Consider the following 45,223-nt stretch of genomic DNA (forward strand, 5'->3'; position numbering starts at 1 on the left):
CTTGCCTTAAAAAGTTTGCCTGTCCCTTTTATCGGCTAAACTTGAGCTGAACTAAAAATTTGTCCATACATTTCTGTCCTTTTTACAGAACTGTTGGTAAAATTGCTTAGTCACTAATTAAAATCTATTTTAAAACTTATGCAGCGCAATTTTATAGCACCCATAATAGGCTTTCTGTTAGCAGCCACTGTCATTTTTTTGACTTTGCGCCTTTATCTTCCATTTTTTCAACCTATTGCCTGGGCAGCGGTGATTGCCCTTTTTTTGCATCCTATTAATCGTTTTTTGCGGCGCAAACTAGGAGGCCGAAGAGGACTTGCCTCTTTGCTTCTTTGTATTTTGTTTATAGTTTTTATTTGTGTACCTATTATTTTTGCCTTTGCCAGCCTTACTTCCCAGGCCATTGACATTGTCACCACCATTAAAACCCATATAGAAGAAGGCAGGTTTACCCTGACTTTTATGCCAGACCCAGAAAAGTATCCCAGGCTATATGCACTCACCAAAACTCTCTTTGAAAGAATAGCTATATATGAACAAGAAATTCAACAGACTTTACTAACGGTAGCTTCTTCGGTGGGCCAATTTTTACTTTCCAGAGGAACTGATATTTTTCGCAATACCATCAACATTATTTTGCAAATAGTTTTCATGATTTTCACTCTTTTTTATCTATTCCGGGATGGAGACTATTTTGTAGATAGCATAAAAAAACTTTTGCCTGTTCCTCCAGAAGAAGCCAACCGTATAATACAAAAAGTTCAACAGGTTATAGAGGCCACACTTTATGGTTCTATTTTGACGGCAGCAGCCCAGGGTTGCCTGGCCCTTTTGATTTATCTTATCCTGAGGATTGATTCCGCCTTCTTGCTTGGATTATTAACGGCTTTTGCCTCTTTTATTCCTCTTTTAGGCACAGCTATGGTCTGGGCCTCGGTGGCCATTTATCTCGCTATATCAGGAGCCTTTGTTAAGGCCATAATTCTTGCTATTTACGGCTCCGTTATAATAAGCCAGATAGACAACCTTATAAGGCCTTACTTCATCGGAGGGCGCACAGAAATACATAATCTCTTTATATTTTTTAGCATTCTTGGCGGGCTTAAATTTTTTGGTTTTCTGGGGGTCTTTTTAGGCCCTATTCTCGTAGCTCTCTCTATCTCTGTGCTTGAAATTTACCGACAAAAGATTACAGAAGAACTCTATGCCAGAACTCCCCGAAGTGGAGACTATTAAAAATAGCCTTGAACCCCTTATTACGGGTAAAACTATAATAGATTGCCAGGTAAACCTGCCTAAACTGATATCACCGGCAGATTTTGCGAAAAAAATAAAAAATCAAACCATTAAAAGATTAAAACGACGGGGAAAATTTCTCCTAATTTTCTTAGAGAAATGGGTTATTATGGTCCATTTTAAGCTTACTGGTCAGCTTATTTTTATAAAAAATGATTTATCTCCTCCACCCTATACTCATGTTGAATTCTTGCTTTCAAAAGGTCGCCTATTTTATGCTGATTTAAGACAATTTGGGCGTCTTATGCTCTGGCCAAAAAAAAATATAAACGAACACCCTTCTTTAAAAAAACTAGGACCTGAACCTTTTGAATTAGATGCAGATTCCTTTTTTAAAATTTTGAACAAAAGTCCTCAGAAAATAAAAGCCTTTCTTCTTGACCAGAAAAAATTGGCTGGCTTGGGAAACATTTACGTTGATGAGTGTCTTTTTAGAGCTGGCATTCACCCGGCAAGGCCAGCTAATTCTCTCTCTCTAACTGAAGCTCAAAGGCTTTTGCTCACCATAAAAGAAACCCTACAGGACGCCATAAAACTAGGCGGTTCTTCAGTTAGAAATTACGTTGATGGCCACGGCAAAGCGGGACAGTTTCAAAAAAAACATCTGGTTTACGGCAAGCGTGGTCAACCCTGCCCTCAATGTCAAAAGCCTTTACTTTATGCCCACATAGCCAGCCGCGGCACCACCTTTTGCCCTTTTTGCCAAAAATAAGGCAGCCAAACTTGAACAAGAAAAGTAAAAATAGTACAAAAAAAATATGACAGAACGTTTTCTTATGGGAGAAAAAGAAATAGACCGCGCTCTTACCAGAATTGCCCATCAAATCCTTGAGCGCAATCATGGTTGCAAAGACTTAGTCCTGGTGGGTATCCGCACTGGAGGAGTACCTTTAGCGGAACGCCTGAAGCAAAAAATCAAGCAAATTGAAGGGATTGAGCCCCCAGTGGGAGTGCTTGATATTACCCTTTATCGCGATGACTGGAGCCGTGCCTCATCTCAACCCCTTGTGCGCCAAACTCAGATACCTTTCCCTATAGACGACAAAGTCGTAGTCTTGGTTGATGACGTTATTTACACCGGACGCACTATTCGCGCTGCCCTTGATGCCCTGGTTGATTTTGGCCGTCCACGTAAAGTAGAACTAGCTGTTTTGGTTGACCGGGGGCACCGGGAACTTCCCATTGAACCCACTTATACTGGTTTTACTATTTCTACCTTGCCTGACGAGCATGTTACCGTCCGCCTTAAAGAGATATCAGGAAAGGACGAGGTAGTCCTTGAGCGGCATTAATAGGCATAAGATACCATCTTTTTCGCAAAACTTGCCTACAAAATGGTTAGGGAAAAAACTCCTTTTTTTTAAAGAACTTTCTTCTACTCAGGATGAAATTAAAAAAAGAGCACTGTCAGAGCCTTCTGGCCTGGTGGTCTGGGCGGATAGGCAAACAAAGGGCAGAGGGAGGCTTTCCCGATCCTGGTATTCTCCTAGGGGAGCTGGGCTTTATTTTTCAATCTTGCTCAAAGAACCTCTGGCACAACCAGTTACCCTTTATAGCCTGGCTACGGCTATAGGAGTGGCCCAGGGCCTTGACCAGTTGCTCAACATACCTGTGCAGCTAAAATGGCCAAATGATATTTTACTCAGGCAAAAAAAGATTGGCGGTATTTTACTGGAAAAAATACCATCAGGGTTAATCATAGGGATAGGCCTAAACGTAAGCTTTAAAAAAGAAGACTTACCGCCGGAAATAAGAGAAAAGGCCACTTCTATTTTTTTAGAGACAGGCCTTGTTTTAAGCCGCCCTCGCCTTTTAAAGGCTATTCTCGTAGAACTGGAAAAAATATACGAAAAACTTAAAGAAAAGGGCTTTTCAGCCATTGAAAAAGCCTGGTTAAAAAGAGATGTGGTGTTGGGAAGTCGCGTGGTCTTAAAACGAGGGGAAGAAGTCATCACCGGCCAGGCCGTAGGTCTTACCCCTGAGGGAAATCTCCTAATAGAAGCCAACCAGGATTTAATCACCATTTCTTCTGGTGAAATAGTAATGTGGGAAATTTCAGGATGGCACCAACCTAAAGCCGCCTAACGTATTGTTCAACTATCACCTTCAGAGTAAATTTTATTTAATTTCTTTTTCGCGAGGTTTGATATGACCATAAAAGAACAGGCACAAAAAGGAATCATCACTAAAGAGATAGAGCTTTGCGCGCTGGCTGAAGGAATTGAGCCAGAAAGGCTTTGCAAACTAGTAGCTGAAGGCAAAGTGGTCATTCCTGCCAATAAAAACTTTAAGCTCTCCCGCCCCTGTGCTATTGGAGCTGGGCTACGAACCAAGGTAAATGCCAATATTGGGACTTCTAAAGATTTTCCTGAGGTAGAACCAGAGCTTGAAAAACTAAACGCGGCTCTTTCTGCTGGAGCTGACGCCATTATGGACCTTTCTACCGGTGGTCCCCTTGACGAAATTCGTAAAAAAATCAGGGAAAACTGCCCTGTTCCCCTGGGCACGGTGCCCATCTATCAAGTGGCGGTTGAAACCGTTGAAAAGAAAAAGCCCATTGTGGAAATGTCTGTTGACCACATGTTCAAAGTAATTGAAAAACAAGCCCAGGACGGCGTTGACTTTATGACCATACACTGCGGTGTTACTCAAACTGTGCTTGAACGATTCAATTATTCTCAGCGGATTTTGGGTGTTGTTTCACGAGGAGGTTCTTTTCTGGTGGAGTGGATGGTTTATAACGACAAAGAAAACCCTTTTTACGAAAACTTTGACGACCTTCTCGCCATTGCCAAAGAATACGATATAACCCTTTCTCTGGGAGACGGAATTAGGCCAGGGTGCCTGGCAGATGCCACTGATGGCCCTCAAATTCAGGAGCTCATAATTCTTGGAGAACTTACCCTGCGAGCCTGGGATGCCGGAGTGCAGGTAATGATTGAAGGCCCGGGGCACGTGCCCCTTGATCAGGTAGAAGCAAACGTAAAGCTGGAAAAATGCCTCTGCCACGGGGCACCGTTTTATGTGTTAGGCCCTCTTGTTACGGATATAGCCCCTGGTTATGACCACATTGGCTGTGCCATCGGGGGAGCCATAGCTGCGGCAGCGGGAGCAGATTTTCTCTGCTATGTTACCCCAGCCGAGCACTTAAGGCTCCCTACCATTGAAGACGTCCGGGAAGGAGTAATTGCTGCCCGTATTGCCGGACATGCTGCGGACATAGTGAAAAGAGTTCCTGGAGCTTTTGAAAAAGACGTGGCCATGGCCAAAGCCAGAGCACGGCTTGATTGGGAAGAACAAATCAAGCTTTCTATAGACCCAGAAAAAGCCAGGCGCTATCGCCAGGAAGGTGGAGTCTCAAAAGGAAAAGCCTGCACTATGTGCGGGGAATACTGCGCTATAAAAGTTTTTGAAAGGGCCAGGAAAAAGAAATTCTTTGTAAGAGGAACGGAATAAGAGAAGGCGCTTGGGCGCCTTCTCTTTTAGGCAAATTTATTAAGAATCCAGGTAACAATCTCGCTCTTTAGCTTCATGTTGTCTTCTTCAGTCAAATTGGTAAGCCAGCGCCTTATCCATTTTTGTACTCGATTAAAATGAGCCTGATTTCCTTTTTCCCCATAAACCATCTCTAAGGCCTGGAGATACCAAATAAAAATAGCGTGTAGAGGGATACACTGGTACTCAAGGGTGATAGGGTATAGTGCCTCGTAAAAGGCGCGGTTTATAAACTTTTTGTCAGGTTCGCTAGCAAACTTGCGAATTACCAGCCGCGAGACATTTTCCCCCTCTTCACCTTCTTTAGGAATATTTTGCTGACGCTCTTGCAGGAGAACCATGTTTTCATTTAGCATTTCCATGCGTTCACGGTTAAGCTTGATAATCTCTTCCTGAAGAAAACCGAGCGCCAGCGGGTTTTCCCTTTCGCGATAATATTTAGCTAACTTCTGGCGTAGCGCCGATTTCCTTGAACGACCACCCATAAAAAATCACCTCTCTAGCTTTTTTAAAAGATTAAACTCAAGCGGCCTTTTTGGCAAATTTTCTTTAAGGGATTAGATAACAAAAATTCGCCTTACATAACTGTTTTCATCGCCTCCAGCTCTCGCAGTGACAAAGGACAAGTCATTGCGAACCACGAAGCGGCGAAGCAACCCACCCTCTCCATAACCCAGCTATTAGTTCGCTTAAGCTAAGGCCATTAAAAATAAAAACGGCGGTGCTGGTCAACCCTTTTGGCCGGCCCAATAATTGGCTCAAGCACTTCTCTTGTGCGACGTACTACTTGCCTGCTTAAAATTAAGGCCTCTTTGGCAGCCTCAACAGAAGGGTTCTGAGCCAGCTCTTTTATGCGCCTTACGTGATTCTTGATTTCTTCTGCCAGATCAGGTTCACAGGCCTTATCTATTTCAGCAAGTATTTTCTCAAGGGGCGGCTTCTCTTTAGGGGCTTCTACCTGGACTATAGCCCAGAGAGCACGGACGGCTCTTTCAGCTGCCTCTAAGGTAAATTTTAATATTTTTTCAGGGTCTTTTTCTTTTTCAGCTAAAGACATCTGCTCTTCTGCATATTTAAAATAAGTGCGCGCCCGAATATAAAAGGGCATTACACTTCCCCTCGTAAACGACGATAAAAATGTTCAGTAAGTTTTTCGTCTGCCAGCTCACAAATTTCAAAGAGAAGTTCAATCATATCCAGCATCTCAGCCTGGCCATCTGGTGGCCTGGCTTCAAGGTCTTCTATAAAGGCTCCGCTTTCCAAATATTCTTTAAATTCCTTGAGCTTTTTAAGTGTAAGCATTATTCTGCCCTCTCCACATAGGCTCCAGTGCGAGTGTCCACTTTTATAAGGTCACCTTCGTTAATAAACAGAGGAACTTTTATCACGGCTCCTGTTTCAAGCTTGGCAGGCTTTGAACCTCCAGAAACAGTATCCCCTCTAACTCCTGGTTCCGTCTCCACTACTTTCAAAACCACGGTGATAGGCAGGTCTATACCAATTGGTTTGCCCTTATAATAAAGAACTTTGACGTTGATATTCTCTTGTAGATACTTCCAGGCATCTCCTAGCTGTTCTTTATCAAGATAGACCTGGTCATAATCTTCCAGGTCCATAAAGACGTACCGGTCTCCCTCAGCGTAAAGATACTGCATCTCTTTTTCTTCCAGGTCTGGCCGTTCAAACTTCTCGCCTGAGCGAAAATTAGCTTCTAAAACGCGCCCAGTAATTAAATCACGCAGTTTAGTGCGCACCGTGGCCTGGCCTTTGGCCACCTTTGAATGCTGAAACTCTAAAATTTCAAAAGGCTTACCATCCCATTCAATTTTTAAACCACGACGAAAATCCGAGGTAGAAATAGACATAATCTCCTCCTACTTAAAAATAATTAAACGCTCACCATCTTTTACCAGGCCATAGTGTCTTCGTGCAATTTCTTCGTAGACCTGAGGGTCACTCTTTAGGCGAGAAATCTTGGCGGAAAGGCGAGCTTTCGTCAAGAGGAGATTTTCTTTTTTGGCAGATAGACTAGAAGTTTGGCGGTCTAAATAAAAATAAAAAGAACTTCCTATTAGAACTAACAACAAAAAAATAAACGCTAGAACCTTTAAAGAAAAGAAGTTTCCGAAAAAGGCCTTCTGCGGAGGCCTTTTTCTCTTTTGCGCGTTAGACAAAACCTTGCGACGACGTTTAGTTTTTCTCTCTGGCCGGTAAACAGAAATCATTTTCCTCAAAAAAGAAAGGGGCGTTCCGCCCCTTTCAAGCCTTAGTCTGAATAATATTTAAAGTGATCTTTTTTTGTCATCTGACGGAGCCTTGATAAGGCTTTCTTTTCAATCTGCCTTATTCGTTCACGAGAAACCCCGAACCGCTTCCCAATTTCTTCAAGGGTGTACTCACTTTCTTCACCGATTCCAAAACGTAAACGGATAATCTTTTCCTCTCGCGGAGAAAGAGTAGATAGCAGGTTACGAACCTTTTCGGAAAGATCCCTATCTTTCACCTGTTCAAAAGGCGATGGGCTTTCTTTGTTTTCAATAAAATCTCCAAGCGTGCTATCTTCGTCACCAATAGGCAGCTCCAGAGAAACAGGTTCTTTAGAAGCTTCAAAAATAGCCAGAATCTTTTCCTGAGGGATACCTGTGCGTTCAGAAATTTCTGCTGGAGTAGGTTCACGCCCGAGCTCTTTTACCAATTCATAAAAGGCTTTGAAGAACTGGCTACGCAACTCAAGGAAATGTACAGGGAGACGAATGGTACGAGTTTTATCAAGTATAGCCCTGGTAATAGCCTGCCTAATCCACCAGGAGGCATAAGTGCTAAACTTGTTACCCTTGCTGTAGTCAAAACGGAAGACTGCGCGCATTAAGCCCAAATTACCTTCCTGAATAAGGTCTGCCAGCGAAAGCCCCTGGCCCATATAACGCTTGGCTATAGAAACTACCAAGCGCAGGTTGGCCTTGACCATCTCGTCTTTGGCCTTTTCAACCTCTTTTGCCCTTTCTTCAATAGCTCTATAAAGCTCTGCAATAGATGCATCTTCAGGATATTTCTTGTGAATTTCTTCAACGGTGCGAACCATTATGTTTAAGTGACTCTTTTTGGGCTTAAGACCAGGATCCCGCTTTTTCCAGAGTCTTATTTGTTCACGCAATTCTTCCATTTCACGAAGCTCGGAAGGATGCTCCATTATAGAATTCACTATGAACTGGAAGCCCCCACGGATTATCTTAGAAAGCTCTTCTTCCCTTTCAGGAGTGAGGAGTTCGTATTTACCCATTTCGCGCAGATAGGCAGAAGTTACCTCTTCGGACTCAGAAGCCGCTACGGGTTCTTCTTCCTCTTGAGTAACTACTTCTTCAATCTTTTTCTCAGGAGAACGCTCTGGCCATTCAGGGTGGTCTTTTTCAAAAAGTTCCTTTTCATCCAGAACTTCTATGTTATTCTTGTAGAGGAAATCGAAAATTTCTTCAATTTTTTTGGGATCACCAAATTCTTCAGGAAGGAGGTCATTCAGAGCTTCGTAAGTAATAGCTCCGTCTTTACCAGCCTCCAAAAGTTTTTCTTCAAGGTTTTGAACTTTTGTTTTCTTTTTCATAAAATTCTCACCTGCCCCTTAGGCATAGTTTTAAGATTAAGCCTTTAATATTTAACACCTTTTTTAAATATCGGCAAGTTTAAAATTTAAGTATAAAAACTAATTAATATTTTAACGATTTAGAATTAATTTGTAAATATTCTAAGGTAAGATCTTTTCAAATTCTTATCTTAATTGCAAAATGGTAAATATAAGTTAAATGTCAAGGCCAAAATGACAGATAAAGAGAGAAAAAAACTTGAAAAAATGCTTTTTTACATTTTGGGGCGCCGCCCTGATGAGTTTGGCCTTGTTCCAGAAGAAGGTTTTGTGCGTTTAAAAGATTTGCACCGGGCTCTAATTGAAGTGGAAGGCTTTAAAAATGTCCGCCTGAAAAAGCTTAAAGACTTTTTTCTAGTCTTCAAACCCGAACGTTTTGAATACAAAGAAGAATCCCAAGTAGTTAGGGTTAAGCCAGAACTGGCAGCCGAAGAAATTTACTTGAAAGAGTTCAGTGAAGACCTTCCAGGAATTTTATACGTACCGGTAAAACCCAGGGCCTGGATAAAAGTTTCTGAAGAAGGCCTTGCCTCAGAAGCCATCGTTTTAACCCCTGATGAAGAGCTAGCAAGAAAAATGGCCAAGAGAAAAGGGGCCCTGGTTATCAAAGTGGATACCAGAAGGGCTGCGGCCCTTGGTGCTATTTTTGAGCGCTTTATTGAAAAATTATTCTTGACCAGCTGGATTCCTGCCGAAGCCTTAAGTGGCCCAAAAGTAGATGAGTCTTTTAAGAAACGCTATTTACCTCCTCCCAAAAAAGAGAAAACACCTGAAATCTCTTTTGAAGTAGAGCTTTTCTCAGAAGAACGGAAACCCCCAGAAGAAGTCCTTCCGTATCGCAAAATAACTAAAGGCCGCAAAAAAGATCCTGCCTGGAAGAAGGCCCAGCGTCTAAAACGCCGAGAGAGAAGATAAGAAAAATAATTGTAGAGACCTTTGCAAAACTTTCTTCGCCACTTCTGGCCCGCAAGGACAAATCAAAATTGTCATCTGTTTTGTGGCGCCTATTAATAGTTATGAGTTTTCCAGAGATCAGTATATTAGTATTAATTCAAAGAAAGACTATATCCTTATATGCCACTCCTTTTATGTTTTTGCCTTTTCTCTCTCTTTTTATTCCTAAAAATTTTCTTAATTTGGCGGCTGTTTTGTCCACAAAACCTCGGCTTCCTATAGCCAGGCTCTCGGTAAAATATTTAACTCTATGCCTGAAAAATTTGCCTGTCCCTTTCTCAGGCTCTCCAAGCCCACCCTTCCCGTATACAAACTCCCGCAACAACTCAAACCTCTCTTTTTCTGTCTTGTTCTCCCAGCTGGTAAGTTCTAGATTGAGCGAAAGGAAATCTTTGCCTGTCCCTCTTCTTGACCGATATCCCAGCGAGCACCAGCGATAGTCCTCTGGCTTACCCACTATCCCTGCCCGCACTGGGTTTAGTTCTATGTAGGCCAGGCAATTAAGGAGCGCCTCGCCTGTCTCCACGATTACGGACTTGAACCTATCAGCCCAGAAATAGCCTCTGCGGTCAACCCGCCTGTTATACCAACGGGAAAACCGCTGTTTTATATCTTGCACATAGCGAGAAAGATTCCCGAGCCTTGCCCGCCACTTTTTGATTAGCTCTTCGTAGAAGTAAATCTTGCGTTTCCTTCCGTAATAGAGCCTGATGCGGCGTTTCACTTCTTCGTCAGAGAACTGGTCTTCAGGTAGTATGCGACAGAGTAGGTGGAAGTGATTGCCCATGATGCAGAAGCCGTAAACTTCCACGAAATAGACCTGAGAGAGCCATTGGATAAGGTGTAACAAGTAGTCCTTTTCTTCCGGACCTAGGACGTCGTGGCCAGGTAAGGCAGTACGAGAAATAATGTGATACGCGGCTCTCGGGTCATCCATAAAGAAACGAGGGATACGTGGCATGCCAAAAACTCCTTTAAAAATTTTGCCTGTCCCTATTATCGGCAGGATTTTGGCAGGACTTAAAAGTTTGCCTGTCCCCTTTTGAGTTTTCATTTGACTAATGTCTAGCCAAAAAGTATTTTTGAGGCAAAAAAGGAGGCCGAGGTGCCACTTCCAGACAAGTTTGGACATTTTGGGCCCTTTGGTGGGCGATACGTTCCTGAGACTCTAATGCCAGCCCTATTTGAGCTGGAAGAGGCCTACCGCCATTACAAGCGAGATAAGGTCTTTAAAAAGGAACTTGATTTTTACTTTAAAACCTATGTAGGAAGGCCTACTCCCCTTTATCCAGCCCGTCAGTTATCAAAAAAACTTGGCGGCCATTTGAAAATTTATCTCAAGCGCGAAGACTTAACCCACACTGGTGCGCATAAAATAAACAATACCATTGGCCAAGTCCTTCTTGCCCAAAAAATGGGGAAAAAGCGCATTATTGCTGAAACTGGAGCTGGCCAGCACGGTGTGGCCACCGCCACAGCTGCCGCTCTCCTTGGCCTTGAATGCATCGTTTATATGGGTGCTAAAGACACTGTTCGTCAGGAAATGAATGTTTTCCGCATGGAACTCCTTGGAGCAAAGGTTGTTCCCGTTTATTCTGGCACCCAAACCTTAAAAGACGCCATAAACGAAGCTATAAGAGACTGGGTAACCAACGTGGAAACTACCTATTACGTAATAGGCTCAGTGGTAGGGCCACACCCTTATCCAATGATGGTGAGAGACTTCCAGAGCGTAATCGGTAAAGAAACCAGAAAGCAAATTCTTACCGCTGAAGGACGTCTTCCCGATGTGCTCATCGCCTGTGTTGGTGGTGGTTCAAACGCCATGGGTTTCTTTTACCCCTTTGTGGAAGATCAAATGGTAAAAATGATAGGGGTTGAGGCCGCAGGGGCTGGCCTTGATACTGACGAACATTCTGCCACCCTCACAGTAGGCGAGCCAGGAGTACTCCACGGCATGATGACCTATCTCCTGCAAGATAAAGTTGGTCAGATAAAAGGAGCCCATTCCGTAGCTCCAGGGCTTGATTATCCTGGGGTTGGGCCTGAGCATGCCTTTTTTAAAGAAACAGGCCGGGCTGAATATGTAGCTGTTGATGACAAGGAAGCCCTTTCTGGATTCAAACTGCTTTCTGAAACCGAAGGCATTATCCCTGCCCTTGAAAGTGCCCATGCTGTAGCTTATCTGGCAAATATTGCCGAAAAACTCCCCAAAGGGACTATCGTTGTGGTCAATCTTTCTGGCCGGGGAGATAAAGACGTGGCAGCAGTGCGTGAATACCTGCGGAGGAAAAGTGATGACTAGAGGCGCACAGGCAGTAGAAAAAGCTATTCGTGAAGCCAATAAACGTGGTGAGGCCGCTCTTATCCCCTTCATTGAAGGGGGGGACCCGGATTTTGCCGCCACCGAGGATCTTCTCTGGGCTCTGGCTGAAGCCGGTGCCGATGTTATAGAATTAGGCTTTCCCTTCTCTGACCCTCTGGCTGATGGTCCCATTATTCAGGAAGCAGCCCAAAGGGCCTTGCGCCACCAGCCAACCATTGACCAGTTCTTGGATTTAATAGCCCGGCTACGCCAGGAAGGCTTTAAAGTTCCAGTAGTAATTATGGGTTACTTGAATCCCTTTTTCCGCTACGGCCTTGAAGCCTTTGCCCAGAATAGCCATCAGAGCGGCCTTGACGGAGCAATTATCCCTGACCTTCCTTTAGAAGAGGCTAAACCCTGGCTAAAAATAGCCCGCAAACACAGGCTTGCCAGTATCCTTTTAGCTGCCCCCACCACCCCTTCAGAAAGGCTTGAAAGGATTGCTAGGTCTTCAACAGGATTTCTCTACTATGTTTCTATAACAGGCATTACCGGCACTAAAGAGGCCCTTCCAGAAGAACTCGCCTTAAAGCTTGATCTGGCAAGAGAAGTAAGCCCCGTGCCTGTAGCCGTGGGGTTTGGTATCTCCAAACCCGAACAGGTAAAGGCCCTTTCTCCTCACGCTGACGCCATAGTGGTAGGAAGTGCTATCGTCAAACTTATAGCTGAACATGAAGGAGAAAAAAGCAAACTTCCAGAAATAGTTGGCCGCTTTGTAAAAGAACTCAAAGAGGCCACCAGACGTTGAAATGAAGGTAAGTGTTTCCCGTGATTTTGCTGAGATTTTAGCTGAAGAATCCCCCATGACTTTTGCCCATTACATGGAACTGGCCCTTTATCACCCGGATTACGGTTATTACGCGCGCGCCCCTAAGATTGGTAAAAAAGGAGACTACATTACCGCCCCTTCTATTCACCCGGTTTTTGGCGCCACCGTAGCCAGGCAAATCCTTGAAGTATGGGAGCTAATGGGAAGGCCTGAAGAGTTTGTTATCTGTGAAGCTGGAGCAGGGGAAGGCTATCTGGCGCTTGATATACTGGATTACCTTGAAAAGAAAGGGGTTTCTTTCCCTTACTACATCCTTGAACCCTTTTCCGCTAATCGTCTGCGCCAGGAAGAAATACTTGAAAAATATTTTGACCAGGTGAGCTGGTTCCCTTCCTGGAAGGAGGTCCCTTCTTTCAAAGGGGTCTTTATTTCCAATGAACTTTTTGATTCTTTTCCAGTACACCTGGTGCAAAAAGTAGAAGGCGAGCTACGAGAGGTCTATGTTAGCTTTAAAGACGGAGTAAAAGAACTACTGGCAGAGTTATCCAGGCCGGAAATCCTTGAAAGGGTGCATCTTTTTGTATCTTCCTGGAAAGAAGGCTATCGTACCGAAGTTTGTCTAGCCTATGAGGCCTTTTTAAAAGGGCTATCGCAAAAGCTGATTCAAGGAGCCGTCATCACTTTTGATTACGGTTACGGCCGAAAAGATTATTATCATGAAGAACGAACCAGCGGCACCCTTCTATGTTTTCAGGAACATCGCATCTTTGAAAATCCCTATCTTTTCCCGGGCAAATGCGATCTTACTGCCCATGTTGACTTTACTGCCCTTAAAGAAATAGGCGAAAAATTGGGCTTTTATACTTACGGCTTTACCTCACAGGCCTCTTTTCTGGTGGCTTTGGGAGTGGAAAAGCTTCTGGCTGAAATTGGCCGCACTGATACCAGGGATATTGAAGCCCTCAAAATGCTCTTATTGCCACAAGGGCTTGGTATGAGCCACTGGGTACTCATTCAAGGCCGAGGTCTTCCTCTGGAAACAAAGTTTTCGGGTTTTAAACTAAGTAATCGTTTGAAAGTGCTCTAATGGCAAGTATTTTCCAGATAGAAAAAAAATGCCCGCAAACCGGGGCTCGCACAGGCTTTCTCTTTACCAGACGAGGGGTTATTGAAACCCCGGTTTTTATGCCGGTAGGCACACAGGCAAGTGTCAAGACCCTTACGCCTGAAGAAGTAAGTGGCCTTGGCGCACGCATTATTCTCGCCAATACCTATCATCTCTTTTTGCGCCCCGGGCACGAATTAATAGCCCGCCACGGAGGCCTTCATCGCTTTATGAACTGGCCCCGCAGTATCCTTACTGATAGTGGGGGCTACCAGGTCTTCAGCCTGGCCAAACTTTGCAAGATTGAAGAAGAAGGTGCAAGATTTCAATCTCATCTTGATGGCCAGGAGTACCTACTTACCCCAGAGCTTTCCATGGAAATACAGGCCGGCCTTGACTCTGACATTCGTATGGTTCTTGATACCTGTATCCCTTATCCCTGCTCTTACGATGAGGCCAAAAGGCTTACTGAACTTACCCATCGCTGGGAAAAGAGGTCTCTTCTGGCCTGGCAAAAAAATCATCGGGAATCTCTAGTTTTTGGTATAACCCAGGGTGGTATGTTTGAGGACTTACGCCGGTATTCAGCCAGAGTTATTGCAAACTTTGACTTCCACGGCCACGCCATTGGTGGGCTAAGCGTGGGAGAGCCCCATGACCTTATGATTGAAATGTTAGAAGCCTCCCTTTCAGAACTTCCTGAAGAAAAACCCCGTTATCTTATGGGTGTAGGGACTCCACAAGACATCCTTGAGGCGGTATCTCGCGGTGTAGATATGTTTGATTGCGTTTTACCTACCCGAAATGCCAGACGCGGCACTCTCTTTACCTCTTTCGGAAAAATCAGCCTTAAACAGTCTCGCTACAAAGACGATGAACGACCCATAGACCCTGAATGTCAGTGCTATACCTGCCGTAATTATTCGCGCGCTTATTTAAGACATTTGTTTATGGCTGGGGAGCTATTGGTTTATCGGTTAAACACCATCCACAATCTCCACTTTTATTTATGCTTTATGGAAGGGATAAGAGATGCTATAAGAAAAGGGCGGTTTGAAGAATTTAAAAAACATTACTACGAAAGAAAGGAGGAAAGTGAATGTTAGGATTAGCTTTTGCCATGGCAGGTAATCCGCAACAGGGAGCAGGGAATCCTTTAATTGGCTTCATTCCCCTAATTTTAATTTTTGTGATTTTTTATTTCTTATTAATCAGACCACAGCAGAAAAGGGCCAAAGAACACCAGAAGTTTCTTGAAAACCTTAAACGGGGAGACCAGGTTTTTACTTCTGGTGGGCTTGTAGGCCGGGTAGAGAAAGTTGATCATGACCTTGTTCACCTTGAAATTGCCCCCAATGTTAAAGTAAAAGTAGTTAAGGCTTACATAGCCGGCCCACTTAATCCTCCAGAGCCTAAATAGCTTTAATGGCGGCCAAGGCCTTAGCCGTCCTGGGAACAATGTCATCGGTGGGCAAAAGTTTGCTCACCGCCATCATTTCCCACCATTTTGCTAAAAAGGGCTTTAAAGTCTCACCTTTTAAGGCCCAGAACATGTCGCTTAACGCCTTTGCTACTGCTGAAGGCGAAATGGCTTATGCCCAGGTCTTTCAGGCCTGGGCGGCTGGCCGTAAGCCCAGTGTAAAGATGAACCCCCTTCTCTTAAAACCTTTAGGGAACATGACCTCTGAAATTATTTTTCTGGGGAAAACGCAGGGCATTTTACCTTCGGGAGAATTCCAAAAATTCAAGGCCCGTTACAAAAAACAGGTTTTTGCCGTATTTGAAGAAGTTTTAGAAGAAAATGACCTGGTAATAATTGAAGGAGCTGGCTCGCTGGCTGAACTCAATCTCCTTAAAAACGATTTCGTGAATTATGAAATAGTTTTCCGCTACCAAATCCCTTTTCTGCTGGTAGGAGATATTGACCGCGGTGGCATCTTTGCCCAGATATGGGGAACTTACGAACTGGTGCCAGAACTCAAGGCGCTTTCAGTTGGTTTTGTAATTAATAAGTTTCGCGGAGCACCAGAGCTTTTTGCAGAAGGGCTTAAAATCCTTGAAGAAAAAACCCAAAAGCCCTGCCTCGGGCTTTTGCCTTTTTTGCCTTCGGGGCTATTTGAAGAAGATAGCGCCTCTTTAGGGCCTCCTCACGAAAAATTCAGCTCTGAACCTAAAAAAATTAAAATAGCCGTGATTTATTATCCTCATATTTCCAATTATCTTGATTTTGACCCCTTAAAAATAGAACCAGATGTAGAAGTGGTTTTGACGGCTGACCCAAAAGAACTTTCAAAGGCCCACGTGATTATTCTTCCAGGCAGTAAAAACACCATGGCAAGTCTTAACTTCCTTAAGGAAAAAGATCTTTTTGAGGCCATAAAATCACTTTCTCACCAAAAGATAATTTTGGGGCTCTGTGGTGGCTTTCAAATCCTTGGTCAAAAGATAAGCGATGAAGGGATAGAAAACTATGGCCAGGTAGCAGGCCTTGCGCTTTTGCCCCATGAAACGCATTTTTACCGTCCTAAAATTGCCAGTTCCAGAGAAATAATTTTGAACTGGCCCTTTTTCCAGGGGAAACTGAGAGGATTTGAAATTAGATACGGGCGAAGTTTTTTAGAAGGAGAAGAAATATCACACTTATTTGAAAGGAATGTTTTTGGCGCCTACCTTCATGGAGTCTTTTATGATGACGATTTTCGACACGCCTTTCTTTCTTACGTCAGAAGTTTACTGGGGTTTAAGCCTCAAACCAAAAGAAGCTTTCATAAATTTGTTCAGGAACAAATAGAAAAAATTAGCAAGGAAAAGGCCTTTAAAAATTTTTTGACCCGGCTTGAAAAAGTCCTTCTTACTTAAGGATATCCCAGTTCAAGTAAATGTCTTCTCTGGTTAGAGGCAGGTCATTTTCGCCTCGTTCACGGTTTTTAACAAGTAGTGTCTGAAAAACGCTTTGTTCATTAATGGAAAAGGCGTAAGCAGAACCTGCCATATAAAGCCGCCACACCCGGTAAGTGGGTTCATCTACAATCTGGCGTACTTTATCATAATTGTTTTCAAGGTTCTTTACCCAGTTACGCAAAGTAAGAACATAATGTTCCCTTAAAGACTCAACATCTCTTATTTCAAAGCCTATCTTTTCAGCTATGGTGAGCGTTTTATAAATGGGCACAAGCTCACCATCAGGAAAGACATAGCGATCAGTGAAAGACCATCTTTTTATGCGCCAGCTCCAGTCAGCGGCGATTCCGTGATTAAGAAATAGGCCTCCAGGTTTTAAAAGCTTCCAGGCCTTGCGGAAATAAGTCCAGAGTTTGGAGCTCCCTACGTGTTCAAACATGCCAATGCTTACCAGCTTGTCAAAAGGTTCTTTTTCATCAACCTGGCGATAGTCTAAAAGGCGAACTTCAGCCAAGTCCTCAAGACCTTCTCTTTTTATCCACTCCTGGGCAAATTTTGCCTGATTTTCACTAAGGGTAATACCAAGAATTTTGACCCTATATTTCTTGGCCGCATAGATAACAAAACCTCCCCAGCCACAACCTATGTCAAGCACTCGCTCTCCTGGCCTTAAACGCAATTTGCGACAAATTAGCTCCATCTTGTTTTTCTGCGCAGTAGCCAAATCGTCTTCATAGCTCCTGAAATATGCACAGGAATAAACCATCATGGGGTCAAGGTAGCAGGCGTAAAATTCAGGAGGTAGATCATAGTGATAGGAAATGGCCTGCTTATCTCTTTCTATGGAGTGAACTTTTCCTTTAAGTTTAGCCGCCCCACGGCCTTCAAGACGTCTGGCTCGACGGGCTGACATCCTAAGCTTAAAAACTTTTCGCCAAAACGTAGGGCTGGTCAAAAAGCGAGGATAAATTTTTCGCAAATACTCACCTAGCGGGAACACAGCGTAAATGTCACCCTCAAAATCCAAGTCATCGTATATGTAAGCTTCGCCGAATCGGACATCCGTGGGAAAAGCCAACAAGTGTGCCAGAATACCAGGATTCTTAATGACAATAGTAACTTTAGGTTCTTCTAGACCAGGAGGATTCCATTCCTCTCCTGTCCAGAAACGGACTTTAAAATAAGCCGGCTTTAAATCCCTAAAAACTTGATCAAGAAGGACCACATTTTCAGAGATAAGCCTCTGTTCCATCATGTTTAAAAAAATAAACATTATGTTCAAGTGGACAAGTGGCTTAAAAAATTTTGCCTGTCCCCAAAATCCAAAATTAAATTGGGGCTTGCCAAAAAAACATAAATAGGATAATTAGGACCTAAATTGACCGCTTAAGGAGGAAAGATGCGTATCAGCCGGGCCACAGACTATGGCGTACGCTTGGTGGTTTATCTGGCCGAAAAACCTGAACAAATTGTCCCACGCAGTGAAGTTGCCCGCGAAATGGAAATACCCAGCGAATTTCTGGCCAAAATAGCGCAAAATTTAGCCAAAGCAGGCATAATAGAAATTAAGCAAGGGCGTTCAGGGGGATACCTTCTCCGTCGCGATCCCAGCGAGCTCACCCTGCTAGAGGTAGTAGAAGCCCTTGAGGGAGAAATTTGTTTAAACGTGTGTGTAGGGCGCCCAGAAGCATGTTGCCTGAGCAACCGCTGTAAAGTTCACCTGGTATGGGAAGCTGCCCGCGACGGTTTAAGAAAATTGTTACAGGGTATTCCCGTGGCCAAATTAAAGTTTAACTTTAAACAAAAATAACTCAGGAGGTGGGAAGATGTTTGATGTTGTTTTGCTTTCACGGCTACAATTTGCCGTGGCTACTTTGTTTCATTTTCTTTTTGTTCCCCTAACTTTAGGTCTTTCTCTCCTTACAGCCATTTATGAAACACTTTACGTTAAAACAGGAGACGAAGACTACAAGCGAGCAGCCAAGTTTTGGGGGAAACTTTTTCTGATTAACTTTGCCCTGGGAGTAGTTACAGGTATTACCCTTGAGTTTCAATTTGGTACAAACTGGTCTCGTTATTCCATGTATGTAGGGGATATTTTTGGTTCTCTCCTGGCCATTGAGGCCACTCTGGCTTTTTTTCTGGAATCTACTTTTATTGCCGTCTGGCACTTCGGCTGGAATCGCCTGTCACCAAAGCTTCATGCCCTCTGTATCTGGCTCGTAGCTATCGCTTCAAACATCTCTGCCCTGTGGATTCTTCTGGCCAACGGCTGGATGCAGAATCCGGTAGGCTATGTGCTGCGTAACAACCGGGCTGAGCTGGAAAGCTTTTGGGCCGTTATAACCAATCCTTTTGGCTGGCTCGAATTTTTCCACACTACAGCTGCTGCTTATGTCTTAGCTGGATTCTTTGTATTGGGAATTTCTGCCTGGCACTTAATTCGTAAAAATGAGGTTACCTTCTTCAAGAAGAGCTTTCGGGTGGCGGCTATCTGGACTTTTGCCTTTTCTGTCTTTCTGGTAATCAATGGTGATATTCACGGAAGCCATGTGGCTCACACCCAGCCAACCAAGCTAGCGGCCATGGAATCCCTGTGGGAAACCCAGAGAGGTGCCCCTCTTTATCTTTTAGTTATCCCTGATGAAGAAAATGAACGCAATAAAGTGGAATTTTTACCAATTCCCAAGCTTTTGAGCTTTATCTCTTACCATGACTTCAACGCCGAAGTAAAAGGCCTTAAAGAATGGCCAAAAGAAGAAAGGCCTCCAGTAGCCATAACTTTCTGGTCATTTAGAATAATGGTAGGCCTTGGTTTTCTTTTTGTTCTAATGAGTCTCTGGGCCTTTTTGAAAAGAAATAATCCAGAGAAAGAGAAAACCCTTTTGCGCCTCCTTCCCTGGATAATTCCTTTGCCCTATCTGGCCTGTGAGCTAGGCTGGATTGTAGCTGAAGTTGGACGTCAACCCTGGATTGTTTACGGCCTAATGAAAACCGCTGAAGCGGTTTCTCCCGTAGCACCGGTTCAGGTGGCTATTTCTCTGGTAGCTTTTATTCTTGTTTATACCTTTTTAGGGCTGGTTGACTTTTATCTGCTTTTCAAATTTGCCAGGAAAGGCCCTGAACCCAAAGAAACTGAAAGTGCTACTGAATTAACTTCTGAGCAGCCAGTAACTACATAAGAAAGGAGGGATGGAGAGATGGAACAAAATATTTTTCAGATAATCTGGTTTATTTTGTGGGGAGTTCTCTGGGCTGTTTATTTTATGCTTGATGGTTTTGATTTCGGCATAGGTATGCTTCTCCCTTTTGCCGCCAAAAATGACACAGAAAGGCGCATTATGTACAATTCGGTAGGGCCGGTCTGGGATGGTAACGAAGTCTGGCTTATTACCGCTGGAGGCGCCACCTTTGCCGCTTTTCCCACTACTTACGCCGTTATGTTCAGTGCTCTTTATACCCCTCTTTTGTTGATTCTTTTTGCCTTAATTTTCAGAGGGGTAGCTTTTGAATTTAGAGGAAAAGAAGAAAGCCCTCTCTGGCGGACAGTTTGGGACGTTTGCCTGGTGCTTGGCAGTTTTTTGCCCTCCCTTCTATTTGGGGTAGCCTTTGCCAACTTCTTTAAAGGTCTTCCCATTGATGCCAATGGTATTATGCATGGCAATACCCTTACCCTTTTAAATCCATACGGACTGCTAGGCGGCCTTCTTTTTGTAGTAATGTTTATCGTACACGGAGCCCTCTGGTTAGCCGTTAAAAGTAACGGAGATTTACAAAAAAGAGCTAAGAAAATTGCTGAACGCTTCTGGGTGCTAGAAATGGTGCTGGTCCTGGTCTTTTTAATAGCAACAGGTTTAGTAACAGATATCTGGGCAAATTACTTTAAGTATAAGTGGTTACTGGTAATACCTGCAGCGGCTTTAGTGGCCTATTTTGCTATACCAGCCTTTCTTTCTCGGGCTGCTTACTGGTATGCCTGGTTTGCTTCTTCAGCGGCTATAGTTTTTACAGTAGCCTTCGGCATAGCTGGCCTTTTTCCGCGCCTTATCCCTTCAAGCCTTAATCCTGAATGGAGCTTGACTATTTATAACTCTTCCTCAAGCCCACTCACCCTCAAGGTTATGACGGTAGTAGCTCTTGTCTTTGTACCCCTGGTAATTGCCTATCAAATCTGGACTTACAAGCTCTTCAGCGAAAAGATTAAACCTGACTTTCTTAAAACCGAAGAAGCCTATTAAAACTAAGCTCCGAGGAGGCTCTGCCTCCTCGGAGGAAAATTACCCGGTTAAATCAGTTCTTTGCGCCGTATTTCCTGTTCTACCGCCTTTTGCAGGCGAGCCAGTTGAGAAGACATTTCTACCGGATAAAACCCTGCTTCTGAAGGCTTAACAGCCTTAAGCTTATCAGGTAAACACTCAAGAGCTTCCTGAATATAATTTCTTATTTCTTCAAGTGCCGGCTCTGGTTTCAGCCTTTTGCCTTTTTCCATCACTTTTTCTAACAGAGGCCTGGCCCCAAAGGCTTCCTCCCGCAAAGCTACCAGATCTTGCTGAAAAAGGCCTTCTTTTTTGAAGCGAAATACCTGTTTTTCTCCAGGTAAAGTCTTTTTCCCTGAAGAAAGCTTTACTACTGGACGACCGTCGTAACAAGCCAGCTTATAAGCAGCATCAAGGTAGGGTGCATCTGCCGAGACTCCCACTTTAGTCCCCACTCCAAAGGCATCTATAGGTGCACCCTCTTTGAGGAGCCTTTCTATCTCGTATTCATCCAGGCCGCCGCTTACAAAGATTTTCACGTAGGGAAGCCCTGCCTCATCTAAAAGACGCCTGACCTCTTTAGCCAGGTAGCCTATATCTCCGCTATCAAGCCGAACCCCTTTAAGGCGTTTTCCCTGGGCCTCAAGCTTTTTGGCCAGGGCTATGGCCTTTTTAGTGGCGGTTAGGGTATCGTAGGTATCCAGCAAAAGGACCGTGTTTTCTGGAAAAACCTCGGCAAAGGTACTAAAGGCTTCTGCTTCAGAAGAAAAACTTTCAATAAAAGAATGAGCCATAGTCCCGGTCACTGGTATTCGGTAAAGCTTCCCGGCAAGGGTATTGCTGGTAGCGGAAAAGCCCACCAGAAAAGAATTTCTGGCTACCTTTAAGGCGGCTTCAATTCCGTGAGTGCGTCTGGCTGAAAAATCAACCACCGTACAACCGTTAGCGGCCAGCACACTCCTTACAGCCTTGCTGGCTATAAGCGAGTTAAAACACAAAGAATTTATTACAAAGGTTTCAATAAGCTGGGCCTGAGGCAAAGGAGCAGTTATTTCTAATACTGGTTCCTCAGTAAAAAAAATAGTGCCTTCTGGCATTGCCCAGACGTCACCTGTAAACCGCAAATCTTTTAAAAAATCCAGAAAAACTGGTTTAAAGAGCCCTAAACTTTCAAGATAAGCCAGGTCATCCTCTGAGAAAGAAAAGGCTTCCAGAGCAGAAAGGACTTCTTCGAGTCCGGAAAAAATAAAAAATCGCCAGTTTTTGGGATAGCTTCTAACAAAAAAAGAAAAAGTTGCCGGCGCAAACATTTCTCGCTCAAAATAAACCGCCGCCATGGTAAGCTCGTAAAGGTCAGTGAAAAGGGCAGGAATTTTATTATTCATAGGATTTTAGCTTTGTAAATTCGTTCCATTCGTTTGAGGGCAAAGGCGTGCATTTCTTTATCAAAATCACCTACACAGTCTTTAAAAACAACAACTTCAAAATCACGGAAAAAGGCGTCCGCTGCCGTATCCATCACACAAATGCTGGTGCAAACACCAGTTAGACAAACTGTTTTTACCCCAGCCTGACGAAGTAACTCCTCAAGAGGGGTTTTGAAAAAGCCACTAAACCGTGTTTTAGGGATTATTTTATCTCCTGGCTCTGGTTTAAGCTCAGGAATTATTTCTGCTCCCCAGGAACCAGCTACGGCATGAGACGGAAAGGCCAAAAATTCCGGGTCATCTGGAGCGTGCTGGTCACAAAGATAAAAAATAGGGCTTCTGGCCAAACGAAATTCTTCAAGCTTTACTTGAATCGGCTTTATGATACTTCTTACCTCTTCACCGCAAAATAAAGCTCCTTTCGGGTCCAAAAAGTCATTTATCATGTCTATTACGAGTAAGGCCTTCATTTGTCTAGTTAATTAGTCAAAAAAGTTTTTTCTGACAACCTCTTTTTAGGAAGACTTTTCAAAAATTTTTGCTATTCTTAGCCACCCTATCTGTCCCTGAACTTTTCATAACCTCCTCTCATCGTAATATTAATGGGAGCACAAAACATATGACAACCCTAGGGCTGTTATTGCAAGCCCTCCCCACTAAGTCATTACAAGCCACGAAGTGGCGAAGCAATCCAAGAGATTGCCACAGCGACTGTTTCCCTCGCGATGACATTTTGCAATATAAAAATTACTCTCATTAATAACGAGGATTTAATAACGAGGATTTTTTAGGAATTTTATGAAGGGATATTTTATTCTCAGTTTAAAAACTAAACTTTTCCATTTTTGGGCCGATAAAGAGATGGAAAGAGGGGAAAATGCCTTATCCATACTTTGTAATTAGCATAATAATATCCTTTTTTTTAATAGGGGTAATTATATGGAAGAGGAGTAAGGCCTCTCAGGAGAATATTTATATCTCTTCCAGGCAAAAACAAAATAAAAAACATTTTAAAAATTTAAACAATTTACCTAATGAAGTAAAAGCCAATAAGATCTATTACCAAAGGCTTTTAAAAAAGAAAGAAGCTTTAAAGACATATAGTTTAAAAGAATACGCCATAACAACTTCTCGAACCCTCAATGACAACCAAAAGGAATTTTTATACACTGAACTAAAAAAATTTCCTTTGCCTTCTGGGGCTGCCTGGCAGCTTTCAGAAATGCTGCGAGACCCTATGGTAGATTCTAAAGAGGTAGCCGCCCTTGCCTCAACAGACCCTGTTATTTCAGGAAGGCTTTTGGCACTGGTAAATTCAGCTTATTTTCGCCCTTCTTCAGGTAAAGAAATTACTTCTATACACCACGCTATACTTTATCTGGGATTTAATCAGGTAAGGAATTTGCTTTTCCAGCTAATGCTTGAGCAAACAGTAAATAAACACTCTCCATTATCTAAAGAAGAAGTAAATAAAATCTGGTTGCACTCTGCCACAGTTTCGGTAGCCGCCGGGGAAATTGCTAAAAAATTCCAGGATCCTCCGGGCTTGGCTCTTACCGCAGGACTCATGCATGACGTTGGTAAATTTTTCTTACCTTATTTTAAGCAGGAAGAAACAGGAGGATTACTTTTACACGAAGATACTGAAGAACTACCTCCTGTTATCGCTGAAGAAAATGCTACTGGTTTTAATCATCAAGTTATTGGAGAGGTGCTTTGCTATATCTGGAGGCTGCCCAAAGAAATAGCCACCACTGTAGCTTTTCATCATTTTGGTGATTATTCACACTTTAAAAAACTTCCTAAGCGCACTCAAAAAGTTATTATTACTGTAGCCTTAGCTGACTACATTTGCCATCTTTTGGGATATGCTGATGAAGAAAAATATCTTTATCTCATTTCTGAAGAAGCTTTAAAGACCTGCGGCTTCCCTTCTCATCCGGAATTTTTGATAACTCCATCTCTGGAAAAAGAAATAGAAAAGATGATAAATCTTTTAAAAGGTTACTCTTCTAAGGGGCTTAAACTTTAATAATACATACAAAATATATACAGAAACTATAGAAATCATCTTATTTATATAAGAAAAAACATAGTTTTTTAATGCTTCGCCGTAAAAAATATTTACCAAAATAGTAAAACAATATTATTATGAGTAAAAATGAATCAAATTATGAATAAAATTGAATCAAAAAGTTATACACATGCTTATTTATCAATGGAAGCATTTTTATACTACGGGGTATCACCGCAAGGCGGCGTAGTCGCTGTGGTGATCTTAAATTTCTTGGGGATCACTCGGGGAAGAGATTGCTTCGCCACTTCGTGGCTCGCAAAACCACAATATGACGAGGTGGGGAACGTAGCTCGCAATGGCGGGTAAAAACCGGGGCCAATGGCAAAGAAAGAATATGGGCTTATATAAATTTTGCTTCTATGAAGCTAAAGAGTTTTAATCCTGAATTTTTTGAGCTTTTGCCAGACGGGGTAATGATTCTTGACGTTAAGGGGAATATTCTTTACGCCAACAAAGCCCTGGCTGAAGTTGTTAAAAAACCTCGTTTTAAGATAATAGGCAGGCCTTGTTACGAAGTTATTCACGGAGAAAATTGCCCTCCAGATTTTTGCCTGAGGAGTAAAGCTTATAAAGAGCAAAAGGCTTGCTGCCAAAGCATGGTTGAGCCTCATCTTGGTACCAGGCTCTGGTGCTATGTAACCCCTATAAAAGAAGACGACAAGCTGGTAGGCTGGCTCCACATTGTTAGAAAACTTGAGGTGGAAGACTTCTGGCTTCATTTTGTCAAAAAAACAGGAGAGATTTTCCCAGGCCTTTTTTACATTGTGGACCAACACTTTCGCATTGTTTTTGCCAATGAAAAATTTAAAGCCTTAAGCAATAAAGAGGTTATTGGAGATAAGTGCTATAAATTGCTTTTTGGGAAAGAAACTCCCTGTGACTTTTGTGTGCATGAAGACTGTTTTAAAGAAAAAAGACACTTTGCCCGGGAAATAAAGCTACAAGCTGATAACCGATGGTACCTAATGCTTTCTGCCCTGGTAACCACTGCTAAGTTTAATCCATACAGAATAATCTATCTATTAGACATTGATGCCCAGAAAAAGGCCGAGGAGAGATTTAAGCGTCTTTTTGAAGATATTCCCGTAGCCGTTGCCATAAGCGATCCAGAAGGCCGTATTCACATGGTTAATCAAGCCTTTAGAAAGCTTTACCAGATACCAGAAAATTTTGATGTAACCCACCTTAAAGCTCAAGACTTTTATGTGAGAAAAGAAGACAGAGAAAAGTTTCTGGCCCTTTTAAAAGAAAAAGGTGAAGTCAAACAATATGAAGTTGAACAAAAAAGCCTTACAGGAAACCCATTCTTCGTAGAAATAACCTCAAAACTGGTAGAAGAAGACGGCAAAACTTATATATGGAATATTCTTTACGATATTACTCCATTAAAGAAGATACAGGAGGCTCTTCTAGAAAGCGAGTTTCTTTTTCGTTCCCTGTCCGAAGAGTCCCCTCTCGGAGTTGTTTTAATGGATGAGGAGGGGAAGATTACCTACTTTAACCCAAAGGCAGAAAAGATTTTTGGCTATAAAAAAGAAGAGATAATAGGGCGAGACCTCCATTTGACTCTTGTCCCTGAAAAGTACCACCTAAAATACAAGTCAAGCTTTAAAGAAGTTATCAAAACCGGAAAAAGTAAGCTGGCCGGAAAAAGAGTTGAACTTGAAGCCAGAAGAAAAGACGGCTCAGTCTTCCCGGTGGAAATATTTTTTAATGTGCTTAATCTTCCCAACCACAGGCTTTTTCTCGGCCTGGTGCAGGACATATCCGAGCGCAAAAAACTTGAAGAGGAACGCATTAACCTTGAAAAACACAGAGCACTGGAATTAATGGCTGGAGGAGTTGCCCACGACTTTAATAATCTCCTGGCCTCTCTAATGCTAAACCTTGACCTTGCGAGACAGTTTTCCAGGGATGAAAAAGTAATAGAAATACTTACACGCAGCCAGGAAGCTATAAAAGAAGCCCAGAGACTTTCACAGAGGTTACTCCTTTTCGCCAGGGGAGATATACCCCAACCAGAAGATGTTTCTTTAAAAGAGTTTCTGAAAGATATAATAACATTTCTTCTACGGGGGTCTTCTATAAGGCTCCATCTAGAAATACCTGATGATCTTCCTCCAGTAAAAATGGACCCTGCTCATCTTTCCCAGATAATACAGAACCTGGTAGTGAACGCCAAAGAAGCCATGCCTGAAGGAGGGACTATTTTTATTCAGGCCGAAAGCCTTGATGATAAAGTTGTTCTTATTATCAGGGATACCGGGCCTGGTATCCCTGAAGAATCTTTGCCTTACATATTTGAACCAGGTTTTACTACCAAAGAGACTGGTACCGGCCTTGGCCTGGCTACTGTTAAAGTCCTGGTAGAAAGGGCTGGAGGAGAAATAGAAGTTAATTCTATACCAGGCCAGGGAACAACTTTTAAGCTTGTTCTTCCCAAAGGCAAGGCCCGTTCCAAAAAAGAAGACATTAAAAAAGAAACCTTTTTCCCATCTGCTTCAAAAGCTAAAATCCTGGTAATGGATGATGAGGAATACCTTAGAGATCTTCTTAAAGAAGCCTTAAGTATAAACGGTTTTTCGGTAGAAACTGCCAAAGATGGTCCTGAAGCCCTGGAAAAGTATAGAAATGCCTTATCTAAAGGTAGCCCCTTTAACCTGGTTATCCTTGACCTTACCGTCCCAGGAGGTAAAGGCGGTTTATGGGCCATAGAAAAACTTAAAGAAATAGACCCTAATGTTAAGGCCATTTTATCAACAGGTTATAACAAAGATATTGACCAGGTTCTGGAAAAATATCCCTTTACAGATGTACTGACCAAGCCTTACGACCTTGAAAAACTCTACTCCACTATTGCCAAATACATCTAATCTGTCTAATCATTTCAGGACTTTTTTACGGGGACATCATCCGGAGTTTGACAGTTAATAGGCACACAAAATAGCCCTATTCTTTTATACACAAACATTACAGAAGATTACTAAAATCCTGGCGTGAGTACTAGAGAACTTCTTGAAAGAGAACAATCTGCTATAAAACTTTAAAATAAGTAATTTGAAAATGATTGAAAACTATACCTAAAAATAAGATCTAATATACTACTTCTTCCCACTCAAAGCCCACAATGTTTCTCTCCTTCTTGCTAAACTCAACTCCTATAAGATAAATCTCCTTACACTTGCTATGGTACTTCTCAAAATACCTCCTTTCCTTTAACTGCTTAAGAGCTTTTCCTTCTTCCTCAAGCTCTACAACCTTGAACTCAAAAAAATAACACCTTCCTTCAAACATAACTGCCATGTCAAGCCGCCCATGACTTGTGGCATCCTCCGCCTTTACCTCAACCCCTAATGCTGCAAAATATGCATAAAACACACTGGCATAAAATCCTTCGTATTGATAAAGTTCTGTTTTACGATACCAGTCATGCGGAATAGATGCAAAAAATGATTTAAATGCATCTCTTACTCTGTCAAAATCTTTCCTCTCAAGCGCTAAATAAACCTGATCTAAGTTCTTTTCTTTTTCTATAAGGTCAACAAAAGTGTTTAGAAGATAATTATTAAAACTTAATTTCACTTCAAAGTTAGGCCAGCTTAGCTGATACTTTAAAAGGGCTCTTTTCTTTTTTACATTTTTTATGGTGAGATAGCCTGTTTGAAAAAGCAGGGCTTCAGGATAGATTCTATCAACATCAAAGCTTTCTATAACTTCGTCTCCAAGTTCTAAGTTTTCAAGGGTAGGCACCAGAAGACGCCTCTCAATAATCAGCTTTATAAGAAAAGTGGGAGTGCCTGTTTCAAACCAGTAAGGCCGAAAAATTTTTTCACGAAGAAAAAGGAGGATATCAAAGGGGTTATAGACAGGCTCACCAAGCCAGGAGTAACCATTATACCAGTAGCGAACCTCTTCAAGGTCAACTCCCTCAAGACGATCTGCAAATACCCTCTCAAACTCTCCCTGAGTATATCCACAAATAGTTGCAAAAGAGGGAGAAATAGTTATGTCCTCAAGATTGTTAAGCCCGGAAAAAAGAGAGACTTTGCTGAATTTGGTAACCCCTGTAATAAACACAAACTTGAGATATGGGTCAGCATCTTTTAATACAGAGTAAAAATTTTTTAGCTCTTCCCGAATTTCAATGGCTGTCTCTTTGTTTTCAATATTATCAAGAATGGGTTTGTCATATTCATCTATGAGGACTACCACTTTCTGGTTATACTTCTGGGATAAGGTTTCTATAAGTTCTTTAAAACGACCTTTCAAAGAGGGATATGTCAGAAAGATTTGATAAAACTTTTCATGATCTTTAAGGATTTCTTCAATAGTTATTCTAAGTTCTTTCAAGTTTTTATGCACGCCGCTACCGAAGCTTATGTAGATAACGGGGTATCTGGTGGACCAGTCCCAGTGATTTTCAAGATAGAGGCCGTGGAATAATTCTTTTTTGGCTAAGAAGGCCTGGCGGAGGGTATCAAGGAAGAGGGATTTACCAAAGCGCCTTGGACGGGACAGGAAGAAGTATTTGCCTTCGTCAACCAGTTTTTTGACAAAATGTGTTTTATCAACATAGTAATAATTTTCTGTGCGTATAACTTCAAAGCTCTGAATACCAACAGGAAGCTTTTTTTTCATAAAGTTATTATAACGCACTCGTCTAAATCTGACTAAGATTTTGTTTATTGCCTTCTTACCTTACATAATGTCATCGCAAGGCAACATAGTCGCCGTGGCGATATTGGCTCTCTTCGCTAACACTTGAAGCAGGGATTGCTTCGCCACTTCGTGGCTCGCAATGACGAGAAGAGGAACATAGCTCGCAATGACGAGAAGGGGAACATGGCTCGCAATGACTCCCCCCATTGTCACTGCGAGGAGCGCGCAAGCGCGACGAAGCAGTCTCAGGGATTATCAGATGCTTCGCTCACAATGACTCTCCCTGTTTGTCACAGCGAGGTGATCCTTCGCTTCGCTCGGGACAAGCGAAGCGGTCTCACGGACAAGCGAAGCAGTTTAAAGCTTAGACAATCTTACCAAAACAACTTTTATTTTAGCCCCAATACGTCGTGCATATCATAAACCCCTGGAGATTTACCCACCACCCAGAGGGCTGCCTTCACTGCTCCACGGGCAAAAGTATCCCTGCTGGCCGCCCGATGGGTTAGCTCTATTCTTTCACCAGTTCCGGCAAAATAAACCGTATGTTCACCAACTATTTCGCCAGCCCGAATGGTCTGAATGCCTATTTCCTTTTTAGGACGCTCGCCAATAATGCCTTCCCGACAAAAACGAAAAGTGGATTCATCCCAGCCTAAGGTTCTGGCAATAACATTGGCCAAAGCTATAGCCGTGCCACTGGGAGCGTCTTTTTTCATGCGGTGATGGGCCTCTACAATTTCAATGTCAAAGTCCTCTCCAAGCACCTGGGTAGCCAGTTCTACCAACTTGTAAAGCAAATTTATACCTAGACTCATGTTATAAGCCTGAACCAGAGGAAAATGCTGGCGAGCTAGTTCGTGAATTTCTTCAAGCTCTTCCTTAGAAAAGCCCGTTGTACCTATTACCATGGCTTTACCATACTTAGCATTTATCCTGGCATTGGCCAAAGAGGCTTCGTGGAAGGTAAAATCAATAATCACGTCGCCTTTATCAATGACTTTTTCCAGTGAATCTTCAATAGGAATACCCAGGTTAGGAAGCCCTATGACTTCGCCTACATCTTTTCCCACGGCTGGGCTATCAGGCCTTTCAAAAGCAGCGACAAGCTCTATGCCAGGGGTGTCTAAAATATTGTGAATAATGCGTGTGCCCATGCGCCCGGCCGCACCGGCTACAATAGCTTTAACCATGTCCCCCTCCATTAAATCAGTTTGTAATCTTTAAGGACTTCTTTAAGTTTTTCTAAATTCGCTTCGCTCATGGGAGCAAGTGGCAGGCGAACTTCAGGCGTAGCAATTTTGCCCATAAGATAAAGGGCGGTTTTAGCTGGCACAGGATTGCTTTCCAGAAACATAGCTTTAAACATGGGATAAATCTTTAAATGGAGCTTCCGCCCTTTGTCCCATTTACCTTCTCTGGCTGCTTTCATCATATCTGACATTTCTTTAGGGATCACGTTAGCTGAGGCAGAAATTACCCCATGCCCTCCAAGGGCCATGGTGGTAAAACAGGTAAAGTCATCTCCCGAAAGAAGCAAAAATTTATTACCGCAAAGCCTGATTATTTCCGTGTTTTGCCTCATACATCCAGTAGCCTCTTTAATACCTACGATATTTTTGATTTTGGAAAGTCTTGCCACGGTTTCAGGAGCAAGAGAAACACCGGTACGGCTTGGCACGTTATAAAGAATAAGCGGCATCTTTTTCACCGCTTCAGCCACGGCTTTGTAATGTTGATAAAGGCCTTCCTGGCTCGGCTTGTTGTAATACGGAGTTACCAAAAGGCAGGCATCTACCCCAATATCTGCCGCAAGTTTGGTCATTTCTATGGTTTTAGCCGTATCATTGGTGCCCGTACCAGCAATTACAGGGACACGGCCGTTAGCTATCTCAAGTGTTAATTCATAAAGACGCTTTTTTTCCTCAAGACTTAGAGTGGCTGATTCACCCGTTGTCCCTACCGTCAAAAGACCATCAATCCCTCGGCTAATTTGCCACTCAACCAGGGCCCGGTATGATTCTTCATCTACCTTGCCATCTTTAAAAGGAGTTATCAGGGCAACAATAGCTCCCTCAAGGCCTTTCTTTTTATTGGTTTTGCTGGCTTTACGGCCACACTTACGTGCAGACATATTTTCCTCCTTTAATTTATTCTAAAGCCTCTCTTGACAGAGAAGCTCGATAGACAAAACGGGCCTCACCCTCAAGAAACAAACGGCTCATGTCTTTCAACTCAAAAAAAACCGTAAGGGTTTCTCCACCGCTGGTTTTTACCGTAACCGGAGGTGTTACTAAACCCTTTTTAGCAGCAATAATAGCCGAAGCACAGGCTCCAGTGCCACAGGCAAAAGTTTCTACCTCTACCCCTCGTTCATAAGTGCGGACTTTTAACTCTTTAGGCCCAATAGGGGCCACAAAATTAACGTTAGTGCCAGCAGGAGCAAAAGCAGAATGAAAACGAATTTTGGCTCCCAGACTTTTCACCTCAAGTTTTTCTAATTCCTCAGGAGAAAGGAACAAAACCGTATGCGGCACTCCTGTGTTAACAAAAAACGCCTCATATTTTTGGCCATCAATTTCAAGGCTTAGGTCAAGACGCAAAGAATGAGGTGGAGTAAGTTCAATTTTTACCCTTTTCCCCTTAACTTCTGCCCGAATAAGGCCAGCCAGAGTTTCAAAGGCGTGCTCAGAAGAGCACAAGCCCTCGGCCACGGCAAACCTTGCGGCACAACGGCCACCGTTACCACACATTTCCGCTTCGCTTCCATCTGCATTAAAAAAACGCCAGGAAAAGCAAGCTTCCTGGCTTTTAGGCGGTTCTATCAGTATAAGGCCGTCTGCTCCCACTGAAAAAGCACGCCGGCACAGCTTTCTGGCAAGCTCTGGCCCCCATTCAGCAGGAATGCGCCTCTCAAAGTTGTTGATGAGAATAAAGTCGTTTCCCGAAGCAACCATTTTGGTAAAAGAGAGGCCTTCTAACCGTGCAGGATCAACATCCATATCCTTTTTCATAACAATCTCTCAAAATTCTTCAAGCATTTTTATTTCTCAAGGAAAGGGGGAATCTTTTCTCCAGCTATAAGTCTGGCATAGTTTTCCCTTTTTCTAACCACGTAAAAATCTTTTCCGTTTACCATTACTTCTGGCGGTCTGGGGCGAGAATTATAGTTTGAAGACATGACAAAGCCGTAAGCCCCGGCACTCATAATGGCAAGAAGCTCTCCTGGACGAAGCATGGGAAGCTCTCTATCCCTGGCAAAAAAGTCTCCAGTTTCACATATCGGACCTACCACATCAACTGTTATTTTTGGACGCTCTTTTGAAAGCACAGGGATTATTTCGTGATAAGCCTGATAAAAGGCCGGCCGCAAAAGGTCATTCATAGCCGCATCTACTATCAAAAACTTTTTGGCCGGTGTTTCTTTAAAGTAAAGGACTTTAGTAACTAAAATACCGGCGTTGCCCACCAGCACCCGCCCTGGTTCTAGTATAAGAGTCACGTCCAGGCCAGAAAGTTCCTGTTTAAGGGCCTGGGCGTACTCTCTGGGAGGAGGCGGGGACTCTTCCCCGTAAACAATGCCAAGGCCGCCACCAAGGTCAATATATTTAATCTGTATGTCATACTCTTTAAGCCTATTTACAAAGGCCTTGATCCTTTTTAAAGCCTCAACAAAAGGTGAAATTTCTGTAAGCTGAGACCCGATATGACAATCAACTCCCACTATTTCCAGGTGGGGATGTTCTTTAGCAAAGAGATAGGCCTCAAGGGCGGTTTCAAGGTCTAGGCCAAACTTATTTTTTTTGAGTCCGGTGGAAATATAAGGATGGGTCTTGGGGTCAACATCTGGATTAATTCTCACTGCTACAGGAGCTACCTTGCCCATCTTTTTAGCTACCTGGGCAAGAGTTTTTAACTCTCCCAGGCTTTCTACGTTAAACATCAGGATTCCTGCTTTTAAAGCCTCTCGCATTTCTCTAGGTGTTTTTCCTACCCCAGAAAAAACTATCTTTTTAGGCGACAATCCCGCCTTTAAAGCCCGGTAAAGTTCCCCTCCAGAGACGATATCTGCTCCTGAGCCTTCCTTAGCGAAAAGCCGTAATACCGCTAAATTGGAATTGGCTTTTACCGAATAGCAAATCAAGTGAGGAAGGCCTGAGAACGCTTCATCAAACACCTGGTAATGTCTTTTAAGAGTGGCTGTTGAATAAAGATAAAAGGGTGTGCCTATTTTTCTGGCAATCTGACGCACTGGAACATCTTCAGCGTAAAGTTCACCGTCTTGATAGTGAAAGTGATGCATCTGTTTTCCTGGCTTTCAGGCTGCTAACACGCAACCTGACCCGGGTATTTTTGATCCGCCTTTCAGGATGTCTCGGCCCGGGCTGGCGGTATTTGAGACACCCTTATTTTGCCCAAAAATAAACTACTCCTCATTTTCTCCCAGTGCCGCTATAAAAGCCTTTTTCTAAAATCAGCTGGAAAAAAATTATAGCTCCTTTAACAATTGAATGAGCAGAAAGGGGAACAAAATAAACCGCTTTTGGGCTTGGCCCTGTATTCACCGCCCAACTAGGAGGCGAAACTCCTTCTTTGCGGCACAACCATTCGGCAAGGGAGGCACAAATAGCTTTTACCGTCGGGTTTTCTGTTTCTGGTTCCTTAAGAACTCTCTCTCTCTTAAAAGGCTGCCACTTGAGTTCATTTATTACCGTAAAGATATGTCTCCAATTACGATGTAAGTCCTCCTCAAGGAGACTGGCCAAAAGTGATATAGTCCCCAGAGGGATCTTTTCCATATTATTCTTGGAAAGCTTTTGAGACTTCATTAATGAACTCCCGCCTCTTTTCACCAAGATAGTAATCTGGAAATACCTTGGTAAAGGCCTTTCAACTATTTCACCTACTATTCTTTTTTGCCTGAGATACCCTTCTGGCTGTCTAAAAAGCTCTTTTAAAGTAGCTTCGTTAATCATTTAACCGCTGGCAATATCTCCTAAGGTTCATATTTAACAGACTCTTTTTCCGAAGGAAGACTTTCATTCCTTCGAGGAGAATTATCAACCGCTGTTACCCAGTAAGTGTAAACTCCTGGAGCCGGGGGAATATCAAAAAACCTGGGGTGAGAAATAGGGCTTGGAGTCAACAAAACAGGTTTATTCCCATCTCTCTGGCGATAAACTTTATAGCCTAAAAGGTCCACGGCTCCACTTTTGCGCCAGTACAAAAGGATTCCCTTTTGATGAGGAACAGCCACTAGACCTTCAGGAGGAGGGGGAGGCGAGGTATCTTCAGGCGTTACCCACACTTCTTCACTTTTAGGGCCTTCTATCAAGCTACCCATAAAATTAAAAACAGCGGCTACACTATAGCCGTAGGACTTTCCGTTAACTACCGCTATATCCTGAAAGCTGGTTCCATTTAGCAGCCCTGTAATAGGTTTAGGCAGAACTCTCTGGTCTTTGCGGCGATAGACGCGATAAAGAAAAGAACTCCCTTTTGCTGGGCGCTGGTCCATAAAATTTTTTACTGGAGCCCAGCTTAAAACTACCACGGCGTCACCAGGAATAGCCTTTAAGTTTTTAACTTGCCCTGGGGGGACATGCCAGGCAAAAGGCTTTGATTGTCCAGGATCACTAACACAACGCCAGCCTCTTACGGCGTAAATATAATAAGTATAGCGATATCCTTCCTTGAGATCCCGATCATTAAAATGATAGCGCCTTAAATTCTTAAACATTTCAGAGGAAAAGGGAATCCAGAAATTTTTTTCATGGCGATAATAAGGCGGGAAAAGGCTTTCTTCGTAACGAACAATTCTTACCCCTTCAAGGCCGTCTAAAGGCTCTCCATCAACTTTTTGACGGGGAATATCAAACGATAATTCAGCCCCCCAGAAATGCAAAGTAACTGAAATATTTTTCGGGGCTTCAGGGCGCACAGCCAAAGGCGGTTTAGGAGGAGTTTTTTTACCACAGGCTATTAGACAAAAACTTGTCAGCAAAAGAAAAATCAGAAGTAGTTTTTTCATAGTATTTCTAGAATTTAGCGTAAACAAAAGTAACGGGCAAAAAATTTTTGCCTGTCCCTGCTTTTTTGGCTAAGCTAACTAAAAACCAGGAGGAACCTAATGGAAAACATCCTGGAAAAGATTTTAGCCACCAAAAAAGAAGAAGTCCTTGCTCGTAAAAAGCGAGGGCTTTTTTTCCGCCCTTTCTGGGATTATCCCCGAAAATCTCTTAAACAAGCCCTCAAAAACAAGGACTTCGCCATCATTGCAGAAATTAAAAGGGCCTCGCCTTCTAAAGGACTTATCGCCAAAGAGTTTGACCCCAAAATGATTGCTAAAGTTTATGAACAAGCTGGGGCCGCTGCCATCTCTTGCCTAACAGATGAACCTTTTTTCGGCGGTCATCTGGAGTATCTGGCCGCGGCAAGAGAAGAAGTCAGTCTCCCTATTTTGCGTAAAGACTTTATTATTGACGAAATCCAGCTAGAAGAAGCCAGGGCTTTTGGCGCTGATGCCCTTCTCCTAATCGTAGCTGCCCTTTCTCCTGAAAGGCTAAAAGACCTTTTGAAAGCCACCTACGAGCTAGGCCTTGAAGCCCTGGTAGAAGTACATGACAAAAAAGAACTGGAAATAGCCCTTAATGCCGGAGCCGAAATCATTGGTATTAACAATCGCAATCTTAAAACCTTTGAGGTAAGCCTTGAAACCTCGCTATCTTTAGCCCAAAAAATCCCGGAAGAAGTGGTGCTTGTTTCTGAGTCAGGAATTAAAGACCACACTGACATTTTGCGTTTAAAAGAAGCCGGAATCAGGGCTGCTCTTATAGGCGAAAGCCTTATGCGTGCTCAAAATAAGGAAAGCATGCTGGGCTATCTTCTTAAAGGCCAAAAATTAACCTAAAAGCCCACCAGCCGAGGACTAAAACCAGAAGTAATTCCCAGCCCCTTTTTTTCTGAAACGCTACCAGGGCCTTTTCAGGGAAAATAGCCACAAAAATTAAAAGCCCCCACACCAGGAAAACCAGGGGATTAACAAAAAAAGCCTGCTTTATTTCTCCCTGAAGGAGGAGACGCGTTGCTTCAGTAAGGCCACAACCCGGGCAGGGATAGCCTGTTAGCGTTTTAAAAGGACAGATCCAGGGCAGAGGTAGATTTAATATCCACTTCTGCCCTGAAAAAGATAAAAAAACTAAAAAAATAAAAAGCCCTAAAATTAACCGGAAAAGAGATTTCTCTTGCCAGTAAAGCATTAAATTTTTCTTGCCTGTTTGGCTTTCAGTTCTTCAATAATTAGATTTAGTTCTTTCTGTTGTAAAGCATCGGTGATTATTCCTAAAGAAAGGAGCGTTACCACCAGAGAAATGGCCGGGAGACTTTCGCTTGGAGGGAGGCCATATTTATGCTGTATGCGTACAATGGCACGCCCCATAAGATATTCATGATATAAGTGGTAAAGACCACAGGTAATAATAGTAAATAAAAGCCATTTCCAGAAGTGAAACTCTTCACGCCCCAACAAGAGATTAACGGTTTTAATCTGACGATACTGCCACACCAGCCCCCATATACCACAGGTTATTAAAGTAAGAACAACTTCCTTAACGATGTTAGCCGGCTCAATCTGCTCTTCATAAGGTAAATGCCTTAAATTTTGATTGTCCATTTATTCCCCCTTGATATATATTTTGACAAAATTTCCTCTCAAGGTGACGCAGAGGGAAGCTACCCGGGACAGAGATTGCTTCGCTCCGCTCACAATGACAGGAAAGAGGCCCACCATGTAAAAAGATACTCATAATGCTACGGCCCATCTATTTTATATTTCCCCCAAACAATTAATCGGAATTTATCTGGAAAACAAAAATTTTACTAGCAGGAGACCTTTGGGCCTCCTCGCAGTGACAATAAAGGAATGTACTCCTCGCATGATAATAGGGAGAGGCTCCTTGCAGTGACAGATAATGTAGTAATTGCGAGTCACGTTCCCCACCCCGTCATTGCGAGCCACGAAGTGGCGAAGCAATCCTTTCGCAAGGCGACACAGTCGCCGTGGCGATCTCAATCTAATGTTTTAAGTTTTACAAAGGTTTCTAAAGAAGAAAATTTCTTCCTCACAAGACAGGAAAATTAATCAGACAGACCTAACTCAAAAGACCTTCTTTTCCCAACCAGTTTTCCAGATACTCTTTTACTTCTCTGGCTGAAGAAAAGTCAATAACCTCTTCACACAGCTGGCGACATTTTTTAAAAGATAGGGAGCATATATAATCTTTAATAGCTGGAATAGACTGAGGGTTCATGCTCAATTCGTCAAAACCAAAGCCTATGAGAAGTGGCAAATACAAAAGCTCACCAGCCATTTCACCGCACATAGCCACCTGAATTCCCGCTTTATGGCCTGCCTTGACGATATAGTCAATCATTCTAAGAATACCCGGATGCAAAGGCTCATAAAGATGGGCTACCTGTTCGTTACCGCGGTCAATAGCCAGGGCATATTGAATTAAATCGTTGGTGCCGATACTAAAAAAGTCCACTTCTTTGGCCAGGTGGTCAGCAATAAAGACCGCTGTAGGTATTTCTATCATGGCTCCACAGGGAGGAAGTTCTATACTGAACCCCTCTTCTTTTAATTCTAGATAGACCTCCTGTAAAAATTTTTTGGCTTCTCTCAATTCTTCTATCCCTGAAATAAGAGGAAACATTATTCTTACGTTTCCGTAGGCACTGGCCCTCAAGAGGGCGCGTAACTGTACTTTAAATAAAGCTGGATTTTTGAGACATAATCTTATTGCTCTAAGCCCTAAAGCCGGGTTTATTTCCGCTGGCAAATCCAGTTCTTCGGCAAATTTGTCTCCACCCAGATCTAGTGTACGAAAAGTAACAGTATGAGGATATAAACTCTCCACTACCTGACGATAATTAGCGAAAAGCTCTTCCTCCCCAGGAAGGGTTTTACGAACAACGTAGAGATATTCTGTACGGAAAAGCCCAACCCCTTCAGCTCCAAAGTCAATAGCCAGGGGAATCTCGTCAAGAAGTTCAAGGTTAGCTTTAACCGTTACTTTATGACCATCACGAGTAATAGCAGGTTTTTGGGCCTGAGCCAGAAGCCTTTCCCTTTCTTCTTCACAGCGAACACGACGATCAAGAAATTCTTCTATTACCTCTTGAGAGGGGTTAATAATCACATCACCACTTAAACCATCAACTATAAGCAAATCTCCCGGTGAAACCTCTTCCATTATATCTTTTACCGCTACCACTGCCGGAATACCAAGGCTTCTCGCCACAATAGCCGTATGCGAAGTACGACTGCCCATTTCTGTTACAAAAGCATGGGTGGTTTCAGGTTTAAGACGAGCGGTATCTGCCGGGGAAAGATCCCGCGCCACCACAATAGCCGGATCCTCCAGCTCAAAGGACTCTTCTTTCCCTTTTAGGGCCAGAATTACCCTTTCAATCAGGTGTTCAAGATCCTGAATGCGCTCTTTTAAGTAAAAGTCCCCAATGGAAGAAAAAACCTTTTGGTATTTATCAAGGACTTTACGCAAAGCCCATTCGGCGTTGGCGTAATAGCGCCTTATAAAGTTCTCTGTTTCTCTGATTAAAGAAGGATCTTTGAGCATTAAAATATGGGCATCAATAATGGATAACGGCTGGGTCATTTCTAAAGGAATATGCCTTTTTACCTCTTCCAAGTCTCTTATAGCCGTGGCCAGAGCTTTGTGGAAACGGGCTATTTCTTTTTCAATCTGTTCTGGGCGGAGGACCCTGCGCGCAATTTTAATACGGCCGGTAAGCAAAATATAGGCAGGCCCTATAGCTACACCAGGTGAAACGCCTATCCCTTTTAGCCGTTTCATGGAGCTTTTGAACGCAAAAGAGTAATTATCTCTTTTAAAGCCCTTTCGGCTTCCTCTCCCTCGGCCCATATTTCAACTGTTGAACCCTTCTGGCAGGCTAGAGTCAAAACATCTAATATACTGCTAGCTTCAGCTGTGCGCGAGCCTTTTTTAAGGTAAACCCTGGCCTTAAAACGCCTGGCAACTTCAGCTAGCTTAGCCGCTGGACGGGCATGTAGTCCCAATTCGTTTTCAATAATAACTTTTTCTTTCAACATCAGGAAACTATTTCTCCAGCAGGATAACTTACCTGGGAAAAATCTTCTTTTTTTAGATTGGGATACACTATAGCCCCTGGAGCAATTTTAAGACCAGAAGGCACACTCGTTTTAGTGCCAATAACCGTGATATCCTCCTCGCCTCCCACCTGTGTCTCTTCTTCTATAGTTACCCCGGCGTCACAAATAACCCTTTTAAGCCTGGCACCACGTTTGACCACTGTCCCATAAAACAAAATTGATTCAGATACCTCAGCGCCTTCTTCTATAACCACCCCGGGGAAAAGCACTGAGCGGTGCACCTCTCCGTTAATAAAAGAGCCGTTGTAAAACAAGCTATCACAAATATTTGCTCGGGTTCCCAAAATAGTAGGTTTTCTATCTCTTACTTCACGATGGGCCAGATTAGTACAGATTTGCCAGCGTTTAAGGTCTATTTTGGGTTCAGGGCCCAACAAATCCATATTTGTTTGCCAGTATTCTTTAACTGTTCTGGTATAACCCCAGTAGCCTCTAAAAATGTAGCCATACATACGATATGCCCCTAACATCCTAGGAAGGATATCTCGCCCAAACTCGTGAGAATCTTCCCCGACATTGGCTAAAAGAACCTCTTCCAGGACTTCTGGCCTGAAAGCGTAAATAGTAAGCGAGGCACAAGTTGAAACTGGCGGAGAAACTTTTTCCCGATAGTCCTTAAGTGGCCCTCCAAAGGGAGACACTTCTTCTATTACACCCTGGCCAAAACGATGGGCTTCCTCTTCCTTAACCGGTGTAAAGGCTATGGTAACATCAGCTTTGTTTTGCAGATGAAAATCGAGAAAAGGCCGATAATCCATCCGATAAATATGATCCCCAGAAAGGATAAGCACTACCTCAGGAGACCACCTTTTTATAAACTCAAGGTTTTGATAGACAGCGTCAGCTGTCCCTTTATACCAGTCTGAAGCTTCGCGCCCACGAAAGGGAGGTAAAATATAAATTCCTCGGCGGCGACCAGTCATATCCCATGGGATACCATAGTCAAGGTGTTCCATCAAAGAATAAGGACGATATTGAGAAAGTACTCCTACCAGGAAAAAGCCTGAACGCATGAGATTGGTCAGGGGGAAATCAATTACCCTGTAAACTCCACCAAAAGGCAAAGAGGCCTTAGGACGATAAAATGTTAATACAGAAAGTTCATCCACCCGACCTCCAGCCAAGATCATAGCCAAAACCGGGATGTTTTTTTTAGCCATCACCCTTCCCCTCAGAATTAGTTGGAGCTTCAGATTCTATGGACTGGCCAGAACTTTCTTTTTCTATTTCTTCTTCCACTCCTTCTATGAGTTCGTCAAAGTCATCTCCCAGCTCATCTCCAAATTCAGCTCCGAACTTATCTATCATTTTTTTGATGCTTTTTGGGTCTTCTTCGTCAAAACTTCCTAAAAGAGACGGGTCTGCCATCTTCTCCAAACGGGAGTCCAAAGATATTCGCACTCTAACCCGTGAAACAAGCTTTTCCATATTAAGACTACCACAGTACTTACAAAAGGGGTTAAAGTCTTCTCGACTAAGAACAAGATGATCGCTTACTTTGCCGCACTCAAGACAGCGGTATTCATAGATGGGCATATCCCCCTCCTGCTACTTGCGAAAATGCTTCTCCAGTATACGAATAAGGCTGCGGGTAGTGAAGTTGCCGTTATTGTTTATATTTTCTAAGGGGACTTCCGCACGTGCTTTTTCCCGATGGCCCCCAGCAAAGCCGATTTTACCAAAGACACGCTGGGCCAGCTTGCCGGCATCTTTACGATAACCATCACAGCGAATAATAACCACCAGGCGATCACGATATTCTCCAGAAACGAAAACCCAGCCGATCTCGTGCACGTGGTTAAGAAAATCAGCAATGACTACCAAAATATCCGGATTAGGCACCTTACCCAGGTGGGAAAAAAGGCGCTGTTTCCTAACTTTTACTTCCTCTAAGGCCTTACGAAAATATTTTAGTTCTGCGCGCCGAATAGTAGATGCTTCTATTTTATGTAGCAGGTGGCGGTTCATGCGTTTAAAGAGATACTGAAAGCAGAGAACATCCTGGATGGTACACTCTTTTTCAAAGTTATTAGTGTCAGTCTTAATCCCATATATGAGAGCCGTGGCAAGGGTTACCGCGGGTTTTACTTTTAAAGTACGCAAATATTCAGTCATCATAGAAGAGACGGCCCCATATTCAGGGCGAATATCAATAAAAGGAGCATCCCAGCCGTTACTTATGGGATGATGATCTATTACCACGTCAAAATTAAATTTCATAAATTCGGCGTTATGAGGAGGCTGCGAGTCTATCAAGACCTTTTTATTGTATTCAGAAGCCTTGACCTGGCGAAGTTTTACCAGGGGAATTTTTAAAAGCTGGGCCATAGCCAGGTTATTAAGCCTTCTTATCTCGTTTACATGGGCAATGGTAACCTCTGATACCCTTTGCCTGATAAGACGCTTCATGGCCAGGGCACTTGCCATGGAATCAGGGTCCGCCCAGATCAATATGAGAACCCGATCTTCTTTTTTAAACTGAGAAAGAAGGGTTTTTACCCTTTCCCGATTTGATTTAAACCTGGTAATTCTAGGTTCAATAACTTCCTGTTCTTTCGTAGCTAATTTACAAGCTGGCATATTAGGCATAAAGTTTTAAGGCCTCAATTTCTTCTTGAAATTCTTTAACCCCTTCTTCCAATAGGGCCAAAATTTGTTCTTCGTTTTGATTATTTAAAGCCTCTCGCATTTTTTCTTTCCCAACTATAATGTCAAAAGGACATTTTGACCATGTATATTCATAAGGCGGCCTTCTAAAAGAAAACTCAGGATTTTGAGCCAGGACTTCTTTTAACATCAAGAGGGTCGTTTTAACAGGCTGATAAGTCTGAGGCCTTTTTACCCACAGTTTTATCCCCTGACAAATCCTTCCCGCCCATTTATCAAACCAGGGAACAAAGTTTATAGCTTGAACCTTAATTTCACTTATTTTAGAAAAAAATTTTTTAAGCGCCAATACCTTCAGCCAGGGGGCCCCAAATATTTCAAAAGGCAAGGTGGTGCCACGCCCTTCAGAAAGGTTTGTCCCCTCAAGTAAAACCTGGCCCGGATAGACCAGGGCCGTTTCAAAGCGAGGCATGTTGGGAGAAGGAGAGACCCAGGGGAGACCTGTCTCAGGAAAAAACATATCTCTTGTCCAGCCCTCCATAGGAACAACTTCAAGCTCTAAGTCCAAAGAAAATTTTTGCTTAAAATAAAAGGCCAGCTCACCTATGGTTAAGCCATGCCGCATAGGGAGAGGAGCCAGGCCAACGAAAGAAAATAGTCCTTCTTCTAAAAGTGGGCCTTCTATATTTCCAGCAATAGGGTTGGGACGATCAAGAACAATGACCTTAACCCCGGCTTTGGCGCAGGCCTCCATGGTGAGCAACAAGGTCCAGATATAAGTGTAAACACGAGTGCCAACATCCTGCAGATCAACTAGCAGTATGTCTATTTCCGCCAGGTGTTCTGGCTCTGGAGCAAACCTTGGCCCATAGAGGCTGATAACTGGTAGTTCTGTTTCAGGTTCTATGGTATCAGCAGATTCAATCATATTGGCCTGTTTTTCACCAAGGAGACCATGCTGCGGAGAAAAAAGTATCTTTAATCCCTGCGGAAAAAGCGCTTTTAAAGCCACCCAGGCAGGCGTTAAATCTGGAAGAATAGAAGCCTGATGGCAAAGTAAACCTATATTCTTGCCAGTTAAGACCTTTGGGGGATTTTTAAGAAATTTTATTAGCCCGGTTTTAACCATAAGAAAGAAGCCGCCCGGAAGGCGGCCTCTTTTTAGCAATTAGTCAATTTCTGGGGGAGGAAGATATTCAGATTCTTTAGCAGCCGCTTCTTTAATTTCGTCAACTTTCTGGAGCACAGCTTCTACTACTTCAGGCCCGAGGGATTTCTTTTCAACAATCTGGTTGAAAAGCTCCCTCATAAAAGCCACTGGTACGTCAGTAATAGCACCACGGGAGTCAACACGAGCGGTATCAAACTCCTGCAAAATTTTATCTTTCAATTCTTCATTAACGGGAACTTCTAAAAGTCTAAGTTCTCCACCAAACATATACTTAATATTTTCCTCTAAACCGGTGCCTCTAATTTTAGCCATCCGGTGGTCGTCCAATAGGACTACAATGAAATATTCACCCATTTTCATCCTCCTTTTTAAAGGTTGTTTTCTTTAAAGATCTTCAAGGTCAACTTCAAGCTCTTTCTCTTTATTAACAACGTATTTTTCATTACAGAACGGATAGCCAAAGTGCTTCCACCACTTAACGATAACTTTATAAACCTCAGGACGCATAATAATGCTGGGAGGCTGAACACCCTCAGCTACCATGCCGCGGAGAAAGCTTCCAGAGAGCTTTTCACGCTTGTGGCCGCAGGTTTCAGAGTAAGCCATTTCCTTACAAGTGGGGCAGTAAGAAAATTCACGCATATTTTGAGGCCTGATATCAAGGCCGTAAGGCACATCAGTAGGCGGAGCAGGGAATCCGAAGCTTGGAATACCCTTTGTCCATAGGATCTGGGTAGCCCACTTGTCATAGTATTCGCCAACAGCGGCGTGGTCACGCCCGAACATGTGGTGCGTGCAACCCATGTTCTGACGGATAATTCCGTGGAGCAAGGACTCAAGCGGGTTACCATAGCGCATATCCCAGAGAACAATGGTGGGGAGATGACGCTCAGGCTTAATGTAACCGCCTTTGTTTACAGCCTCGTGGCCTTCAACAATGGCTTCGTCAGGATAGTCACCACGACGCTTAACACCAATAACCGCGTTTACCAGGATACCGTGGCAGGGCTCAACGTCTCCGGTAAAGGCCGCGCACTTCATCAAGAATTCGTGCCCAACGTGAGGAACGTTACGGGTCTGGTGGTTGATAACTGTACGCCAACCGCGGCGATCAAACTCCTCACGGCTTTTGCGTGGAGGATACCAGAACCTGTCAAAAGGAGGCCTTAATTTGGGTTCATTGATGATGGTGTATTTACCAGCAAGTACTACCGGCTGAAGGCTGCGGTAAATTACCCAACCAGGATGTTTTTTGTTAAAAGGTTCCTTTACTACTTCAGGGTTACGCTCAGGGGTACCAAAAGTCAGGTGAGCAAGTTCTTCAGGATTGTCAATACGCCATACTTCTTCAATATCAAGGATAGCAAAAGGCTTACCTTTCAGATTAAGGACCAAGCGGTCACCAGCCCCTACCCCAAGCTTCTTGTAGTCTTCTTCGCTGATGTCAAAAACGAGAGGATAGGGGAAAATCCACTCATTTAAAAGACGGCGCTCTTTGAGAATTCTTTCTACTTCTGCCTGCTTCATGGAGCCCTCTACCGGGCTGAAAAAGCCATAACAAATGGACATGATTTCACGATAAACGTTACGTACCGGAACTCCTGTTTCATAGTGAAGAGTGGGTTTAATGTCGTAGGAAGGGCAACCTTTAATCATCTTTTTAGCGGCTTCTTTGTCGGTGATGACCCTTTCTACTAATCTACCTCCGTGAGGCAGGGGACGTTGGATTAAAAACCTCGACATCGTACACCTCCTTAAAAATTTGTGATTCTCAACCCAAATTTGCTTTTATGCTAGGTTAAAGCCTTTTATACCTAATCTTTGAAATTTGAAAAACTCAATTTTGTTAATTTAGGCTTAAGTTAAGCTTATCTTTCAGCCAAAAACATTAAATTTCTCTTATTTGCTTGGTATTTCGGCTAAGACTGAATGATTAATTAGTGTGCAAAACAGATAATAATTTGAAACCGTTATTCCGGGCCTCAACCGTCATTGTATGGTTTTTACGAGTGGAGTAATTTCTTATGAGTCTGCTTCGCCTGTCCCGGTCTCCTCGCAGTAACAGTGGGGAACATGCTCCCCGCGGTGACAAAATGGGTTGTCATCGCAGACCTCCACTTTACTTTAGCATTTCAAACCTCTTTCCCTGTTGTGTCATGCGAGCCTTTTCCTACTCTATCATTGCGAGCCACGAAGTGGCGAAGCAATCTCTGTCACGGACGGCAGCGAAGGGATCTGAGATCGCCACGGCTACTACATCGCCTCGCGATGAGGCTATATAGGCTAATAAT

The 45,223-nt window shown here is 43.1% G+C and carries 46 protein-coding genes; 19 read left to right on the top strand and 27 right to left on the bottom strand.

The features are described from left to right. Positions 1–138: 138 nt before the first annotated feature. The 5 genes from TH606_RS03325 to thiC all read left to right on the top strand — a co-directional run bounded on the left by TH606_RS03325 (position 139) and on the right by thiC (position 4,752). Positions 139–1,236 carry an AI-2E family transporter gene (locus TH606_RS03325; RefSeq protein ID WP_068541286.1) on the top strand — a complete coding sequence of 366 codons (1,098 nt, stop codon included), beginning with the start codon at positions 139–141 and terminating at the stop codon, positions 1,234–1,236. After that, positions 1,205–2,008, top strand: coding sequence for a DNA-formamidopyrimidine glycosylase (mutM, locus tag TH606_RS03330; RefSeq protein ID WP_068541287.1), 804 nt, complete (start codon positions 1,205–1,207; stop codon positions 2,006–2,008). The genes TH606_RS03325 and mutM overlap by 32 nt, the downstream gene beginning before the upstream one ends. A 46-nt stretch (positions 2,009–2,054) precedes the next feature. Continuing rightward, complete coding sequence (pyrR, locus tag TH606_RS03335; protein WP_068541288.1) at positions 2,055–2,588, top strand: bifunctional pyr operon transcriptional regulator/uracil phosphoribosyltransferase PyrR; 534 nt, start codon at positions 2,055–2,057, stop codon at positions 2,586–2,588. Further along, entirely contained in the window at positions 2,575–3,381 is an 807-nt protein-coding gene (locus TH606_RS03340) for a biotin--[acetyl-CoA-carboxylase] ligase (RefSeq protein ID WP_068541289.1), read from the top strand. Before pyrR ends, TH606_RS03340 begins: the two co-directional genes overlap by 14 nt. 63 nt (positions 3,382–3,444) lie before the next feature. Then, complete coding sequence (gene thiC, locus TH606_RS03345; RefSeq protein ID WP_068541290.1) at positions 3,445–4,752, top strand: phosphomethylpyrimidine synthase ThiC; 1,308 nt, start codon at positions 3,445–3,447, stop codon at positions 4,750–4,752. A gap of 26 nt (positions 4,753–4,778) precedes the next feature. Here the strand turns inward: thiC and TH606_RS03350 are convergent, their stop codons facing one another. From TH606_RS03350 to TH606_RS03375, 6 genes are all read right to left on the bottom strand, one after another. Continuing rightward, positions 4,779–5,276, bottom strand: a complete 498-nt coding sequence (locus tag TH606_RS03350; RefSeq protein WP_068541291.1) for a hypothetical protein — start codon at positions 5,274–5,276, stop codon at positions 4,779–4,781. 218 nt (positions 5,277–5,494) lie between these two features. Beyond that, complete coding sequence (locus TH606_RS03355; protein ID WP_068541292.1) at positions 5,495–5,899, bottom strand: hypothetical protein; 405 nt, start codon at positions 5,897–5,899, stop codon at positions 5,495–5,497. Continuing rightward, the gene (locus TH606_RS03360) at positions 5,899–6,093 is read right to left on the bottom strand and encodes a hypothetical protein (protein WP_013907435.1); all 195 of its coding nucleotides are present in this window, start codon (positions 6,091–6,093) and stop codon (positions 5,899–5,901) included. The genes TH606_RS03355 and TH606_RS03360 overlap by 1 nt, the downstream gene beginning before the upstream one ends. Then, positions 6,093–6,656, bottom strand: a complete 564-nt coding sequence (efp, locus tag TH606_RS03365; RefSeq protein ID WP_068541293.1) for an elongation factor P — start codon at positions 6,654–6,656, stop codon at positions 6,093–6,095. The genes TH606_RS03360 and efp overlap by 1 nt, the downstream gene beginning before the upstream one ends. 9 nt (positions 6,657–6,665) lie before the next feature. Then, positions 6,666–7,016 (bottom strand): FtsB family cell division protein, encoded by a 351-nt coding sequence (locus TH606_RS03370; protein WP_068541294.1) that lies wholly within the window; start codon positions 7,014–7,016, stop codon positions 6,666–6,668. 41 nt (positions 7,017–7,057) lie between these two features. Beyond that, positions 7,058–8,389: a sigma-70 family RNA polymerase sigma factor gene (locus TH606_RS03375; RefSeq protein ID WP_068541295.1), complete on the bottom strand. Its 1,332-nt coding sequence runs from the start codon at positions 8,387–8,389 to the stop codon at positions 7,058–7,060. Positions 8,390–8,602: 213 nt separating this feature from the next. Between TH606_RS03375 and TH606_RS03380 the strand changes: the two genes are divergently transcribed. After that, the gene (locus TH606_RS03380; RefSeq protein ID WP_068541296.1) at positions 8,603–9,343 is read left to right on the top strand and encodes an RNA 2'-phosphotransferase family protein; all 741 of its coding nucleotides are present in this window, start codon (positions 8,603–8,605) and stop codon (positions 9,341–9,343) included. Between the two features lie 136 nt (positions 9,344–9,479). On the opposite strand, the gene TH606_RS03385 is transcribed toward TH606_RS03380, so the two are convergent. Beyond that, positions 9,480–10,343 (bottom strand): transposase, encoded by an 864-nt coding sequence (locus TH606_RS03385; RefSeq protein ID WP_082863489.1) that lies wholly within the window; start codon positions 10,341–10,343, stop codon positions 9,480–9,482. A gap of 144 nt (positions 10,344–10,487) precedes the next feature. On the opposite strand from TH606_RS03385, the gene trpB reads away from it, so the two are divergent. The 6 genes from trpB to TH606_RS03415 are packed head-to-tail and all read left to right on the top strand — an operon-like array spanning position 10,488 to position 16,480. Further along, on the top strand, positions 10,488–11,687 hold the full coding sequence (trpB, locus tag TH606_RS03390; RefSeq protein WP_082863490.1) for a tryptophan synthase subunit beta: 1,200 nt from the start codon (positions 10,488–10,490) through the stop codon (positions 11,685–11,687). Further along, on the top strand, positions 11,680–12,495 hold the full coding sequence (gene trpA, locus TH606_RS03395; protein ID WP_068541299.1) for a tryptophan synthase subunit alpha: 816 nt from the start codon (positions 11,680–11,682) through the stop codon (positions 12,493–12,495). The genes trpB and trpA overlap by 8 nt, the downstream gene beginning before the upstream one ends. Position 12,496: 1 nt before the next feature. Then, a complete protein-coding gene (locus tag TH606_RS03400) occupies positions 12,497–13,603 on the top strand; it encodes a class I SAM-dependent methyltransferase (RefSeq protein ID WP_068541300.1) in 1,107 nt (368 codons plus the stop codon). Continuing rightward, entirely contained in the window at positions 13,603–14,727 is a 1,125-nt protein-coding gene (gene tgt / locus TH606_RS03405; RefSeq protein WP_068541301.1) for a tRNA guanosine(34) transglycosylase Tgt, read from the top strand. Before TH606_RS03400 ends, tgt begins: the two co-directional genes overlap by 1 nt. Next, on the top strand, positions 14,721–15,041 hold the full coding sequence (gene yajC / locus TH606_RS03410; protein WP_013907444.1) for a preprotein translocase subunit YajC: 321 nt from the start codon (positions 14,721–14,723) through the stop codon (positions 15,039–15,041). The genes tgt and yajC overlap by 7 nt, the downstream gene beginning before the upstream one ends. A 5-nt stretch (positions 15,042–15,046) precedes the next feature. Continuing rightward, complete coding sequence (locus tag TH606_RS03415; RefSeq protein WP_068541302.1) at positions 15,047–16,480, top strand: cobyric acid synthase; 1,434 nt, start codon at positions 15,047–15,049, stop codon at positions 16,478–16,480. On the opposite strand, the gene TH606_RS03420 is transcribed toward TH606_RS03415, so the two are convergent. After that, complete coding sequence (locus TH606_RS03420; RefSeq protein WP_231887730.1) at positions 16,473–17,795, bottom strand: SAM-dependent methyltransferase; 1,323 nt, start codon at positions 17,793–17,795, stop codon at positions 16,473–16,475. The genes TH606_RS03415 and TH606_RS03420 overlap by 8 nt on opposite strands. A 126-nt stretch (positions 17,796–17,921) precedes the next feature. Here TH606_RS03420 and TH606_RS03425 point away from each other — a divergent pair, with 126 nt between their 5' ends. The 3 genes from TH606_RS03425 to cydB are packed head-to-tail and all read left to right on the top strand — an operon-like array spanning position 17,922 to position 20,760. Beyond that, positions 17,922–18,332 carry an RrF2 family transcriptional regulator gene (locus TH606_RS03425; RefSeq protein WP_068541303.1) on the top strand — a complete coding sequence of 137 codons (411 nt, stop codon included), beginning with the start codon at positions 17,922–17,924 and terminating at the stop codon, positions 18,330–18,332. A gap of 16 nt (positions 18,333–18,348) precedes the next feature. After that, the gene (locus TH606_RS03430) at positions 18,349–19,704 is read left to right on the top strand and encodes a cytochrome ubiquinol oxidase subunit I (protein ID WP_068541304.1); all 1,356 of its coding nucleotides are present in this window, start codon (positions 18,349–18,351) and stop codon (positions 19,702–19,704) included. A gap of 18 nt (positions 19,705–19,722) precedes the next feature. Beyond that, entirely contained in the window at positions 19,723–20,760 is a 1,038-nt protein-coding gene (cydB, locus tag TH606_RS03435; protein WP_068541305.1) for a cytochrome d ubiquinol oxidase subunit II, read from the top strand. Between the two features lie 47 nt (positions 20,761–20,807). Here the strand turns inward: cydB and TH606_RS03440 are convergent, their stop codons facing one another. Next, positions 20,808–22,163, bottom strand: a complete 1,356-nt coding sequence (locus tag TH606_RS03440; RefSeq protein ID WP_068541306.1) for a nicotinate phosphoribosyltransferase — start codon at positions 22,161–22,163, stop codon at positions 20,808–20,810. Beyond that, positions 22,160–22,675: a cysteine hydrolase family protein gene (locus TH606_RS03445; RefSeq protein WP_068541307.1), complete on the bottom strand. Its 516-nt coding sequence runs from the start codon at positions 22,673–22,675 to the stop codon at positions 22,160–22,162. The genes TH606_RS03440 and TH606_RS03445 overlap by 4 nt, the downstream gene beginning before the upstream one ends. A gap of 407 nt (positions 22,676–23,082) precedes the next feature. On the opposite strand from TH606_RS03445, the gene TH606_RS03450 reads away from it, so the two are divergent. The 3 genes from TH606_RS03450 (at position 23,083) to TH606_RS03460 (ending at position 27,155) form a co-directional block, all read left to right on the top strand. Continuing rightward, positions 23,083–24,237, top strand: coding sequence for an HDOD domain-containing protein (locus TH606_RS03450; RefSeq protein WP_068541308.1), 1,155 nt, complete (start codon positions 23,083–23,085; stop codon positions 24,235–24,237). Positions 24,238–24,366: 129 nt separating this feature from the next. Beyond that, positions 24,367–24,588: a hypothetical protein gene (locus TH606_RS03455; RefSeq protein ID WP_068541309.1), complete on the top strand. Its 222-nt coding sequence runs from the start codon at positions 24,367–24,369 to the stop codon at positions 24,586–24,588. A gap of 53 nt (positions 24,589–24,641) precedes the next feature. Next, positions 24,642–27,155 carry a PAS domain S-box protein gene (locus tag TH606_RS03460; RefSeq protein WP_068541310.1) on the top strand — a complete coding sequence of 838 codons (2,514 nt, stop codon included), beginning with the start codon at positions 24,642–24,644 and terminating at the stop codon, positions 27,153–27,155. A 220-nt stretch (positions 27,156–27,375) separates the two neighbouring features. On the opposite strand, the gene TH606_RS03465 is transcribed toward TH606_RS03460, so the two are convergent. The 7 genes from TH606_RS03465 to TH606_RS03495 all read right to left on the bottom strand — a co-directional run bounded on the left by TH606_RS03465 (position 27,376) and on the right by TH606_RS03495 (position 34,972). Beyond that, positions 27,376–28,920: an ATP-binding protein gene (locus TH606_RS03465; RefSeq protein WP_068541328.1), complete on the bottom strand. Its 1,545-nt coding sequence runs from the start codon at positions 28,918–28,920 to the stop codon at positions 27,376–27,378. Positions 28,921–29,330: 410 nt separating this feature from the next. Continuing rightward, positions 29,331–30,134 carry a 4-hydroxy-tetrahydrodipicolinate reductase gene (dapB, locus tag TH606_RS03470; RefSeq protein ID WP_068541311.1) on the bottom strand — a complete coding sequence of 268 codons (804 nt, stop codon included), beginning with the start codon at positions 30,132–30,134 and terminating at the stop codon, positions 29,331–29,333. An 11-nt stretch (positions 30,135–30,145) separates the two neighbouring features. Next, positions 30,146–31,075, bottom strand: coding sequence for a 4-hydroxy-tetrahydrodipicolinate synthase (dapA, locus tag TH606_RS03475; protein ID WP_068541312.1), 930 nt, complete (start codon positions 31,073–31,075; stop codon positions 30,146–30,148). Positions 31,076–31,091: 16 nt separating this feature from the next. Next, positions 31,092–31,955 (bottom strand): diaminopimelate epimerase, encoded by an 864-nt coding sequence (gene dapF / locus TH606_RS03480; protein WP_068541313.1) that lies wholly within the window; start codon positions 31,953–31,955, stop codon positions 31,092–31,094. Between the two features lie 29 nt (positions 31,956–31,984). Further along, the gene (gene lysA, locus TH606_RS03485; RefSeq protein ID WP_068541314.1) at positions 31,985–33,244 is read right to left on the bottom strand and encodes a diaminopimelate decarboxylase; all 1,260 of its coding nucleotides are present in this window, start codon (positions 33,242–33,244) and stop codon (positions 31,985–31,987) included. Between the two features lie 130 nt (positions 33,245–33,374). Beyond that, positions 33,375–33,917: a hypothetical protein gene (locus TH606_RS03490; RefSeq protein ID WP_068541315.1), complete on the bottom strand. Its 543-nt coding sequence runs from the start codon at positions 33,915–33,917 to the stop codon at positions 33,375–33,377. 20 nt (positions 33,918–33,937) lie between these two features. Further along, on the bottom strand, positions 33,938–34,972 hold the full coding sequence (locus tag TH606_RS03495; RefSeq protein ID WP_068541316.1) for a fibronectin type III domain-containing protein: 1,035 nt from the start codon (positions 34,970–34,972) through the stop codon (positions 33,938–33,940). A 99-nt stretch (positions 34,973–35,071) separates the two neighbouring features. Here TH606_RS03495 and trpC point away from each other — a divergent pair, with 99 nt between their 5' ends. Next, positions 35,072–35,851 (top strand): indole-3-glycerol phosphate synthase TrpC, encoded by a 780-nt coding sequence (gene trpC, locus TH606_RS03500; protein ID WP_068541317.1) that lies wholly within the window; start codon positions 35,072–35,074, stop codon positions 35,849–35,851. Here the strand turns inward: trpC and TH606_RS03505 are convergent. From TH606_RS03505 to sat, 10 genes are all read right to left on the bottom strand, one after another. After that, positions 35,829–36,200, bottom strand: coding sequence for a DUF2752 domain-containing protein (locus TH606_RS03505; RefSeq protein ID WP_068541318.1), 372 nt, complete (start codon positions 36,198–36,200; stop codon positions 35,829–35,831). The genes trpC and TH606_RS03505 overlap by 23 nt on opposite strands. After that, positions 36,200–36,613 (bottom strand): DUF4234 domain-containing protein, encoded by a 414-nt coding sequence (locus TH606_RS03510; RefSeq protein ID WP_068541319.1) that lies wholly within the window; start codon positions 36,611–36,613, stop codon positions 36,200–36,202. Before TH606_RS03510 ends, TH606_RS03505 begins: the two co-directional genes overlap by 1 nt. Positions 36,614–37,091: 478 nt before the next feature. Beyond that, positions 37,092–38,816 carry a phosphoenolpyruvate--protein phosphotransferase gene (ptsP, locus tag TH606_RS03515; RefSeq protein ID WP_068541320.1) on the bottom strand — a complete coding sequence of 575 codons (1,725 nt, stop codon included), beginning with the start codon at positions 38,814–38,816 and terminating at the stop codon, positions 37,092–37,094. Continuing rightward, positions 38,813–39,073 (bottom strand): HPr family phosphocarrier protein, encoded by a 261-nt coding sequence (locus TH606_RS03520; protein WP_068541321.1) that lies wholly within the window; start codon positions 39,071–39,073, stop codon positions 38,813–38,815. Before TH606_RS03520 ends, ptsP begins: the two co-directional genes overlap by 4 nt. After that, positions 39,073–40,314 (bottom strand): glucose-1-phosphate adenylyltransferase family protein, encoded by a 1,242-nt coding sequence (locus tag TH606_RS03525; protein ID WP_068541322.1) that lies wholly within the window; start codon positions 40,312–40,314, stop codon positions 39,073–39,075. Before TH606_RS03525 ends, TH606_RS03520 begins: the two co-directional genes overlap by 1 nt. Continuing rightward, complete coding sequence (locus tag TH606_RS03530) at positions 40,307–40,690, bottom strand: FmdB family zinc ribbon protein (protein ID WP_068541323.1); 384 nt, start codon at positions 40,688–40,690, stop codon at positions 40,307–40,309. Before TH606_RS03530 ends, TH606_RS03525 begins: the two co-directional genes overlap by 8 nt. 12 nt (positions 40,691–40,702) lie before the next feature. Continuing rightward, the gene (locus tag TH606_RS03535) at positions 40,703–41,743 is read right to left on the bottom strand and encodes a DHH family phosphoesterase (RefSeq protein WP_068541324.1); all 1,041 of its coding nucleotides are present in this window, start codon (positions 41,741–41,743) and stop codon (positions 40,703–40,705) included. Beyond that, positions 41,736–42,890: an exo-beta-N-acetylmuramidase NamZ family protein gene (locus TH606_RS03540; protein ID WP_068541329.1), complete on the bottom strand. Its 1,155-nt coding sequence runs from the start codon at positions 42,888–42,890 to the stop codon at positions 41,736–41,738. The genes TH606_RS03535 and TH606_RS03540 overlap by 8 nt, the downstream gene beginning before the upstream one ends. Before the next feature lie 39 nt (positions 42,891–42,929). Further along, positions 42,930–43,286, bottom strand: coding sequence for a DUF6955 family protein (locus TH606_RS03545; RefSeq protein ID WP_197460501.1), 357 nt, complete (start codon positions 43,284–43,286; stop codon positions 42,930–42,932). 30 nt (positions 43,287–43,316) lie between these two features. After that, positions 43,317–44,675: a sulfate adenylyltransferase gene (gene sat / locus TH606_RS03550; protein ID WP_068541326.1), complete on the bottom strand. Its 1,359-nt coding sequence runs from the start codon at positions 44,673–44,675 to the stop codon at positions 43,317–43,319. Between the last annotated feature and the right edge of the window lie 548 nt (positions 44,676–45,223).

It is taken from the genome of Thermodesulfatator autotrophicus (assembly GCF_001642325.1).
In the GTDB taxonomy this organism is placed as follows: Bacteria; Desulfobacterota; Thermodesulfobacteria; order Thermodesulfobacteriales; family Thermodesulfatatoraceae; genus Thermodesulfatator; species Thermodesulfatator autotrophicus.

Bases quoted from the DNA above. Each gene is read 5' to 3' on its own strand.
- TH606_RS03325 (WP_068541286.1), top strand. From the start codon at position 139: ATGCAGCGCAATTTTATAGCACCCATAATAGGCTTTCTGTTAGCAGCC.
- mutM (WP_068541287.1), top strand. From the start codon at position 1,205: ATGCCAGAACTCCCCGAAGTGGAGACTATTAAAAATAGCCTTGAACCC.
- pyrR (WP_068541288.1), top strand. From the start codon at position 2,055: ATGACAGAACGTTTTCTTATGGGAGAAAAAGAAATAGACCGCGCTCTT.
- thiC (WP_068541290.1), top strand. From the start codon at position 3,445: ATGACCATAAAAGAACAGGCACAAAAAGGAATCATCACTAAAGAGATA.
- TH606_RS03350 (WP_068541291.1), bottom strand. From the start codon at position 5,276: ATGGGTGGTCGTTCAAGGAAATCGGCGCTACGCCAGAAGTTAGCTAAA.
- TH606_RS03355 (WP_068541292.1), bottom strand. From the start codon at position 5,899: ATGCCCTTTTATATTCGGGCGCGCACTTATTTTAAATATGCAGAAGAG.
- TH606_RS03360 (WP_013907435.1), bottom strand. From the start codon at position 6,093: ATGCTTACACTTAAAAAGCTCAAGGAATTTAAAGAATATTTGGAAAGC.
- efp (WP_068541293.1), bottom strand. From the start codon at position 6,656: ATGTCTATTTCTACCTCGGATTTTCGTCGTGGTTTAAAAATTGAATGG.
- TH606_RS03370 (WP_068541294.1), bottom strand. From the start codon at position 7,016: ATGATTTCTGTTTACCGGCCAGAGAGAAAAACTAAACGTCGTCGCAAG.
- TH606_RS03375 (WP_068541295.1), bottom strand. From the start codon at position 8,389: ATGAAAAAGAAAACAAAAGTTCAAAACCTTGAAGAAAAACTTTTGGAG.
- TH606_RS03380 (WP_068541296.1), top strand. From the start codon at position 8,603: ATGACAGATAAAGAGAGAAAAAAACTTGAAAAAATGCTTTTTTACATT.
- TH606_RS03385 (WP_082863489.1), bottom strand. From the start codon at position 10,343: ATGCCACGTATCCCTCGTTTCTTTATGGATGACCCGAGAGCCGCGTAT.
- trpA (WP_068541299.1), top strand. From the start codon at position 11,680: ATGACTAGAGGCGCACAGGCAGTAGAAAAAGCTATTCGTGAAGCCAAT.
- TH606_RS03400 (WP_068541300.1), top strand. From the start codon at position 12,497: ATGAAGGTAAGTGTTTCCCGTGATTTTGCTGAGATTTTAGCTGAAGAA.
- tgt (WP_068541301.1), top strand. From the start codon at position 13,603: ATGGCAAGTATTTTCCAGATAGAAAAAAAATGCCCGCAAACCGGGGCT.
- yajC (WP_013907444.1), top strand. From the start codon at position 14,721: ATGTTAGGATTAGCTTTTGCCATGGCAGGTAATCCGCAACAGGGAGCA.
- TH606_RS03415 (WP_068541302.1), top strand. From the start codon at position 15,047: ATGGCGGCCAAGGCCTTAGCCGTCCTGGGAACAATGTCATCGGTGGGC.
- TH606_RS03420 (WP_231887730.1), bottom strand. From the start codon at position 17,795: ATGTTTATTTTTTTAAACATGATGGAACAGAGGCTTATCTCTGAAAAT.
- TH606_RS03425 (WP_068541303.1), top strand. From the start codon at position 17,922: ATGCGTATCAGCCGGGCCACAGACTATGGCGTACGCTTGGTGGTTTAT.
- TH606_RS03430 (WP_068541304.1), top strand. From the start codon at position 18,349: ATGTTTGATGTTGTTTTGCTTTCACGGCTACAATTTGCCGTGGCTACT.
- cydB (WP_068541305.1), top strand. From the start codon at position 19,723: ATGGAACAAAATATTTTTCAGATAATCTGGTTTATTTTGTGGGGAGTT.
- TH606_RS03440 (WP_068541306.1), bottom strand. From the start codon at position 22,163: ATGAATAATAAAATTCCTGCCCTTTTCACTGACCTTTACGAGCTTACC.
- TH606_RS03445 (WP_068541307.1), bottom strand. From the start codon at position 22,675: ATGAAGGCCTTACTCGTAATAGACATGATAAATGACTTTTTGGACCCG.
- TH606_RS03450 (WP_068541308.1), top strand. From the start codon at position 23,083: ATGCCTTATCCATACTTTGTAATTAGCATAATAATATCCTTTTTTTTA.
- TH606_RS03455 (WP_068541309.1), top strand. From the start codon at position 24,367: ATGAATCAAATTATGAATAAAATTGAATCAAAAAGTTATACACATGCT.
- TH606_RS03460 (WP_068541310.1), top strand. From the start codon at position 24,642: ATGAAGCTAAAGAGTTTTAATCCTGAATTTTTTGAGCTTTTGCCAGAC.
- TH606_RS03465 (WP_068541328.1), bottom strand. From the start codon at position 28,920: ATGAAAAAAAAGCTTCCTGTTGGTATTCAGAGCTTTGAAGTTATACGC.
- dapB (WP_068541311.1), bottom strand. From the start codon at position 30,134: ATGGTTAAAGCTATTGTAGCCGGTGCGGCCGGGCGCATGGGCACACGC.
- dapA (WP_068541312.1), bottom strand. From the start codon at position 31,075: ATGTCTGCACGTAAGTGTGGCCGTAAAGCCAGCAAAACCAATAAAAAG.
- dapF (WP_068541313.1), bottom strand. From the start codon at position 31,955: ATGAAAAAGGATATGGATGTTGATCCTGCACGGTTAGAAGGCCTCTCT.
- lysA (WP_068541314.1), bottom strand. From the start codon at position 33,244: ATGCATCACTTTCACTATCAAGACGGTGAACTTTACGCTGAAGATGTT.
- TH606_RS03490 (WP_068541315.1), bottom strand. From the start codon at position 33,917: ATGATTAACGAAGCTACTTTAAAAGAGCTTTTTAGACAGCCAGAAGGG.
- TH606_RS03495 (WP_068541316.1), bottom strand. From the start codon at position 34,972: ATGAAAAAACTACTTCTGATTTTTCTTTTGCTGACAAGTTTTTGTCTA.
- trpC (WP_068541317.1), top strand. From the start codon at position 35,072: ATGGAAAACATCCTGGAAAAGATTTTAGCCACCAAAAAAGAAGAAGTC.
- TH606_RS03505 (WP_068541318.1), bottom strand. From the start codon at position 36,200: ATGCTTTACTGGCAAGAGAAATCTCTTTTCCGGTTAATTTTAGGGCTT.
- TH606_RS03510 (WP_068541319.1), bottom strand. From the start codon at position 36,613: ATGGACAATCAAAATTTAAGGCATTTACCTTATGAAGAGCAGATTGAG.
- ptsP (WP_068541320.1), bottom strand. From the start codon at position 38,816: ATGAAACGGCTAAAAGGGATAGGCGTTTCACCTGGTGTAGCTATAGGG.
- TH606_RS03520 (WP_068541321.1), bottom strand. From the start codon at position 39,073: ATGTTGAAAGAAAAAGTTATTATTGAAAACGAATTGGGACTACATGCC.
- TH606_RS03525 (WP_068541322.1), bottom strand. From the start codon at position 40,314: ATGGCTAAAAAAAACATCCCGGTTTTGGCTATGATCTTGGCTGGAGGT.
- TH606_RS03530 (WP_068541323.1), bottom strand. From the start codon at position 40,690: ATGCCCATCTATGAATACCGCTGTCTTGAGTGCGGCAAAGTAAGCGAT.
- TH606_RS03535 (WP_068541324.1), bottom strand. From the start codon at position 41,743: ATGCCTAATATGCCAGCTTGTAAATTAGCTACGAAAGAACAGGAAGTT.
- TH606_RS03540 (WP_068541329.1), bottom strand. From the start codon at position 42,890: ATGGTTAAAACCGGGCTAATAAAATTTCTTAAAAATCCCCCAAAGGTC.
- TH606_RS03545 (WP_197460501.1), bottom strand. From the start codon at position 43,286: ATGGGTGAATATTTCATTGTAGTCCTATTGGACGACCACCGGATGGCT.
- sat (WP_068541326.1), bottom strand. From the start codon at position 44,675: ATGTCGAGGTTTTTAATCCAACGTCCCCTGCCTCACGGAGGTAGATTA.